This is a genomic window from Bradyrhizobium huanghuaihaiense (assembly GCF_007830635.1).
Classification (GTDB): domain Bacteria; phylum Pseudomonadota; class Alphaproteobacteria; order Rhizobiales; family Xanthobacteraceae; genus Bradyrhizobium; species Bradyrhizobium huanghuaihaiense.
The window spans coordinates 1-44753 of the sequence record NZ_VLLA01000042.1; the positions used below are offsets into that span (position 1 = coordinate 1).

The 44753-nt window shown below is 64.5% G+C and carries 41 protein-coding genes, 1 tRNA gene and 1 pseudogene; 18 read left to right on the forward strand and 25 right to left on the reverse strand.

What is annotated here, in order from left to right; genetic code table 11:
• Nucleotides 1-370 precede the first annotated feature (370 nt).
• Both IQ16_RS40950 and IQ16_RS40955 read right to left on the reverse strand, forming a co-directional pair.
• Nucleotides 371-1978, reverse strand: a complete 1608-nt coding sequence (locus IQ16_RS40950; RefSeq protein WP_026312233.1) for a porin — start codon at nucleotides 1976-1978, stop codon at nucleotides 371-373.
• 748 nt (nucleotides 1979-2726) lie between these two features.
• Nucleotides 2727-5339 (reverse strand): O-linked N-acetylglucosamine transferase family protein, encoded by a 2613-nt coding sequence (locus IQ16_RS40955; RefSeq protein WP_018644564.1) that lies wholly within the window; start codon nucleotides 5337-5339, stop codon nucleotides 2727-2729.
• A gap of 492 nt (nucleotides 5340-5831) precedes the next feature.
• On the opposite strand from IQ16_RS40955, the gene IQ16_RS40960 reads away from it, so the two are divergent.
• Nucleotides 5832-5924: transfer RNA gene (locus tag IQ16_RS40960), tRNA-Ser, on the forward strand.
• A 141-nt stretch (nucleotides 5925-6065) separates the two neighbouring features.
• Here IQ16_RS40960 and IQ16_RS40965 read toward each other — a convergent pair.
• The 10 genes from IQ16_RS40965 to IQ16_RS41020 form a co-directional block, all read right to left on the reverse strand.
• Nucleotides 6066-6275: a hypothetical protein gene (locus tag IQ16_RS40965; RefSeq protein WP_018644563.1), complete on the reverse strand. Its 210-nt coding sequence runs from the start codon at nucleotides 6273-6275 to the stop codon at nucleotides 6066-6068.
• A 196-nt stretch (nucleotides 6276-6471) separates the two neighbouring features.
• On the reverse strand, nucleotides 6472-6738 hold the full coding sequence (locus IQ16_RS40970) for a hypothetical protein (RefSeq protein ID WP_018644562.1): 267 nt from the start codon (nucleotides 6736-6738) through the stop codon (nucleotides 6472-6474).
• Between the two features lie 1543 nt (nucleotides 6739-8281).
• Nucleotides 8282-9766 (reverse strand): Asp-tRNA(Asn)/Glu-tRNA(Gln) amidotransferase subunit GatB, encoded by a 1485-nt coding sequence (gene gatB / locus IQ16_RS40985; protein WP_018644561.1) that lies wholly within the window; start codon nucleotides 9764-9766, stop codon nucleotides 8282-8284.
• Entirely contained in the window at nucleotides 9763-10647 is an 885-nt protein-coding gene (locus tag IQ16_RS40990; protein WP_018644560.1) for an FkbM family methyltransferase, read from the reverse strand. Before IQ16_RS40990 ends, gatB begins: the two co-directional genes overlap by 4 nt.
• Complete coding sequence (locus tag IQ16_RS40995; protein WP_208751666.1) at nucleotides 10644-10937, reverse strand: hypothetical protein; 294 nt, start codon at nucleotides 10935-10937, stop codon at nucleotides 10644-10646. Before IQ16_RS40995 ends, IQ16_RS40990 begins: the two co-directional genes overlap by 4 nt.
• 2 nt (nucleotides 10938-10939) lie before the next feature.
• Entirely contained in the window at nucleotides 10940-12421 is a 1482-nt protein-coding gene (gene gatA / locus IQ16_RS41000) for an Asp-tRNA(Asn)/Glu-tRNA(Gln) amidotransferase subunit GatA (protein WP_018644558.1), read from the reverse strand.
• On the reverse strand, nucleotides 12418-12630 hold the full coding sequence (locus IQ16_RS41005) for a hypothetical protein (protein ID WP_018644557.1): 213 nt from the start codon (nucleotides 12628-12630) through the stop codon (nucleotides 12418-12420). The genes gatA and IQ16_RS41005 overlap by 4 nt, the downstream gene beginning before the upstream one ends.
• Nucleotides 12631-12644: 14 nt before the next feature.
• Entirely contained in the window at nucleotides 12645-12932 is a 288-nt protein-coding gene (gatC, locus tag IQ16_RS41010) for an Asp-tRNA(Asn)/Glu-tRNA(Gln) amidotransferase subunit GatC (protein WP_008548395.1), read from the reverse strand.
• 77 nt (nucleotides 12933-13009) lie between these two features.
• Complete coding sequence (locus tag IQ16_RS41015; protein WP_018644556.1) at nucleotides 13010-14086, reverse strand: NAD(P)H-dependent flavin oxidoreductase; 1077 nt, start codon at nucleotides 14084-14086, stop codon at nucleotides 13010-13012.
• Nucleotides 14087-14107: 21 nt separating this feature from the next.
• Nucleotides 14108-15118 (reverse strand): NAD(P)H-dependent flavin oxidoreductase, encoded by a 1011-nt coding sequence (locus IQ16_RS41020; RefSeq protein WP_018644555.1) that lies wholly within the window; start codon nucleotides 15116-15118, stop codon nucleotides 14108-14110.
• Between the two features lie 97 nt (nucleotides 15119-15215).
• Here IQ16_RS41020 and IQ16_RS41025 point away from each other — a divergent pair, with 97 nt between their 5' ends.
• Nucleotides 15216-16106, forward strand: coding sequence for a LysR family transcriptional regulator (locus tag IQ16_RS41025; protein ID WP_018644554.1), 891 nt, complete (start codon nucleotides 15216-15218; stop codon nucleotides 16104-16106).
• 187 nt (nucleotides 16107-16293) lie between these two features.
• On the forward strand, nucleotides 16294-17229 hold the full coding sequence (locus IQ16_RS41030) for a cyclase family protein (RefSeq protein WP_018644553.1): 936 nt from the start codon (nucleotides 16294-16296) through the stop codon (nucleotides 17227-17229).
• Nucleotides 17230-17280: 51 nt separating this feature from the next.
• Here the strand turns inward: IQ16_RS41030 and IQ16_RS41035 are convergent, their stop codons facing one another.
• Entirely contained in the window at nucleotides 17281-17499 is a 219-nt protein-coding gene (locus tag IQ16_RS41035; protein WP_018644552.1) for a hypothetical protein, read from the reverse strand.
• 47 nt (nucleotides 17500-17546) lie between these two features.
• On the opposite strand from IQ16_RS41035, the gene ruvX reads away from it, so the two are divergent.
• On the forward strand, nucleotides 17547-18026 hold the full coding sequence (gene ruvX / locus IQ16_RS41040) for a Holliday junction resolvase RuvX (RefSeq protein WP_018644551.1): 480 nt from the start codon (nucleotides 17547-17549) through the stop codon (nucleotides 18024-18026).
• Nucleotides 18027-18030: 4 nt separating this feature from the next.
• The gene (locus IQ16_RS41045) at nucleotides 18031-18954 is read left to right on the forward strand and encodes an AEC family transporter (RefSeq protein WP_018644550.1); all 924 of its coding nucleotides are present in this window, start codon (nucleotides 18031-18033) and stop codon (nucleotides 18952-18954) included.
• Between the two features lie 3 nt (nucleotides 18955-18957).
• Here the strand turns inward: IQ16_RS41045 and IQ16_RS41050 are convergent, their stop codons facing one another.
• The 4 genes from IQ16_RS41050 to IQ16_RS41065 form a co-directional block, all read right to left on the reverse strand.
• Nucleotides 18958-19623 (reverse strand): CPBP family intramembrane glutamic endopeptidase, encoded by a 666-nt coding sequence (locus tag IQ16_RS41050; RefSeq protein ID WP_018644549.1) that lies wholly within the window; start codon nucleotides 19621-19623, stop codon nucleotides 18958-18960.
• Between the two features lie 173 nt (nucleotides 19624-19796).
• Entirely contained in the window at nucleotides 19797-20561 is a 765-nt protein-coding gene (locus tag IQ16_RS41055) for a CPBP family intramembrane glutamic endopeptidase (RefSeq protein ID WP_020607956.1), read from the reverse strand.
• Nucleotides 20562-20584: 23 nt separating this feature from the next.
• Nucleotides 20585-22228, reverse strand: coding sequence for an acyl-CoA dehydrogenase family protein (locus IQ16_RS41060; protein ID WP_018644547.1), 1644 nt, complete (start codon nucleotides 22226-22228; stop codon nucleotides 20585-20587).
• A gap of 20 nt (nucleotides 22229-22248) precedes the next feature.
• Complete coding sequence (locus tag IQ16_RS41065; RefSeq protein WP_018644546.1) at nucleotides 22249-23007, reverse strand: M15 family metallopeptidase; 759 nt, start codon at nucleotides 23005-23007, stop codon at nucleotides 22249-22251.
• A gap of 180 nt (nucleotides 23008-23187) precedes the next feature.
• Between IQ16_RS41065 and IQ16_RS41070 the strand changes: the two genes are divergently transcribed.
• The 4 genes from IQ16_RS41070 to IQ16_RS41085 all read left to right on the forward strand — a co-directional run bounded on the left by IQ16_RS41070 (nucleotide 23188) and on the right by IQ16_RS41085 (nucleotide 27469).
• A complete protein-coding gene (locus IQ16_RS41070; RefSeq protein ID WP_018644545.1) occupies nucleotides 23188-24135 on the forward strand; it encodes an aspartate carbamoyltransferase catalytic subunit in 948 nt (315 codons plus the stop codon).
• A gap of 5 nt (nucleotides 24136-24140) precedes the next feature.
• The gene (locus IQ16_RS41075) at nucleotides 24141-25442 is read left to right on the forward strand and encodes a dihydroorotase (RefSeq protein WP_026312232.1); all 1302 of its coding nucleotides are present in this window, start codon (nucleotides 24141-24143) and stop codon (nucleotides 25440-25442) included.
• A 62-nt stretch (nucleotides 25443-25504) separates the two neighbouring features.
• Nucleotides 25505-26101, forward strand: a complete 597-nt coding sequence (plsY, locus tag IQ16_RS41080) for a glycerol-3-phosphate 1-O-acyltransferase PlsY (protein ID WP_018644543.1) — start codon at nucleotides 25505-25507, stop codon at nucleotides 26099-26101.
• 156 nt (nucleotides 26102-26257) lie between these two features.
• Nucleotides 26258-27469, forward strand: coding sequence for a patatin-like phospholipase family protein (locus IQ16_RS41085; RefSeq protein ID WP_035666894.1), 1212 nt, complete (start codon nucleotides 26258-26260; stop codon nucleotides 27467-27469).
• Here IQ16_RS41085 and IQ16_RS41090 read toward each other — a convergent pair.
• The gene (locus IQ16_RS41090) at nucleotides 27461-28705 is read right to left on the reverse strand and encodes an amidase (protein WP_145832172.1); all 1245 of its coding nucleotides are present in this window, start codon (nucleotides 28703-28705) and stop codon (nucleotides 27461-27463) included. The two genes, IQ16_RS41085 and IQ16_RS41090, sit on opposite strands and share 9 nt — an antisense overlap.
• A gap of 90 nt (nucleotides 28706-28795) precedes the next feature.
• On the opposite strand from IQ16_RS41090, the gene dprA reads away from it, so the two are divergent.
• Complete coding sequence (dprA, locus tag IQ16_RS41095) at nucleotides 28796-29938, forward strand: DNA-processing protein DprA (RefSeq protein ID WP_018644540.1); 1143 nt, start codon at nucleotides 28796-28798, stop codon at nucleotides 29936-29938.
• Nucleotides 29939-30158: 220 nt separating this feature from the next.
• On the opposite strand, the gene IQ16_RS41100 is transcribed toward dprA, so the two are convergent.
• On the reverse strand, nucleotides 30159-30617 hold the full coding sequence (locus tag IQ16_RS41100) for a winged helix-turn-helix transcriptional regulator (RefSeq protein ID WP_026312230.1): 459 nt from the start codon (nucleotides 30615-30617) through the stop codon (nucleotides 30159-30161).
• An 83-nt stretch (nucleotides 30618-30700) separates the two neighbouring features.
• On the opposite strand from IQ16_RS41100, the gene IQ16_RS41105 reads away from it, so the two are divergent.
• Complete coding sequence (locus IQ16_RS41105) at nucleotides 30701-31309, forward strand: FMN-dependent NADH-azoreductase (protein WP_145832173.1); 609 nt, start codon at nucleotides 30701-30703, stop codon at nucleotides 31307-31309.
• A gap of 58 nt (nucleotides 31310-31367) precedes the next feature.
• Here IQ16_RS41105 and IQ16_RS41110 read toward each other — a convergent pair whose 3' ends face one another.
• Both IQ16_RS41110 and IQ16_RS41115 read right to left on the reverse strand, forming a co-directional pair.
• Nucleotides 31368-31550: a hypothetical protein gene (locus tag IQ16_RS41110; RefSeq protein ID WP_018644537.1), complete on the reverse strand. Its 183-nt coding sequence runs from the start codon at nucleotides 31548-31550 to the stop codon at nucleotides 31368-31370.
• 175 nt (nucleotides 31551-31725) lie between these two features.
• Complete coding sequence (locus IQ16_RS41115; RefSeq protein ID WP_018644536.1) at nucleotides 31726-32499, reverse strand: SDR family oxidoreductase; 774 nt, start codon at nucleotides 32497-32499, stop codon at nucleotides 31726-31728.
• A gap of 122 nt (nucleotides 32500-32621) precedes the next feature.
• Between IQ16_RS41115 and IQ16_RS41120 the strand changes: the two genes are divergently transcribed.
• Nucleotides 32622-33089: a winged helix-turn-helix transcriptional regulator gene (locus IQ16_RS41120; RefSeq protein WP_018644535.1), complete on the forward strand. Its 468-nt coding sequence runs from the start codon at nucleotides 32622-32624 to the stop codon at nucleotides 33087-33089.
• A 284-nt stretch (nucleotides 33090-33373) separates the two neighbouring features.
• Here IQ16_RS41120 and IQ16_RS41130 read toward each other — a convergent pair whose 3' ends face one another.
• Nucleotides 33374-33613, reverse strand: coding sequence for a hypothetical protein (locus IQ16_RS41130; RefSeq protein ID WP_026312229.1), 240 nt, complete (start codon nucleotides 33611-33613; stop codon nucleotides 33374-33376).
• 228 nt (nucleotides 33614-33841) lie between these two features.
• Between IQ16_RS41130 and topA the strand changes: the two genes are divergently transcribed.
• The 4 genes from topA to IQ16_RS41150 are packed head-to-tail and all read left to right on the forward strand — an operon-like array spanning nucleotide 33842 to nucleotide 40176.
• Entirely contained in the window at nucleotides 33842-36589 is a 2748-nt protein-coding gene (topA, locus tag IQ16_RS41135) for a type I DNA topoisomerase (RefSeq protein ID WP_018644533.1), read from the forward strand.
• Nucleotides 36590-36608: 19 nt separating this feature from the next.
• Complete coding sequence (gene rnr / locus IQ16_RS41140; RefSeq protein WP_018644532.1) at nucleotides 36609-38960, forward strand: ribonuclease R; 2352 nt, start codon at nucleotides 36609-36611, stop codon at nucleotides 38958-38960.
• Nucleotides 38954-39394, forward strand: a complete 441-nt coding sequence (locus IQ16_RS41145) for a DUF983 domain-containing protein (RefSeq protein ID WP_018644531.1) — start codon at nucleotides 38954-38956, stop codon at nucleotides 39392-39394. Before rnr ends, IQ16_RS41145 begins: the two co-directional genes overlap by 7 nt.
• Nucleotides 39395-39426: 32 nt before the next feature.
• Nucleotides 39427-40176: an NUDIX hydrolase gene (locus IQ16_RS41150; RefSeq protein ID WP_018644530.1), complete on the forward strand. Its 750-nt coding sequence runs from the start codon at nucleotides 39427-39429 to the stop codon at nucleotides 40174-40176.
• Between the two features lie 28 nt (nucleotides 40177-40204).
• On the opposite strand, the gene IQ16_RS41155 is transcribed toward IQ16_RS41150, so the two are convergent.
• Together IQ16_RS41155 and IQ16_RS41160 are read right to left on the reverse strand one after the other, a co-directional pair.
• Nucleotides 40205-41563 carry a metallophosphoesterase family protein gene (locus IQ16_RS41155; RefSeq protein WP_018644529.1) on the reverse strand — a complete coding sequence of 453 codons (1359 nt, stop codon included), beginning with the start codon at nucleotides 41561-41563 and terminating at the stop codon, nucleotides 40205-40207.
• A gap of 66 nt (nucleotides 41564-41629) precedes the next feature.
• Nucleotides 41630-42172, reverse strand: coding sequence for a hypothetical protein (locus IQ16_RS41160; RefSeq protein ID WP_018644528.1), 543 nt, complete (start codon nucleotides 42170-42172; stop codon nucleotides 41630-41632).
• A 219-nt stretch (nucleotides 42173-42391) separates the two neighbouring features.
• Here IQ16_RS41160 and IQ16_RS41165 point away from each other — a divergent pair, with 219 nt between their 5' ends.
• Together IQ16_RS41165 and rpmG are read left to right on the forward strand one after the other, a co-directional pair.
• Nucleotides 42392-43717 (forward strand): LLM class flavin-dependent oxidoreductase, encoded by a 1326-nt coding sequence (locus IQ16_RS41165; RefSeq protein ID WP_018644527.1) that lies wholly within the window; start codon nucleotides 42392-42394, stop codon nucleotides 43715-43717.
• 124 nt (nucleotides 43718-43841) lie between these two features.
• A complete protein-coding gene (rpmG, locus tag IQ16_RS41170) occupies nucleotides 43842-44009 on the forward strand; it encodes a 50S ribosomal protein L33 (RefSeq protein ID WP_007603295.1) in 168 nt (55 codons plus the stop codon).
• Between the two features lie 181 nt (nucleotides 44010-44190).
• Here rpmG and IQ16_RS45395 read toward each other — a convergent pair.
• Nucleotides 44191-44753: pseudogene (locus IQ16_RS45395) on the reverse strand (LuxR C-terminal-related transcriptional regulator); the annotation flags it as partial.

The following is a 44753-nucleotide window of genomic DNA, read 5'->3' on the forward strand; positions in this document are numbered from 1 at the left end:
CGTCTTGCGACGGTCTCAGTCTCGTTGCCGAGACACAGCGCAGACCTCCCGAGGTAAGACCGACCGCCTTCACCGCACGCCCGCCGAATTTACCACCCCGACCTTTGATGACCTTGGACTTCGCGATCAATTGCTCGCTCGTCCGGCCGGGTAGGCCTCGTTATCCGGTGTTTGTCCATCGGGCCGCGGCTTTGCTCCACGCTTTCTTCAGACCCCACCTCACGATGACGCCCTTGCGCTTCGCTAATCCTTCGCCGCCATCAGGCTGGATAGAGGACTTCCACCTCCAAGCTGTCGCTCATACTCGGCACACAAAGAAAAGCCCCGGCGGTTTCCCGCCGGGGCTCTCTGTCAGGTCGTTAGACCGAACTTACCAGTTGCGCTGAGCGCGGAGGAGCAGAACGACCGAGTTCTGATCCTTGAGCTCGTAGGTCGCGACCGGCTTGGCCGGAACCGGGACCAGAGCGGCCGGGGTCACCGTACCAGCATACTTCTGGTCGAGATGGGTCCAGGCGAGGTCAGCCGAGAACGTCAGGTTCTTGACCGGGGTCCAGCGGGTGATGATACCCGCCTGGGCGATCGCGAAGTCCGGGTTGCACGACGTCACGCCGGCAAAGCCAGCACCGATCACGCCACCACCAGCACCACCGGCGCCGCACAGCGTGGTCTTGGCCAAGGTGCCGAACTGCGCCTGAGCGTAAGCACCGTAGATCGCCGTGTTCCAGTAGGGATCCCAGTTATGGGTGTAAGCACCGCGGAAGCCCCAGGTCTTGACGGTCTCCTGCGAGCTGCCCGTGATGAACACGGTGTCCGGAGCCGAGGCATAGCCGAGGCTCTGGTAGGCAGTGCTTGAGCCGCCGAACATCACGTAGGTGCTGCCCGCCAGGTTCTGGAAGTTGTAGCGGGTCGCGCCGTCGGTGTAGACGCCCTGGATGTTGATCACGTCACCCGCACCAGTCGGGATGTTCTTGATCGACAAAGCGAGCTGAACCGCCCAACCCCACTTGTCGTCGGGGTGGCCAGTGGGCTCGGTCGCGCCGTAGTAAGCGACGTGGTTGTCCTTGGCCGCAACCGACGCCTGGAAGAGGCCCCAGGCCTGGTCGACACGAACCTGACCGACGATGTTCGGCGAACGCGAACCGCCGATGGCGTTGGAGCCGTAGGAGGCACCGAGGACGCTCGACGCGGTCGCACCGGTCATGTTGAGGTTGCCGGCCTGCATGTACGAGGTCGGATCTTCCAGCGAGATCGCCGCCGTGATGCCCTGACCGAAGTCAGCGGTGTAGGAGAACTGGTTGATACCAGTGACCGTGCCGCTGCCGCCGACGAGACCGTCGAAGTTGTTGCCGGGATAGTTGGTCCAGGGCGCGTCGAACTGCGACACGGCCTTACCCATCGTGAAGCCAGCGAACTGGATGAAGGCGTAGTACACGCCGAGCGAACCGGCCGAGGTGTTGCCGTCGGTGCCGTTCACCGAGCCACCGCCCGAGCCGAAGAGCGACGTGGTGGTCGCGCCAGGGGTCGTGGCAGTCGCCAGCGCGCCGCTGTAGGCGGTGGTGCCGGTCGCGCTGCCGGTGCCGACGTAGTTGCCGGTGGTCCAGGAGAACACGCCGTCGAAGAAGGTACGGACGACGCCGTACTCGGTCGCGGTGCGCGTGTCGATGTTGAGGTCTTCACGAGCGCGCGCGGTGTAGTAGTTCGTCAGACGGTTGCGCGCACCGTTGGCGCCCTGGGTCGAGACGTTCTGGTTCAGGGTGAAGTCCGAGTTGGTGCCCAGCGCGACTTCGGCGCGCAGGTAACCACCCAGCTTGATGCAGGTGTCAGTGCCCGGGATGTAGTAGAATCCGGCACCGTACAGGGAGCAGATCTTCACGTATTCGACCGCCTTGGCCTTCACGGGGAGATCGGCTGCCTGCGCTCCGCCAACGGCGATCAGACCCGCCGCTGAACCGAGCAAAAGGCTCTTAACCAACTTCATGTTAAACCTCCAAGTTTGCTCTATAGGGAAGGTTCCGGATCCGCTGGGTGACGACACCCTAAGGTTGGTTCCCTTGTCCCTTAACTCACCGCTTAGTCGCTTCGCGCCTTCGGACACACCCGCTGAACGCGAGGGACTTAAGCGAACCACCTAAAACGGGACGACCTCGGGATGCCCCCCTCCGTCGCTCAGTCACAATTACCGAACGTCCTTGCACACACAACAACAGAACGCTTCAAGACGGGCCTATGAAGCTCGTTTTCCGACGGGTGTTGCACAAATAACACGCAGATGTGATCACGGCGCCCTCGCAACATACTGTTTTTTCTGATGTTTTCGAGACGGTTCCATTCGCCTCTGAAAATCCTCAGTTGAGGCGGCGCGGACGGAGCGTCGTCCCTTTGCGGTTCTGACGCGGTCGAATCGTGGAATCGGCCGGAGACTCAGGCGGCACGCCGGCCCGCCGCGAAATGGCTCACCTGGCAAGGTCACGGCCACGACAGCAGCCGCCAGAAGGACGCCGGTCGACGCGGCAGTGGACATTCATATGAAGTGGCTCGGATAGATTGGCTCGGACCGGCACTGGGCCACCAGGCCGGCCGAAACAGCCGGCATCCGGCGCCAGCCCCTTCTTCCCAATCAGCGTCCTCGATCCCCGTCGGGCGCCAGTCCGGGAACCCGGGAGCGGGCGGAGCGGCTGTGGTGCGTCCGTGTCAGCAATGGGGGCGGCAGGCGTAGGACGGCCTGCTCACCCAAGCGCCTGAATTTCGATCTGGTCCGGCGGCAATCCAGCTTGATGCCTTTGAAGCATTGCCTCGTAGGCCGCCTCCAAATGCTTCGTATAGAGAGGCGCATCAAACAGCGACGTTGTCCGGTTCTCTTGCAGCCTGTTGCGAATGGCCTGAAGCCTTTGCTTGTTGCGCGCCAGGTCGATCGCGAGCGCTTCATATTCCTCGCGTGTCCGCGTGATCAGCTCGGGCAGGCCAGCGGCCTCAAGCAAGCTCGCGGCGACGCGGCCTGCGAAACCATTTCCGATCTGCGTCAGGACGGGCAGACCGGCCCACAGCGCATCGCTGGCCGTCGTATGTGCGTTGTATGGCAGTGTATCCAGAAACAGGTCGGCAAGGCGATGGCGCGCCAGATGGTCGGAGGATGATGAAAGGCGCCTTGCGAACACGAGGCGGTCCGGATCGATGCCGAGGCGTCCTGCTTCCTTTCTCAGGTTGGATTTTGCCATTTCCGCCATATCGGACAACCACAACACCGACTGGTCCACGCTCCTCAGGATATTCATCCAGCTGCCGAAGACGGACGGATTGATCTTGTAGGCATTGTTGAAGCAGCAAAACACCGTCCATTCCGGCCGCAGATCGTGATCGGCCCTGTCGCAGGCCGTCTGGTCGATGGCCTGTCCCCTGCTGTCGCGCGGCATGAAACTGCCAGGCAGGCGAACGACCTTCTCTTCAAAGAACGGGGCGCTGGATTCCGGCAGCACGACCTTGTCGGCGATGATGTAATGCGCGAGGTCCTTGCTTCCCAATGTCCCTGCGAATCCGAGGTAATTGACCACAATCGGAGCTGGACCGGATGCGAACAGCGACAGCCTGGCATTGTGCGTATGTCCGGCAAGATCGACGAGGATGTCGATCCCGGCATCGTTGATCGCTTGCAGGACCTCACCGTCGTTCTTGTGCTGACAATCGATGAAGCGATGGAAGGAGCCTTCCAGCCGCTTGCGCAATTCGCTGTCGTCCCCCGGACCGATCGAGAAGGCGTAGGTCTCGAAGCGGTCGGTGTCGTGGCTCTCGAAAATCCCGGCGGTCAGGTAGCCGACCGGATGCTCGCGCAAATCGGGCGAGACATATCCGACCCTAATCCTGTCGTGCCTGTTGCTCTCCCCCTTCGCGCCTGGTTTCGAGAATTGCGGGAGCTTTGCGGCGACCCATGCTCTGGCGCATCGGAGATGATCGTCAGGAGAATCCGTCAGCGACAGCAATGCAAAGGGAGAGCTATTCGCTTTCCCCGCCCGGATTGCCGCCGTCAAATGACTGATCTCTTCCTCCAGATGATCCCAGTTGCACAAATGCATCTTTGCATAGAGACGCAACCCCTCGATGCCTTCGAGATCAGGATTGATGGACAGGGCCTTGTCGTAAGCGGCAAGAGCCTCGTCGAAGCGCCTGAGATCGGTGAAGACATTGCCTCGACCAATCCAGGCCCCTTCCAGTTCAGGCTTGGTCGAGAGTGCCTTGTCGAAAGCAGCAAGAGCATCCTCGTAGCGCTTAAGCCCCCACGCAACATTGCCTTGACCGAGCCATGCTTCGGCGAGGTCGGGCCTGATCGACAGCGCCCGCTCATAAGCGGCAGATGCGCCATCATAGCGCTTGAGCTCGGTGAGAACGTTGCCCCGGCCAAGCCACGCCTCCGCCAGATCAGGCCTGATCGACAGCGCCTTGTCATACGCCGCGAATGCTGCGTCGTAGCGCTTCAGATCGCAGCAAACATTGCCGCGGCCAAGCCAGGCGCCCTCCAGATCGGGCTTGGTCGACAGCGCCTTGTCGTAGGCGGCAAGCGCGTCGTCGTAGCGCGCAAGGCCCCAGAGAACATGCCCCCGCGCAACCCACGCATTCGCCAGATCGGGCTTGATCGCCAGCGCCTTCTCGTAGGCAGCAAGCGCTTCGTCATGGCGCTTGAGATCGGCCAAGACGTCACCTCGGCCAATCCATGCGTCCCCGAACCCAGGCTTGCCCGACAGCGCCCTGTCGTAGGTTGCAAATGCCTCGTCATGGCGCTTGAGATTCCGCAAGGCATTGCCGCGGCCGAGCCAGGCATTCTCCAGATCGGGCTTGATCGCCAGCGCCTTGTCGTAGGCGACGAGAGCGTCTTCGTAGCGTTGCAGTTTTTCGAGGCAATTGCCCTTGCTCACATAGGCATCGGCGAAGTTCGGATTGTAGGCTATCGCCTTGTCGAATTGATCGATCGCGTTCGAATAGTCTCTCGCAAACTCGGCGAGGATCGAACCTCGGTTGTGGTAGGAAAGAGGATTGCGCGGATTCACCGCCAAGGCGCGCGAAAAATACGTCAGCGCCTCCTGGGGGCGATTCAGGGATTTGAGCGCATAGCCATAGTTGCTGAGCGCTTCGTCACTGCTTCCATTCAGGCCGACCGCCGCCTTGAGATGAATCTCGGCCTCCGAAAACCGGCCCTGCATCAGCTTGATCACGCCGAGGAAGTGCTCGACGTCAAAGATGTTCGGGGAGGATCTCCTGATCTGCTCGAGTATTTTTTCCGCTTTCGCCAGGTCCCTGCCCTGAAAGGCATCGACGGCACGCCGAAATTTGGCCTGCAACTCGTTCGCCAAGCCATTCCTCCCTCAATTCAACTCGTTGACCATAGCAACCGGTCCCGCCAACGCCCATCCGGGCGGCCGCTGCGGCGCTTATTCCGCCGGGAGCATCGTTACCAGAATCGGCGGGCCGTCCGAGCGAATACGGTCAAGGAGCAGCTCGCTCCACGCGCGACAGCAGGCACTTGGCTATAAATCAATTAGATTCAAAGCGTTACTGGGGCATCGCGGAGACGAGCGAATTCCCAGCTCGATAGGCTCTGCCGTACAACTCTATCGATTCTGCAGTAAATCCAGCTACTTACGCCAGGAGGAGCACCCCACGCGCAAGAAACAGCCTCACGATAAATGCCAGACATTCCGGCCCCCCGCGCCTGTTCTCGCGGCGTAATGGTTCTCGTCCCGAAAGCAAGCCGGCCTGTTTCGAAAATCGCTGGGAATATTCGAGCGCAATCACGCGCTTACAAATTGACCGGCCCAACGAATTAGAGGCATAAGGCTCGCACCGGAGAGGTGGCCGAGTGGCTGAAGGCAACGCTTTGCTAAAGCGTCATACGGTCTCAAGCTGTATCGAGGGTTCGAATCCCTCCCTCTCCGCCACCCAACAGCAGCAGCATCAACAAAGTCTGTGGGCTCTTTCAGCTGAAGGCGGCCGCCGATCGGCTCCGGAAGCCCCGCGCCAGCACCAGCGCCGCCGAGCTCAGGCCGATTCCCGATGACCTTATATATGTGTGTCCGCGCCTAGCGGCCGGACCGCCAGATGCGCCAATGCGACGGCGAAATCAGCACCGGCTCGTTGGCCCAGACGTTGAACCAGACGCCGCACCTGCGGCGAACCGGAAAGGTCCAGGGCACGATGCCCGTCTTGTGCGGCCGTCCGAGTTCCAGATCGCAGTCATCGGGAGCGATCTGAATCGGCAGCCATTGTCGTTTGGTGTCGTGGGTGTTCATGCCGCGCGGGTTTCTTAAGTGGCGGCACGACGAAAGATTTGATTCAGCGCAACAGGTCCGCCCGTGAAAACACGGGGTTGGATGCGATTCTCGGTTCAAAGCGGGTTTCGAGCGAAGTCGATATCGGCTCGCGCAAGAACCGCGCATCAAACAGGGACCGAGAGCCCGGTCCGGTTCCATCGGACCGGAAACGGCTCTAGTGCGCGGAAACCCACGCCCTCGCGTCGCGCTGCGCAGCCGAGATCTCGGCATCCGACATCTGGCCAGCAACTTCCTGGCGGAGCGCCACGGCGTCCTTGCGGCCCTTCAGGGCAGCGAGGTTGAACCATTTGTGCGCGGCGACGAGATCGACGAGGCCGGAGCGGCCGCTCGACCAATAGATCCCGCGCTCGAACAGCACGTCCGACAGCGCGCTGGCATCGATCGGCGTCGCCATCTCCAGATCGAAAGTACCCTGAAACATAACGCATCCCCTTTTTTCTTGTGCCGCCTCGTTCCCCCGAGCGCGGCCCCCGTCCAACTCTGATTTGCATGATCCCTTCTGGGATCGTGCACTGTTCAACTCTTCCCCAAGTCTTCTCGTCGAAGTCTTCTTGCCCAAGCCGTTTGCCGGCTTGTTGGAGGCGATGATGGCGGGCAAATTTGAATGGCAGTTTAAGTATCGCGATGAAGCAGACGTAAACGCGAGCGCGCGGCGCCTGCGCGCAAAATTCAAAAAGTCCCCGATTTGCAGGCACTTCTGCGATTCGTCAGATTCTGTTTACCGCAGGATTTTGGGACATCGATAACCATCGCGCGCGGTGGTGCGCGTCCTGCGGTTACAATTTGTGGGAGCGGCTCACCCGAAGAGCCCCGCGTGGCCGCCTCGTGCGGCGGCACCACTCGCAGCCACCAATGCCGGCCGGCGCGAGCTCGGGTCTGGGGAATCGGTCTTGGTGGGCTTGGCGCAGTCGCCCGAGCCATGACCGTCACGGCAATCGCCGGTTCGCCGCAGCCATCGTCTGCCCCAAGGCAGCACGACAGAAGCGGCGCGGACGCGTCGCGGTCAGATCAGCAATGTGGGAAAGGGGATGCCGGCAATACCCCGGCCTCAGGGAGAACGAGGGCGTCGGCGAACACGTCAGGACCAGATTTCACGTCGACCCGAAGGCCGCTTGTGAAATTGCGGAGCCCCGGAAGGAGAACCGCACCGAACGAAGAAAACTCGTTTCTTCTGCCGGACCGTGAAAGAGAACGGCCCGACCGTTGACCTGATGTCTCGCCGACACCCTCTATCGTCGACCAGAACCTCTGGGAGGCGCTGATGACGTGCCGGCTGCTCTAAGAGCCGGCAACTTCAGAAGCGAAGTTACTTCTTCTTCTTCGCGACCTTGCGGGTCTTCTTCGCAGTCTTCTTCACTGCGCTCTTCGCCTTCTTCGCCTTCTTCGCTTTCTTGGCCATGTTGCCCTCCGATGTGTGAGATGGCTTTAATCGCTGCGTGCACTCGGGGATCGAATGCACTCACCCCAAATACACCAACACGACGAAAAAAACATCTTCTCACTTAAGGAAGTGTTGACGGCGCGGTGCGCGTGCGCCAGCCGCGCTTGATTTGCCGACACGCAGAGACACGCGTCCGCGATTGCAAATGCTTCTCGCAGCATCGACGTCGTCCAGCGCAGTGATTGCAGAAAAACTCTATGCAGCAAGTACTATTCTGCGCGCACACATCACGCGTGATCAGTGCGATGAAGTGCACTGCAATGCGCGCTATCGCCTCGCAGAGGCGAGTCGCGGACTCTGAGTCGCGATTTTTGGCAACGAAATTATTTTCATGCTTAACGGCGGAAGCGCTCGTCAGAGCGTGTGCAAGTCGCCGTTTCGCGCGAATCGCGCGACGGCGATTCGGTGGCGCTGCGCGCCCTCAGCGGGTGATGTTTGCCACCAACGATGCGCACGAACGTCGCATCGCGAAGCCGTCGCGAGGTGACGGAGCGTGTCCGCCACCTCGTTCGAACGCGTGAGCCTAGACGCCGAGCTTGGACTTGAGCAGGTCGTTGACGCTCTGCGGGTTGGCTTTGCCGCCCGACGCCTTCATCACCTGGCCGACGAACCAGCCGAGCGACTGCGGCTTGTCCTTCACCTGCGCGGCCTTGTCGGGATTGGCCGCGATGATGTCGTCGACCACCTTCTCGATCGCCGAGAGGTCGGTGACCTGCTTCATGCCGCGGCTTTCGACCAGCGCGCGGGGGTCGCCGCCTTCCTGCCAGACGATCTCGAACAGATCCTTGGCGATCTTGCCCGAGATCGTGCCCTCACCGATCAGGTCGATGATCGCAGCAAGCTGCTCGGCATTGACCGGCGAGCCCGTAATGTCCCGGCCTTCCTTGTTGAGACGGCCGAACAGCTCGTTGATCACCCAGTTCGCTGCCATCTTGCCGTCGCGCGCGCGGTTGGCGAGCTTGTCGAGCACCGTCTCGTAGAATACCGCGCTCTCGCGCTCGGCAACGAGCACGCTCGCATCATAGGCCGACAGGCCGAAATCGGCGACGAAGCGCGTCTTCTTCTGGTCCGGCAGCTCCGGCAACTCAGCCTTCAGCTCGTCGACGAACGCCTGGCTGAACTCGAGCGGCAAGAGGTCGGGATCGGGGAAGTAGCGATAGTCGTGCGCCTCTTCCTTCGACCGCATCGAGCGCGTCTCGCCCTTGTTGGGATCGTAGAGCCGCGTCTCCTGGTCGATTTGGCCGCCTTCCTCGAGAATCTCGATCTGGCGCCGCGCCTCGTACTCGATCGCCTGGCCGATGAAGTTGATCGAGTTCATGTTCTTGATCTCGCAGCGGGTGCCGAGCGGCCCGCCGGGCTTGCGCACCGAGACGTTGACGTCGGCGCGCAAGGATCCCTTCTCCATGTCGCCGTCGCAGGTGCCGAGATAGCGCAGGATCGAGCGCAGCTTGGTCACATAGGCCTTGGCCTGCTCGGCGTCGCGGATGTCCGGTTTTGACACGATCTCCATCAGCGCCACGCCGGAGCGGTTGAGATCGACATTGGACATGGTCGGCGAACGGTCGTGCAGCAGCTTGCCGGCGTCCTGCTCGAGATGCAGGCGCTCGATGCCGACGGTGACGCTGCGGCCGCCATCGAGCTCGACCAGCACCTCGCCCTCGCCCACCACAGGCGATTTGTACTGGCTGATCTGGTAGCCCTGCGGCAGGTCCGGATAGAAATAGTTCTTCCGGTCGAACACCGAACGCAAATTGATCGTCGCGTTGAGACCGAGCCCGGTCCGGACAGCCTGCCTGACGCATTCCTCGTTGATGACGGGCAGCATACCCGGCATCGCCGCGTCGACCAGCGACACGTGGCTGTTCGGCTCGCCGCCGAATGCGGTGGAGGCGCCCGAGAACAGTTTTGCGTTCGAGGTCACCTGGGCATGGATCTCCATGCCGATGACCATCTCCCAGTCACCGGTGGCGCCTTTGAGAAGCTTGTGGGGGGTGGCGGATGCGTTCATGGCGTTACTGGTCCGTTGGCTGTTCGCCGTTCACTCGCGTCGAGAAACCCGTTGAGCGACCGAAGCACGTCGGCCGGCCGGCGCAGCGCGATCTCGGGGCGGCCCATCACCTCGATCTCTCCGAACAGCGCCGCGACCTCCGGAGAGGAAGCAAACACGAAGCCGTCGAATGAAGTGCTCTGGCCCTCGAAATCGCTGGATATCTCGACCCGATAGCCCTGCGCTTTGAGACGATCGACCACCTCGCGATGGAGGGCCTGCGAATGGGTTGCAATAAATAGATAATCGACGCGGCGCTTGGTCAGCACGCTCTCCGCGCCTTGCAGCATCTCGACTTCAAAGGCCTGGATATCGGCATGCAATATGTCGATATGCTTGATCTTCCTGTCCCGGAAGAAGGCGTCGACCTCGAACTTGCCGTTGCCGACGAAGGCCTTGATGAACTCACCCTTCAGTCCGTTGCGCGCGAAATTATCCTGTCCGGTCTTCAGGCAAGCGGGGTCCGGCTCGACCAGGATGACTTCTGCCTTGGGGCGGACCTTCTTGAGCCACATGGAGTAGTGGCCCCAATAGGCGCCGAGCTCGATCATCGCAGGCGTCTCGCCCAGCCGCTTCAGCAGCTCCTGAAAGACGTACTCCTCCAGCGGCTCGTGGACGCCGCGATTGATCATGAGCACGCTGCTGAAGGGTCCGTAATACGCGCCGGGCCCGATGCCCGGGACCTTCAGGCCGTTATGCAGATAGACCTGGTCGCCTTCGACATGACCAGCCATCGGGACGCGTTCAATCAGAAGGTTGAGGGGATCGGAAACGATCTCGCGAAAACGGCCGAACAGATCCTCGGGCTTCGCCTTGGGCCCCTTGAATCCAGACTCGCTCATGCCGGCGCACTCCCACTCAGCGCGTTGGCGATGCGCTGCCATTCTGCTTCAAGCGAATCCTTTGCCACGGGCTGTCCGGCCTGGCGATACCAATAGCCGGCGTTGCCGAGATCACCCTCGACCCGATGCAGGTAGGCGTGCACCCAGGCGGCCTCGCGGCTGCTGTCGTCCTGAACGATCCCGTGCGCACGGTCCCAGTCGCCCTTGGCGGCCCACCAGAGGCCGGCGAGCGGTGCGCCGAGTTCCGGCGCAGGTGCTGCGTCGTCGAGGCTGGCGATGAACGCCGCCATCGTCACCACCACCTCGCGGGCGTGAAGCGGCCTGCCGCCTGCTCGATCACCTCGCCGAGCGAGAACAGCGTCTCCTCCTCGAATGGACGGCCGATCAGCTGCAGGCCGAGCGGCAGGCCCTGCGTATCCTTGCCGGCGGGCACGGCGATACCCGGCAGGCCCGCCATGTTCACGGTCACCGTGAAGATGTCGTTGAGATACATCTCGACCGGATCCGCATCTTCGCCGCTCTTCTCGCCGATGCCGAAGGCAGCCGACGGCGTCGCCGGGGTGAGGATCGCGTTGACGCCCTTGGCGAAGCAATCCTCAAAGTCCTTCTTGATCAGCGTACGCACCTTCTGGGCGCGCAGATAATAGGCGTCGTAATAGCCGGCCGAGAGAACATAGGTGCCGATCATGACGCGGCGGCGCACCTCGGCGCCAAAACCTTCGGCGCGAGTGTTTTCGTACAGCTCGATGATGTTCTTGGCCTGCTCGCGCAGGCCATAGCGGACGCCGTCGTAGCGCGCGAGGTTGGAGGACGCCTCCGCCGGCGCCACGATGTAATAAGCCGGCAGCGCATACTTCGTGTGCGGCAGCGACACTTCGACGAGCTCGGCACCCGCCGCCTTCAGCCACGCCGCGCCCTCGCTCCACAGCTTCTCGATCTCGGCCGGCATGCCGTCGAGACGATATTCCTTGGGGATGCCGATCTTCATGCCCTTCACGGACTTGCCGATCGCGGCTTCGTAATCCGGCACGGGGATGTCGACCGAGGTCGTGTCCTTCGGATCGTGCCCGGCCATCGAGCGCAGCAGCATCGCGCTGTCGCGCACGCTGCGTGCGATGGGACCTGCCTGGTCGAGCGAGGAGGCAAAGGCGACGATGCCCCAGCGCGAGCATCGGCCATAGGTCGGCTTGATGCCGACGGTTGCGGTGAACGCCGCCGGCTGGCGGATCGAGCCGCCGGTATCTGTCGCAGTCGCACCCATGCACAGCAGCGCCGCCACCGCCGAGGCCGAGCCGCCGGACGAGCCGCCCGGCACCAGCGTCGTGTTGCTGCCGTCGCGCCTCCAGGGATTGCCGACGGGACCGAAGCACGAGGTCTCGTTCGCAGAGCCCATCGCAAACTCGTCATTGTTGAGCTTGCCGAGCATCACCGCGCCGTCGCGCCAGAGCTGTGAGGTGACGGTGGACTCGTAGGTCGGCACAAAATTGCCGAGGATCTTCGAGCACGCCGTGGTGCGCACGCCCTTGGTCGCGAACAGATCCTTGATGCCGAGCGGGATGCCGGCGAGCGGACCCACATCGCCCTTGGCGATCCTGGCGTCGGCCTCGCGCGCCATGCTGCGCGCCTGGTCGGGCGTCTCCAGCACGAAGGCGTTGAGCACACGCGCAGCTTCGATCGCGCTCAGATGCGCGTCGGTCAGCTCGAGTGACGTGAAAGTCTTGTCGGCGAGACCCTTGCGGGCCTCGGCGAGCGTCAGCGATGTCAAATCGGTCATTTATTGATCGGGCTGCAGAAGAACGGAGACAGGGTCTTGTCGTTGGCCGGGTCGTCTTTCTTGGCGGCGGCTTTCGCGGCCGCCTCGATCTCGTCGAGCACGGCATTGACGGCGACATTGGGGTCGGCAGCCCTGCCCTGCCGCTCCATCTTGTCGAGGTAATTCATGTAGGCCTGATAGGCCTTCTCATCGTCGCATAGCAGGCACATCGGACCTAACCTGTTTATTCAACGACCTTCGGCACCAGAAAGAAGTGACCTTCGGTCGCCGGCGCGTTGGCAACGATATCGTCGGCGATCTCGCCGTCATTGACCACGTCCTGCCGCTTCTTCATCTGCATCGGGGTCACCGAGGTCATCGGCTCCACGCCCTCGACATTGACCTCCGAGAGCTGCTCGACGAAGGCGAGCATGGCGTTGAGCTCGCCCTGCAGATGCGGAACCTCGTCCTCGGAAACCGCAATGCGCGCCAGATGCGCGATGCGGCGGACGGTAGCGGCGTCGACGGACATTATATAAGGCCTCTCACAGCAAAACCTATGTGCCGTATAGCAGAGGCCGCTTTTGCGCCGCAACCGGCCCTGGGGGCCTATCCGGACAGCGCTTTCAGGCGAGCCAAGGCCGATTTGGCCAGATCACGGGTCAATTCAGCCGCAGGGACCTCGCGGCCCAAGGCAATGGCTTGTCCGGCAAAGAGATTGGTGAAATCGACTTTGCCCTGCTTTTCGGCAGCCGCCTTCAGCGGTCCGAGCGGGGTGGCGGCATGCGGGAAGGCCGGCGCATCAGGCGAAATCGGGCCGATCTCGCGCATGACACGGTTGGGGACACCACGCGCTGGACGGCCGGTCACCACATTGGTGATGACGGTCGTATCGTCCCCCGCCCGTGCCAGCGCCAGGCGCGCTGCCGGGCTTACCGTGGACTCCGGGCAGCGCAGATATGCTGAGCCGATTTGCACCCCAGAAGCACCCAGTGCGAATGCCGCCGCGATGCCGCGTCCGTCGGCGATGCCGCCGGCCGCGATGACAGGTACCTTCACCGCGTCAACCACCTGCGGCACCAGCGCGAATGTGCCGGGTTGCTCGGCGACATTCTCGGTCAGGAACATGCCGCGATGGCCGCCGGCTTCCGCGCCCTGCGCGATAACGACGTCGGCGCCGTTCTCCTCCAACCAGATCGCCTCTTTCACGATCGTGGCCGACGACATAACGACGGCGCCAGTGGCCTTCACGCGCTGAAGCAGTTTCGGCTCCGGCAGGCCGAAGTGGAAGCTGACGACCTCCGGCCTCAATTCTTCGACCACCTCGCAGAACGCGGCATCGAACGGCGCGCGGTTGGCGGCCGCGATCGGCGTGGCCGGATCGAGGCCATACTCCGCGTAATAGGAAGCCAGGCGCTGCTTCCAGCGCGCCTCGGCTTCCGCCGAAAGCTCGCGCGGCTTGTGGGAGAAGAAGTTCATGTTAATCGGCGCCGAGACATGCTGGCGGATGATGTTGACCTGCTCGCGCGCCTTCTCGGCCGACAGCATCGCGCATGGTAGCGAGCCGAGCGCGCCGCCCTTCGCTGCCGCTATCGCGAGCTTTGCATCCATCGCGCCCGCTATCGGCGCCAGCACGATCGGGAATTCGGTCTTGAAGAGATCGATCAGTCGACGGTCAGGCCACATGGTTGTTCTCTCTCGTTTTCCTTACCCTCCCCCTCCAGGGGAGGGTGAAGAAGTTTGCGCCGCGACTACCGAGTTTCTCCTGCCGGCGAGAAGCTGCTCCGCCTCCACCGCAATCCGCTCGACGATCTCCGCCGCCGGTGGAATATCATGAATCAATCCGGCCGCCTCGCCCGCGATCACCGCGGCGACGTCGAAATTGCCTGCCGCCTTTGCCGCCGCATATTCAGCCGCGACTGCGGCAACATTCTGCATCAGCTCGACCTCGCGCCCGATCCAGCGCCGCGCATGGTCGTTGACCAGGCACCGTCCCGTGAACGGCGCCGGCCAGACATTGTTGCGCGAGAGATCGAAGATGATGCCGCGCACCGTCGCGCCGCTGTTCGCTGCGCAGATGCGCCGCTTGGCCTCCTCCGCGCCGTCAGCCTCCTGGCTGGCATAGAAGCGCGTGCCGAGAAGCACGCCGCTCGCGCCCAGCATCATCATCGCGGCGAGCCCGCGCCCGTCCGCGATGCCGCCGGCCGCGACGACAGGCACACGGCCCGCGGCGAGATCGACGATCGCAGGCACCAGATCGACGGTGGTGCGCGAGGCGCCGTGACCGCCCGCCTCCGTCCCCTGCGCGATCAGGATGTCGGCACCGGCGTCGAGCGCCTGCCGCGCCATCACCTCGTCCTGCACCTGACAGATCAGGCGCGCACCGGCGGATTTGATCCTCGGCGCGAACGGCGCGGGATCGCCGAACGACAACATGATCGCAGACGGCTTGGCGGTGAGCGCGACATCGAGAAGCTCGGGCTTTCTGGCGAGGCTCCAGGTGATGAAGCCGATCCCGAACGGCGCACGCAGTTCGGCGAGCTTCGCCGTCTCCTGCTCCAGCCACGCCTGCTCGCCGTAGCCGCCGCCGAGAATGCCGAAACCGCCGGCACGGCTCACAGCCGAGACCAGACGACTGCCGGCGACGACATCCATCGGCGCCAGCAGGATCGGATGCTCGATCTCGAGCAGCGTGGTCAACGGTGTCGCAATCGGCATGGCTCCTCCCCGATCTGGACAGCGAGACTAGGTCCGACTAGCATTCTCGAAAAATGAATTGTTGCGAACGCTGCCATCTCAAAAGCGAAACGACGCCATGGAACTCAGCGACATCCAGACTTTCGCCGCGGTCGCCCGCACCGGCGGCATCACCCGCGCCGCGGAAGAGCTCAACACGGTGCAATCGAACGTCACCCAGCGCGTGAAGGCACTGGAGGCGGAGATCGGCACGCCGCTGTTCGAACGCCACAGCCGCGGCATGACGCTGACCGGCGCCGGCAAACGTCTCCTCCCCTACGCGCAGCGGATGGCCGCGCTGTCGCGCGAGGCCGTGCTGGCCGCACGCGACGATGGCGAGCCGAAGGGACCGCTGGCGATCGGCTCGATGGAGACGACGGCAGCCGTGCGATTGCCACCACTGCTCGCCGATTTCCACCGTCGCTTCCCCGCCGTGCGCCTCTCCTTGCGCACCGCCACCACGGCCGACCTCGTCGCCGGCGTGCTTGACGGCACGCTCGACGGCGCCTTCGTCGCAGGTCCCATCGCACATGCCGACCTCACGGCGACGAGCGCCTTCCGCGAAGAGCTGGTGCTGGTCAGCGCGCGGCGCTGGACTTCGCTTGCGGAGCTGCGCGCCGGCACGCCGGAGTCGGGCCCGACCGCGCTGGTGTTCCGCACCGGCTGCACCTATCGCCAGCGGCTCGAGCAGGTGTTCGTCGAGTTCGGCTGGCCGTCGGCGACGCGTTTCGAGCTCGGCACGCTCGACGGCATGATCGGCTGCGTCGCCGCCGACATGGGCGTGACGCTGCTGCCGCGCGCGGTCGTCGAACGCAGCGCGATGAACGGAAGCGTCTCCATTCACACGCTGAGCCCCTCGCATGCGCGCGCCGAGACGCTCTTCATCCAGCGCAGCGCCGGACATCAATACAGCGCGCTGCAAGGCTTTGCCGCGTGCCTGAAGAAGGACGAGGATGTCATCGCGGCCTGACGCGACGCGAACGTTCCACGCCACGAAATTCGTCACAAATCTATCGCGTTTGAATCGATACGTGCAGCGTTCTGCCGTCGCAGCGCAACACATCGAAAAGCTTTGAAGCGCGCGATCATTCTACGTTAGGATGAGTGACTGGCCAGCGCGAAACCATAAACGAAGCCAAACATCGGGAGGACTATCGATGCGCAATACGCTCGTGTTGTGCTGCGTCGCCGCGTTGTCGGCGATATCAGGAACTGCAAGCGCACAGGACTGGACCAAATCGAAATGGGGGCCGAACGACGAGATCGGCGCCGCCAACTACATGACGCCCGAGCTCGTGGTGAAGGCCGCCTCTCTGGTGAAGACCGGCAAGACCTACGCCCTTGGCATTCCCGTCACGCCGCAGACGCCCGCCTATCCGCCGCGCACCTTCAAGCTCACCATCGTGCAGCCCGGACAGGCCGGCAGCCCGGGCCTCGGTCCCAACAAGGCGACCTACAATGACGACATCCTCGACACCTGGGTCGGCATCGGCAGCCAGCTCGACGGGCTCGGCCATCTCGGCGTCGAGCACGTCTATTACAACGGCAACAAGCTCGCCGATTTCGCCGATCCGAACGGATTGAAGAAGCTCGGCATCGAGAAGGTGCCGCCGATGGTCACCCGCGGGGTGCTGCTCGACATGGCCGCCTATTTCAAGACCGACGTGGTGAAGGAAGGCACCGCCTTCAACGTCAAGGAGATCGAGGAAGCCGCCAAGCAGCAGAACGTGGAGATCCGCCAGGGCGACGTCGTCATCTTCCACACCGGCTGGCTCAGCCTGATCGGCAAGGATGACAAGCGCTACTCGGCCGGCGAGCCCGGTCTTGGCGTCGAGGGCGCAAAGTACCTGACCGGCAAGGGCGTCGTCGCTGTTGGCGCCGACACCTGGGCGCTCGAGGTGCTGCCGTTCGAGTCCAAGAACGTGTTCGAGGTGCACCAGATCCTGCTCGCGATGAACGGGACCTACATCCTCGAGAACATGGACACCGCTGCGCTCGCCCGGGACAAGGGCTATGAATTCCTGTTCGTGCTCGGACAGCCGCGCTGGACCGGCGGTGTGCAGGCGATGATCAACCCGATCGCGATCCGCTGATCTGATACCGGGCGAGGAGCCGCCTGCCGCCCGGCGGGCCCCTCGCCCGGCCTATCTCTGCGGCGTGAGTTGCCACCGCCGCAATGCAACCACGGCCCAGATCGCCTCGACGAGGCCGAACGGCCAGGCGCCCTGGAGGAAGCCGTAGGCCGAGCCGAGCGCGCAGGACGCCGCGAACAGCAGCACGAACCAGTGGCTGCGGCCCTCCAGGGCATAGCAGACCAGCATCGCCGTCACGGCAAATAGGCCGAATAGTGTCAGTGCATCCATCGTCGAGGGTTCACTCCGCAGCGCGACGCGTGATATGCGCTAGATCCATGCCGGCTCTTATCCTGCCTCTCGTCGATGCTGCAACCCACTGGCCCGAACGCGGTGCGCTGGTCGGGCTTGATTTGGGTACCAAGACCATTGGCGTCGCCGTGTCCGACCCGGACCGGCGGCTCGCCACCGGCGTCGAGACGATCCAGCGCAAGCAGTTCAAGCAGGACGCCGCCCGGCTGCTCGCGATCGCGGCCGAGCGCAAGGCGGCCGGCTTCGTGCTCGGCCTGCCCATCAACATGGACGGCAGTGAGGGCCCGCGCGCGCAATCCACCCGCGCCTTCGCCCGCAACCTCGCCGGCCTCACCGCGCTCCCGATCGGCCTCTGGGACGAGCGCCTGTCGACCGCGGCCGTCGAACGCGAGCTGATCGGCATGGACGTCAGCCGCGCCAAGCGCGCCGAGGTGATCGACGAGCACGCCGCGATCTTCATCCTGCAGGGCGCGCTCGACCGGCTCGCCAATCTCCGCACCGGCTGATCCCATGACTGTGGTGATCGCGGCGCTGCTGCCGGTCTTCGTCCTCATCGTGCTCGGCGTCGTGCTCAGGCACAGCCTGATGCGGCTGGACACACAATGGCACGGACTGGAGCGGCTGACCTATTTCGTGCTGTTCCCGATGCTGCTGATCCAGACGCTGGTGAAGGCGGACCTCACCAAGGTGCCGGTCGCCGGCGTCGGCGGCGCGCTGCTGCTGTCGGCACTGGCGATGTCGCTGCTCTGCCTCGCGCTGCGCCCCGCGCTGTCGCGGCTCGATATCGACGGCCCCGCTTTCACCTCGATCTTCCAGGGCGCGACGCGCTGGCAGACCTATGTCGCGCTGTCCGTCTCCGCCAATTTGTATGGCGATGTCGGGCTGGCGCTCGCCTCCGTGGCGATGGTCGCAATCATCCCGCTGGTCAACGTCTTCAGCGTCGCGGTGCTCGCGCACTATGCCTCGCCCGAGAAGCAGTCCGCCCGCGCCATCGTCATGACGGTGATCCGCAATCCGCTGATCTGGGCCTGCGCCATCGGGCTTCTCATCAACGTGGTCCATCTGCCGCTGCCAAAGATCTGGCACGAGGTCGCGGACGCGCTCGGACGCTCCTCGCTCGCCATCGGCCTGCTCGTCACCGGCGCCGGCCTGCAGCTCAAGGGACTGCTCCGCCCGAGCGTGGGCGCGACGATCGGTGTGGCGTTCAAGCTGGCGCTGATGCCCGTGCTCGCACTCGCGCTGGCCGCCTGGTTCGGGCTGTCAGGCACCAACCTTGCGATCGTCGCGATCTGCGCGGCGGTGCCGACCTCGCCCAGCGCCTATGTGCTGGCCCGCCAGATGGGCGGGGATGCGCCGCTGCTGGCGCAGATCATCACGCTGCAGACGATTTTGGCCGCGATCACGATGCCGATCGCGATCGCACTGGTGGCGTGAGCGCTAGACGTAGGCCCCGCCGGTGAAGAAAATGATGATGTTGACCGCCGAGTGCATCATAACGGTCAGCCAAGTCGAATTGCTGCGCCAGCGAATATATCCAAGAAGGAGTCCCCCGACGAAGACCGAAGCCAGCCCCAGCCAACTATATTGATTGTGGAGCATCGCCCATGCCGCAGCCGTCAGCGCGATTGCTCCCCGCGAGTGCAGGAATGATTGCGACCAGCCGCGAAAGATAAAGCCACGGAAGGCAAATTCCTCCGAGATCGGCGCTGCAATACACACGCCCATCAAATAGATCAGCAATCCGTCCGGCGAACTGGCGAAAGAATGGTCGGCGGCGGACAAATCCCATCTGCTGAGAATGGGCCAAGCGAAAGACTGTGCCAGGAGGAGGATCGTCGTTAGAACGAGCGCAAGCACCAACTCGCGCATCGTCGGCCAGTTCAAGGCGAGATAGTCGGTGAACTTTCGGTTGGCCATGCGCGTCGCGATCCAGAACACGGCCACGGTCGCCGGGCAGGCCAGAACAATGGCCAAGCCCACCCGAACTTGCGCCAGCGAAAATTGCGCCACGACGTGACGCAGGTCCCACATCGTGTTCAGGGCGAGTTTCAATGTCAGAGTATGAACCGCATAAGCGATCAGACCAACGAACAAGGTCTCCATGAAATCCCATGTCCTGGGTGACCGAGGCGAACCCAGGACTGACGGGAGATTGGGGAGCTCTGGCAAAGTGAACAACCTATCCACGATAATTGGACGAGGTTCCACCTATCATATAATGCGGGAAGACGACCAGCCGCTTGATGAGCAGCGGCCGTCCGCAGGCGAATTCAGCCTTAGCTCCCCAACCACATCGTCAGCACCACTGCGGTCATGTTGTTCAGCGCATGCAATATGATCGTGAGCCAGAGCGAGCCCGTGCGATGGCGCATGTAGCCGAACCACAGGCCGATGGTGAGGACCTCGGCGAGAAAGTAGATGTCGTATTGCAGGTGCACGACGGTCCACACCAGCGACGACAGCAGAATCGCACCGGGCACGCGCAAAAAGCTCGCCGACCAGCCGCGAAACAGGAAGCCGCGCGCCAAGACTTCTTCCGACATCGGCGCGGCCACGCTGAAGGCGACCAGCAGCAGGAGCGCGGCGCCCTTGTCGCGTCCCGATTTCAACAGATCGGTCATGAAGCCCGGCGTCGCCTCGCGGCCGAGCGACCGCGACGCCACCTCCCAGGCCAGCACGATCAGGACGAGACCGACCACGCCGAACAGCAGCTGCTTCCACGACGGCCAATAGAGCGCGAGGTAGTCGGCGAACGATGCCTTCTTGATGAGGATGGCGAGCCACACCGCCGCCAGCGTCGCCGGCAGCCCTGTGATCACCGACAGCGCCAGCGCCTGAGGCTCGTGACCGATCGACTGGAACGAAGCCATGTCGAAGGGAACGTCGCGGAGCACCACCAATAGAACGATCGCGCCAACCTGCCCGACGAACATCGCGACAAAGATGAAGAGGCCCCACAGTGCAGTGCCCCAGAACTTCCAGACGCGCGGCGGCGCAGGCGTCATGACGAGCGGCGGATGATCGGGATTGAGGGAGTCCATCAGGAGGCTTTCGTTGGGAAGACTCACGGCAGCGCCCGCTCCAGCAGCGCGCGAACGTCGCTGCTCTCAAGCTCCACCGCGCCATACATGCTGGCATGGGTCGTTGCGAGGCGCGTCGCGGCAAACAGCTCGGCCTGACGAGGCGACACGCCATTGAGCGCGGCGGCCGCGGCCAGCAGCGCCAGCTTCTCGACCGCAAGGCGGGCGATGCGTTCGCCATCGGCGCGGCGAAAATTCTTGCCGATGAACGCGGCCGCCTCGCCTGCGCCCGGCAGGCCCTTGGTCTCGGCCGCAAGCGATTGCAGCACGGCCGTCGCCGCCTCCGGCTCGCGCGCGAGCGCGCGGAGCACGTCGAGGCACATGACGTTGCCGGACCCTTCCCAGATCGCGTTGACCGGCGACTCCCGGTAGTGGCGCGCCAAAATGCCGTCCTCGACATAGCCGTTGCCGCCGAGGCACTCCATCGCCTCATAGAGAAATGCCGGCGCGCTCTTGCACGTCCAGTATTTGATCGCGGGCGTGAGAAGCCGCATGTAGGCGGCTTCCGACGCATCGTGCGGGGTCCGGTCGAAGGCGCGGCAGAGCCGCATCACCAGCGCGACGCTTGCTTCCACATGCAGCGCCATGTCCGACAGCACGGCCTGCATCAAGGGCTGATCGGCAAGATGTTTCTGGAACACGCTGCGGTGCCGGGCGTGATGCAGCGCATGGGCGAGGCCCGAACGCATCAATCCGACCGAGGCGATGGCGCAATCCTGCCGCGTCAGCTGCACCATCTGGATGATGGTGCGGATGCCCTTGCCCTCTTCGCCGACCGCACGCGCATAGGCGCCGACGAACTCGACTTCAGAGGAGGCATTGGAGCGGTTGCCGAGCTTGTCCTTCAGCCGCTGGAACTGGATCGCATTGACCGAACCGTCAGGCGCAAAGCGCGGCATGAAGAAACAGGTCAGCCCGCTATCGGCCTGCGCCAGCACCAGGAACGCATCGCACATCGGCGCCGACATGAACCATTTGTGGCCGGTGATGCGATAGGCATCGCCGTCGCGCACCGCGCGCGTCATGTTGGAGCGGACGTCGGTGCCGCCCTGCTTCTCCGTCATGCCCATGCCGAGCGTCATGCCGCGCTTGTCCCACCACGGCGCGAAGGCGGGATCGTAGCTTCTGGTCGACAGCACCGGCATCACGCGCGCCAGCAGATCCGGCTGCATCGCGAGCGCTGCGACGGAGGCGCGCGTCATCGTGATCGGGCAGAGATGGCCGGTCTCGACCTGCGCGGCGATGTAGAACCTTGCGGCCCGGATGACCTCGGCGGCATCGCCTGCAGGTCTTCCGTCCGCCGTCCAGGTCGAATTGTGCACGCCGGCATGCGCACTGTGCGCCATCAGCTCGTGATAGGCCGGATGAAACTCGACCTGGTCGCGCCGGTTGCCTTTTGCATCAAAGGTCCGCAGCTTCGGCGTGTTCTCGTTCGCCACGCGGCCGCGATCGGCCATCGCGGCGGAGCCCCAATGCCTGCCGAACTCCGACAACTCCCGCTCCGCCGCCGCACCGCCATTGGCCTTGACCGCATCGACCAGCGGCCGGTCCACGGCAAACAGATCGACGTCCTCGAATGGCGGCGACTGATTGAAGACCTCGTGGGTCGAAAATGCGGGCTGGGTCATCTTGCGTCCTCGGCGCGGAATCAGCTCCGGCGCGGCTGGATCGGGAAATCATAGGCCGCCCCGCCCGCCCCCGGCAGGGAAAAGTGCCACCACTCCTTCGAATAGTTCACAAAGCCTTGCCTGGCCATCGCAGCCACCAGCCGCCTGCGCCAGGCCCGCTGCTCAGGATTGATCGACGGTGCCGCGGTATGGCCCCTGGCGTCGGTACAGTCGTAGCCGGTGCCCATGTCGACGCTGCCTTCCGGCGCCCGCGCCTCGACCGGCGCCGTGCAATCGGCGTAGGTCTTGGTCGGGTCATATTTGCCGGAATTGTCGGCCTTGAGATCGACCAGCGTGAGGTCGAGCGCCGCACCGGTGGAATGCTGCGAGCGGCTCGCGATGTACCCGAGACGAAACAGCTCGCTCTTCGGTATCTTTGGATTGTAGCGCCGCTCGGCGGCGGTCTCGCGGCCGTTCTGCGACCACTTGACCATGTCGAGCGAGGCCCGCGCCGGCCGGTAGCAGTCGAACATCTTGAGCGACAGGTTTTGCGCCGTCAGCTCCTCTTGCACCGCCTTCAGCCGCAGCCCCACCTCCCGTTTCACCACGCACTCGCCGGCGCCGTAGCCGGCGAGCGGACGGCCGACGAAATTGTTCGGCGTGGCGTAGCGGACGTCCTGAATGATGGTGGGATCGATGTCGCGCAGATAGACGAAGCCGCCGGGGAGCGACTGGGCGGACGCGGATGAGATGGACGTGATTGCTAAAAGTGCGATCAAAATCGATTTGATGGAGCGCATCTAAACTTCCCTGTCATTCCGGGGCGATGCGAAGGATCGAACCCGGAATCTCGCGATTCCGGGTCTGGCGCTCGCGCGCCATCCCGGAATGACGGTGTACCAGACTCCTCGGGGGATAACTCCCCGCCCCGGCATTGGCCCTTGCCCCTCCAGCCATCCCCGCCTATAGCTCTCGTTTTAATGACATCGAAATCGACCTTCGTCCTCGGCCACCGGCATTTGCTGGGCATCGAGGGCCTTTCCGCGGCCGACATCAGCGGCCTCCTCGACCTGTCCGAAGAATATGTCGAGCTCAACCGCCAGGTTGACAAGAAGCGCACCGTCCTGCGTGGACGGACGCAAGTAAACCTCTTCTTCGAGGCCTCCACCCGGACCCAGTCCTCGTTCGAGCTCGCCGGCAAGCGCCTAGGCGCCGACGTCATGAACATGTCGGTCGCTTCCTCGTCCATCAAGAAGGGCGAGACGCTGATCGACACCGCGATGACGCTCAACGCGATGCACCCGGACATCCTGGTGATGCGCCATCACGCCTCCGGCGCAGTGGAACTCCTGGCCCGCAAGGTTGACGGTTCCGTGATCAACGCCGGCGACGGCGCGCATGAGCATCCCACCCAGGCGCTGCTCGACGCGCTCACCATTCGCCGCAACAAGGGCCGCATCGAGGGGCTCGTGGTCGCGATCTGCGGCGACGTGCTGCATTCGCGCGTCGCCCGCTCCAACATCATCCTGCTCAACACCATGGGCGCCCGCGTCCGCGTCGTCGGCCCCTCCACGCTGCTGCCGCCCGGCATCGAGCGGATGGGCGTCGAGGTCGCGCGCGACATGCGCGAGGGTCTCAACGGCGCCGACATCGTCATGATGCTGCGGCTGCAGCGCGAGCGGATGAACGGCTCCTTCGTGCCGTCGACCTCCGAGTATTTCAACTATTTCGGGCTCGACCAGAAGAAGCTCGCCTACGCCAAGCCGGACGCCCTCGTCATGCATCCCGGCCCGATGAACCGCGGCGTCGAGATCGACACGGCGGTCGCCGACGGCGCGCAGTCCCTGATCCGCGAACAGGTGGAGATGGGCGTCGCCGTGCGCATGGCGGTGCTGGAAGCGCTCGCCCGTAACCTGCCGAACGCGTGATGCCCATGCTGACCGACCGTCGCCCCATCCTGCTCGCCAACGCCCGCGTCGTCGATCCCAGCAGGGATTTCGACGGTGTCGGCGACGTCCTGATTGCCGACGGCACCATCCGCGAAACCCGCCGCGGCATTGGCGCGGCCGGCGTCCCCGAGGGCACCGACATCGTCAACTGCGCCGGCAAGGTCGTCGCGCCGGGCCTGATCGACATGCGCGCCTTCGTCGGTGAGCCCGGCTACAGCCATCGCGAGACCTTTGCCACCGCGAGCCAGGCGGCTGCGACCGGCGGCATCACCACCATCATCTGCCAGCCCGACACCCTGCCCGTGGTCGACAATTCGGCGACCGTGGACTTCGTGATGCGGCGCGCCCGCGACACCGCGATCGTCAACATCCAGCCGATGGCGGCGCTCACCAAGGGCATGCACGGCCAGGAGATGACCGAGTTCGGCCTGCTGAAAGCCGCGGGCGCCGTGGCCTTCAGCGACGGCGACAGAAGCGTGACCAATGCGCAGGTGATGCGCCGCGCGCTGACCTACGCGCGCGATTTCGACGCGCTGATCGTGCACTACACGGAGGATCCCGATCTCGTCGGTGAAGGCGTGATGAACGAAGGCGAGTTCGCATCGCGGCTGGGCCTGATGGGCATCCCGAGTGCCGCCGAGGCGGTGATCCTCGAGCGCGACATGCGCCTCGTCGCACTGACCGGCGGCCGCTATCACGCAGCCTCGCTGTCCTGCATCGACTCGCTCGATATCCTCAAGCGCGCCCGCGATGCAGGCCTCCCCGTCAGCGCCTCGGTCTCGATCAACCATCTTGCACTGAACGAGAACGACATCGGCCCCTACCGGTCCTTCCTAAAACTGTCGCCGCCGCTGCGTACCGAGGACGACCGCCGCGCGCTGGTCGCCGCCATCGCCTCCGGCCTCGTCGACGTCATCATGTCCGACCACAATCCGCAGGACGTCGAGGTCAAGCGCCTGCCGTTCGCGGAAGCCGCTCCCGGCGCCATCGGTCTGGAGACCATGCTGCCCGCCGGCCTGCGGCTGGTGCACAATGGCGAGCTGGAACTCAAGACGCTGATCCGGGCGATGTCGACCCGGCCGGCCGAGCTGCTCGGCTTGCCCGGCGGAACCTTGCGCGCCGGTAGCCCGGCGGACGTCATCGTGATCGACCCCGATGTGCCCTGGGTGGTCGATCCCGCCGACCTCAAATCGCCCTGCAAGAATACTCCGTTCGACGAGGCCCGCTTTACAGGCCGCGTGGTGCGCACCATTGTCGGCGGACGGACGGTGTACGAACATGTCTGACGTGCGGGATCATGCGTGGCGCCTCGATTCGACATGCGGATGCGGCCTTTGGAGATCCAGCCATGGGGCTTGAAGCCTTCCTGCCGGTAGCCTTCGTCATCGGCTACCTCCTCGGCTCGATCCCGTTCGGACTGGTGCTGACAAAACTCGCCGGCACGCAGGATATCCGCTCGATCGGCTCCGGCAGCATCGGCGCCACCAATGTTCTGCGCACGGGGCGCAAGAGCCTTGCCGCCGGCACCCTGCTGTTCGATGCGCTCAAGGGCACCGTGGCCGTGGTGATCTGTGGCTACATCGCTGGACCGAATGCGGCGATGGTGGCGGGGCTCGGCGCTTTCCTCGGGCACCTCTTCCCGGTCTGGCTCAAGTTCAAGGGCGGCAAGGGCGTCGCGGTCTATATCGGCATCCTACTCGGACTGTTCTGGCCGGCCGCGGTGGTGTTCTGCCTGCTTTGGCTCGCGACCGCCTTCACCACCCGCTACTCCTCTCTCTCGGCACTGGTGGCGTCCTTCATCACACCGATGTTCCTGTGGTGGTTCGGCCATCTCGCTTTGTCTGCGCTGTTCGCGGTGCTGACGCTGCTGCTGTTCTACGCGCATCGCGAGAACATCAAGCGGCTGCAATCCGGCAAGGAAAGTCGGATCGGCGAGAAGGCCTAGAGCCTGATCCGAAAAAAGTACGGATACCGCCGCAACCCCTCCGCATTATATGCCAAATCCTGTTCGCAACTTCCGCACCACTCGCGGCAGGCTGTAGCGGACGGGTTCCATGCCTGTCATCCTGACGGGGAAAACGGCGTTACGCGGTTGCTCAGAATGAGCGAGAAGATGGTCGGCGCACAGATTGACGGTGGTTCGCAAGTTGCCGGGCGCACCGCGGCGAGCCGGCTGCTCTTTGCAACGGACATCTGGTCCGGTGCCCCCTCGCCGCCTCCCACTCCAGAGCCTGCCTCCGTTACACCGCCGGCGCCTGTTGCGGCCGCGCAACCGCCGCGTCCTGTCGGGGTGATCACCGTCGCCGCACCCGTTGCGCCGGTCCCGGCTCCATCAAGACAATGGCCTCCGCAAAAACTCTCGCTGGCCCTCCAGGGCGGCGGCACCTTCGCCGCCTTCACCTGGGGCGTGCTGGAGCGGCTGCTGGAAGAGCCTGACATCGAAATCGACACAATCAGCGGCGCCAGCGCCGGCGCCGTCAATGCGCTCCTGCTTGCCTCCGGCCTTGCCGAAGGCGGCCGCGAAGCCGCCCGCAGCCGGCTGAACCGGTTCTGGGTCCGCCTGATGCACGAGGCCTCGTTCCGTTCATTGATGCTGGTCGGCGGCTTCTCGCCGGCGGGAAGCTCGGTCGCGTTCGGGCCGACGCTGCGCTCCGGCCAGTTCGACCCCTTCGACCTCGATCCGCTCAGGCAGGCGTTGTCGCGCGACATCAATTTCGCGGCGCTGCGCGCGGCGAAATCGCCAAAACTCCTGATTGCGGCGACGCGGATCCGCGACGGGCAGCAACAGATCTTCCGCAACGATGCCATCACCGCCGATGTCGCGCTGGCCTCGACCTGTCCGCCACTCGTGCACTGCGCCGTCGAGATCGATGGCGAGGCCTATTGGGACGGCGGCTTCGGCGGCAATCCGCCGCTGGTGAGGCTGGTTCAGGAAACGGCGGCGACGGACGTGCTGCTGGTCCAGGTCACGCCGTCGCGCGACAGCTACGTGCCGATCACGCTTGCCGCGATCGACCGCCGGCTCGACCAGATTGCGGCGAACGCCGGGCTCAATGCCGAGGTTGCGGCCATCGCATGGGCGCAGGCGCAGACGGCACCTTCGCTGCGGCTCTCCAGGATCGCGGCGGAAGACTCCGTTGACGGGCTGGCGCAGCGCTCATCGACGGATCTCGGCCGCGGCTTCATCCGCCTGTTGCACCGGAGCGGCCGCGAAGCCGCCGAGCGCTGGCTCAATCAGGGCGCAACCGCCGGTGCAGCTCCAGCTGCATCCGGCCAAAGCGTCGACGCCGTCAGCGAACCGGCGCTAACCTGACTTCGCCAGCGCGTCCTCCAGGAACCACGCCGTCGCCAGCGCATGCGCGTCATTGCCGAAGCGCGCGATCACCTGCACGCCGATCGGCAGGCCACCGACCTTCAGCACCGGCACGTTGACGCACGGATTGCCCATCAGCGTCCAGAGCCGGTTGTAGCGGGGATCACCGGTCGTCGCGAGCGCCTTGGTCGGCGCGGTGCCGGGCGCGGAATAAGTGAGCAGCACGTCGACCCCTTCGAACAGCTCGCCGAGCTCGCGACGGCCGCGGCGGGCGATCCGGCGTGCATCGTCGTATTCTTTCGGCGTCAGTCCGACGGTCTCATCGAGGCTGGCGCGCAGCATCGGCGCGATCTCGTCGTGACGCGCGTCAAACTCCCAGGCGAGCGCGCGATGCGCCTCAAAGTTCTGGATGATGGGATGGATGCGCCAGGCTTCCTTGACCCCCTCGGGCAGATCGATGGTCTGCACGCTGGCGCCGGCCTTCTCGGCCGCCTTGATCGCCGCCTGCAAGCCCTCCTCTGCCGCCGGCTCCACGGCCTTGGCAAACTCCTGCCTGACCACGCCGATGCGCGGCGCTTTCGCCGGCGCAATACCGGAGAATTCGGTGCGGCCGGTCATCGCCGAAAGCCCGTGCGCGAGATCTTCTGCGCGTGATCCGAACAGGCCGACCGTATCGAGCGCCCACGAATAGCACTTCACGCCGACCGTCGGCAGCATCCGGAACGATGGCTTGATCGCGGCAGCCCCGCAATAAGCGGCCGGCCGGATCACCGAGCCGCCGGTCTGGGTGCCCAGCGCCAGCGGGATCATGCCGGCGCCGACGGCTGCCGCCGATCCCGCGGACGAACCACCAGGCGTGTGACCGGGATTGTGCGGATTGAGCGTCGGGGTCGGATCGCTCGAGGCGAACGCTGTGGTCGTGGTCTTGCCGATGATGGTGGCCCCTGCCCGCTTCAGCATCATCACCACAGGCGCGTCCGAGCGCGGCTGCCAGCCGCGATAGATCTCCGAGCCCATCTCGGTCGGCATGTTGGCGGTGTCGATGATGTCCTTGATGCCGACGGCAATCCCGCGCAGCGGCCCGGAGGCTTGCGCCTTCGCGGATTTGTCGTGCCGGACGAAGGCGCGAACGTCTTTCTCTTTGGCCTCGATCGCCGCGTGCGACTGGGCGATGGCGGCCTCGGGCGAAAGCTCGCCCGCTTCGATGCGGCGCTGGAGGTCGGCAAGTGAGATCATGGCAAAACCCTTCTTATTGCCATCGCTTTTAGCATCGCGAAGGGGCCGCGCAAGCGCACGCCGCTGTTGCCCACGCCCTCAGGTTGTTCCATGCTGCCGCTGCAAGGAGACGCCGTGGACGCCATCAACCCGAGCATTGAGCTGACCGAGGGTGAGCGGATCGACCGCCTGCGGCTGATCCGCTCCGACAATGTCGGCCCGCGCACCTTCCGTTCGCTGGTCGATCATTTCGGCACGGCGCGCGCCGCACTGGAACGGCTGCCGGATATGGCTCGCCGTGGCGGCGCGCAGCGGTCGGGGCGGATCTGCAGCGCGGATGACGCGAAGGCCGAGCTCGCGGCGAGCCGCAAGCTCGGCATCGCCTGGCTCGCGCCCGGCGAGGACGGCTATCCGACGCGCCTCGCGATGATCGACGACGCGCCGCCGCTGCTCGCGGTGCGCGGCGACACAAAAACCCTGATGCGGCCGATGATCGCGATCGTCGGCTCGCGCAACGCCTCCGGCGCCGGCTTGAAGTTCGCCGGCCAGCTCGCGCGCGAGCTCGGCGAAGCCGGCTTCGTCATCATCTCGGGGCTGGCGCGCGGCGTCGACCAGGCTGCGCATCGCACCAGCGTCGAGACCGGCACGATCGCCGTGCTCGCCGGCGGACACGATTGCATCTATCCGCCGGAGCATGGTGATTTACTCGGATCGATCCTCGATCACGCGGGCGCGGCGATTTCCGAGATGCCGCTCGGCCATGAGCCGCGCGCCCGCGATTTCCCCCGCCGCAACCGCCTGATCTCCGGCGCCTCGCTCGGCGTCGTCGTGGTGGAGGCGGCGCACCGCTCGGGCTCGCTGATCACCGCGCGCATGGCGGCCGAACAGGGCCGCGAGGTGTTCGCGGTCCCCGGCTCGCCGCTCGATCCGCGCGCCGCCGGCACCAACGATCTGATCAAGCAGGGCGCAACGCTCGTCACGGAAGCTGCCGACATCGTCAACGCGGTGCAGCCGATCATGGAGCGGCCGCTGATGCACCCCGCCGGCGAGCCCGACAGCGAGCCGTTCGAGAGCGATCCGCAAAACCATGACCGCGACCAGATCACCGGCCTGCTCGGCCCGGTGCCAATCTCGATCGACGATCTCGTGCGCATGTCCGGCGCCTCGCCTGCGATCGTGCGCACCGTGCTGCTGGAGCTCGAGCTCGCCGGCCGCCTCGAACGCCACGGCGGCGGACTGGTGTCGCTGCTGTAGGGCGTTTGAAAATGAGGGTCGATCGGTGGCCCGTCCTCTTACCCTCCCCTGGAGGGGGAGGGTCGATCGCGCCAGCGCGAGCGGGGTGGGGTGATCTCTCCACTCGGGCACTGCATCGGCGGAGAGACTGTCACCCCACCCCGTCTCACATTTCGCTGCGCTCAATGTGAGCCGATCCTCCCCCTCCAGGGAAGGGTGAAGCGCACGTGCCCCTTCAGCTTTAGCCCTCGTTGCGCTGGTCGAACTTCGTGCGTGCGGCCTCGATCTGATCGAGATGCTCCTTCGCCCATTTGCCGAGTGCTTCGACGGGCCGCGACAGCCCGTGGCCGAGATCGGTCAGCTCATAGTCCACGCGCGGCGGAATGGTCGGGAAGATCGTGCGCGTGACGAGGCCGTCGCGCTCGAGGCCGCGCAGCGTCAGGGTCAACATCCGCTGCGAGATGCCGTTGATCATGCGCTTCAGCTCATTGAAGCGCTTCGGCCCGTCGCTCAGCATCATGATGACGAACACGCTCCATTTGTCGCCGACGCGGGACAGCACGGAGGCGACCCCGCGGCAGTCCGCATGGTTCGGATCCGGCCTTTGATCCGGCCTTTGATCCGAACCTGGACCTGGCCTCTGATCCAGCCTTGGCGAAGCAGGCAAATCGGTGTGAGCAGGTTTCAATAATGTGTCCATGGCTCAAAAAAGTGCGTTCTTGCGGGGATTTCGACAGTCACTCATGTAGTCCGGGTTACAAATCTATACCAGGGTGACCCCAAATGAAACTCCTCCATATCGACTCCAGCGTCCTCGGCCCCCACTCCGTCAGCCGGCAGGTCTCCGCCGCCATCGTCGACCGCCTCAAACAGGCTGCGCCGTCGCTCCAGGTGGTCTATCGCGACCTGAGCCAGGCCCCGCTCGCCCATCTCTCCGGCTCGCATTTGGCGGCCGCGCAAGGCGCGCCCGCGCCGGCGGAACTCGGCCCCGATCTTGCCGCGAGCGCGGCCGCGCTGGACGAGTTCCTCGCCGCCGACATCGTCGTGATCGGTGCCCCCATGTACAACTTCACCATCCCCAGCCAGCTCAAGGCGTGGATCGACCGCATCCTGGTGGCAGGCAAGACGTTCAGCTACGGCGCGAATGGGCCGCAGGGTCTTGCCGGCGGCAAGCGCGTGATCCTGGCCATCTCACGCGGCGGCTATTACGGCGCAGGCTCGCCGGCCGCATCGCTGGAACATCTCGAAACTTATTTGCGCGGCGTGCTCGCCTTCATGGGCATCACAAATCCGGAATTCATCATTGCCGACGGCATCCAGGTTGGCCCCGATCATCGCGAGAAGGCGCTGGCCGGCGCACTTCAGGCCGCCACCAGCCTGCAGGCGGCGTAAGACTCACGCCGACACCAGCCGCTGCCGGATTCCGGCGGCGGCTGACAGCTCGACCTCGCTAAAACCAGACGCCCTGCATGCCGAGGATGACGGCCACGAGCGAAATGAACAGGCCGATGCCGGAGAAAAGAGCCACCCCGATGAACTCGGAGGTGTCGGAGCGCTTGGCGGGAATGGCGGAACGTTCGGTGTAAATGCGCGGTGCTGAAATCGATGAAAAAATACGAGCTGCCTTTGGCATCACGGGCTCCTTTGAAATGAGTCTTCTGCCCCCCGCCCGTAAAAATGTCTTTGCAGCGCAAGCGAAGGTTCAACACCTCACGCAAAGGTTTAGAAAATAGATCGCACAACGAGAGGGAACCGGCCGACGCAACCGACGTCTCGGCGCCGACCGATTCAATTTTCACTTCACTTGATCAGCCGCGATAGATCGGCGCGCCGCTCGGCGATGCCACCGCGCCGCCATCGACGAAGATCTCCTGACCCTGCACGTGTGCGGCATCATCGGAGGCGAGGAACAGCACCGTCTTCGCAACGTGATCGGTCTCACCGAGGCGGCCGAGCGGCGTCATCAGGCCGATCCGCTTCTCGAACACCTTCTCGGCTTCGGGCGTTGCGGTCGCGGGCCCCCAGATCGGCGTACGGATCGCGCCGGGCGCGACGACATTGACGCGAATACCGCGCGGCGACAGCTCTGAAGCCATGATCCGCGCCATCGCGCGCACGCCGGCCTTCGCCGCGCCATAAGCCGAGTAGCCGGGAATGCCGAGCACCGAGATCACCGAGCCGTTGAGGATGATCGAGGCATTATCGTTGAGATAAGGCAGCGCGGACTGAACCGTGAAGAACACGCCGGTCAGGTTGGTGCTGATGACCTTTTCGAAAACTTCCGCCGTCGCCGAGCCCAGCGGCGTGCCGCCGGCGATGCCCGCATTGGCGAACACGATATCGAACTTGCCGAATTTTTCCGCGCCCTGCTTGATCGCGGCTTCCGTCGCCGCGATGTCCGTCGCATCGGCAGGCAAGGCGAGCGCGTTCGGCCCGAGCTCCTTGGCGGCCGCCGCCAGCGTCTCCTTGTTGCGGCCGGTGATCACCACCTTGGCGCCCTCGGCCACGAACAGTTTTGCCGTCGCAAGCCCGATGCCGCTGTTGCCGCCGGTGATCAGGGCCGTCTTGTTCTTCAGTCTCACGCTCGCCTCCAGTTAGTTGCATAATGAAACTACATTGCCATCTAGGCCAATTGGTTTTATGATGCAACCACACAAGCGCGTGATCGGCGGCTGAACCGTGCGAACGCGAAAGGACCGCAACGATGGTGAAACGAACGAGCTTCGAGGGCGATTCCTGTCCGATCGCGCGCTCGCTGGATGCGCTCGGCGACTGGTGGTCGCTGCTGATCATTCGCGAGGCACTGTTCGGCCTGCGCCGCTTCGGCGAATTCCAGAACAAGCTCGGCATGGCCAAGAACATCTTGTCAGTGCGGCTGCGCGCGCTGGTCGACCACGGGATTTTGGAAACCGCCCCCGCCTCCGACGGCAGCGCTTATCAAGAGTATGTGCTGACGCCGAAGGGCCGCGGCACCTTCCCGATCCTGGTCGCGCTGCGGCAATGGAGCGAGGAATTCGACGACCACCCCGAGGAGATCGCGACGATCCTGGTCGATCGCGAGAAGGGCCGGCCGGTGAAGAAGCTCGAGATGCGCGCAGAGGACGGGCGGCTACTCAGCCCGGCGGATACAACGCTGAAGCCGCGCGCCGCGCCGCGCCGGCGGTCGGCGTGATAGTCCCACGCGGTACCACCCCGTCATTGCGAGCGCAGCGAAGCAATCCAGACTGCCTCCGCGGAAAGACTCTGGATTGCTTCGCTGCGCTCGCAATGACGACGTTGATGTGGCAGCGCGCCCAACTCTCTCCCCGTCACCCTGAGGTGGCCGCTTCTTCAGCGGCCCTCGAAGGGCGACGGCCCGGCTGCATCCAGGCCGTTCATCCTTCGAGGCTCCCGGCGCGATGCTCTGCATCGCGCCACTCGCGCGTCAGGATGACGGGGTGATTTTGGCCGGACTCCTCACGACAGCTTCCGCCTCGTCCGCAGCCGCAAATGCTCGTCGGCCTCCAGCTGTGTCATCCCCAGGAGATAATGCAGCACGTCCAGCTTGTGGCGCTCGGCGAGCTTGCGCAACGCAGCCGCTTGCTCGGCGATGAAGGCCACCGCCTCATCTGCCCCGCCTTCCCCCGGTTCCTCGTTGCGCGAGCCTCCCCGCGCGCCCGATACGGCGCGCGCCCGCTTCTTTCCCGGCCTTGTCACCCGTCCCCACCCCGAATCCATGCCCCACAGAGACACTACGCCGATAGGGATCGCAACTCCAAGGTGGTAATTTGCAACTTTCTCGATATGAAACTTTTCCCATTCGGAGCGCTTTCAACACCCCCCGATTTGACAGCGGGGGCCTCACCACCCATGTTCGGGGCGAAACGGCCGACCCGAGTCCTTTCGTTTTCGGCCCGAGATTTTCCCGTAAGCCACTGGAACTAAATGAATATCGTCATTGTGGAGTCGCCGGCGAAAGCCAAGACGATCAACAAATATCTGGGCTCGTCCTACGAGGTTCTGGCCTCGTTCGGCCATGTCCGCGATCTCCCGGCGAAGAACGGTTCCGTCGATCCCGACGCCAATTTCAAGATGATCTGGGAGGTCGACCCCAAGGCGGCCGGCCGGCTCAACGATATCGCCAAATCCCTGAAGGGCGCCGACCGCCTGATTCTGGCGACCGACCCTGATCGCGAGGGCGAGGCCATCTCCTGGCACGTGCTGGAGGTGATGAAGGAGAAGCGCGCGCTGAAGGATCAGAAGATCGAGCGCGTGGTGTTCAACGCCATCACCAAGCAGGCCGTCACGGACGCGATGAAGCATCCGCGCGAGATCGACGGCGCGCTGGTCGACGCTTACATGGCGCGCCGCGCGCTGGACTATCTGGTCGGCTTCACCCTCTCCCCCGTGCTGTGGCGCAAGCTGCCCGGCGCCCGCTCGGCCGGCCGCGTGCAGTCGGTGGCGCTCCGCCTCGTCTGCGACCGCGAGCTCGAGATCGAGAAGTTCGTGCCGCGCGAATACTGGTCGCTGATCGCGACCCTGCTCACCCCGCGCGGCGACGCCTTCGAGGCCCGCCTCGTCGGCGCCGACGGCAAGAAGATCCAGCGTCTCGACATCGGCACCGGCGCGGAAGCCGAAGACTTCAAGAAGGCGCTTGAGCTTGCGAACTACGCGGTCACCGCGGTCGACGCCAAGCCGGCCCGGCGCAATCCGCAGGCGCCCTTCACCACCTCGACGCTGCAGCAGGAAGCCAGCCGCAAATACGGCTTTGCGCCGGCTCACACCATGCGCATCGCCCAACGCCTCTATGAAGGCATCGACATCGGCGGCGAGACCACCGGACTCATTACTTATATGCGTACCGACGGCGTGCAGATCGCCCCCGAGGCGATCACCCAGGCGCGCAAGGTGATCGGCGAGGATTACGGCAACGCCTACGTGCCGGACGCGCCGCGCCAGTACCAGGCCAAGGCCAAGAACGCCCAGGAAGCGCACGAAGCGATCCGCCCGACCGACCTCTCCCGCCGCCCCGCCAGCATGAGCCGCAAGCTCGATGCCGATCAGGCCCGGCTCTATGAGCTGATCTGGAAGCGCACCATCGCCAGCCAGATGGAGGCGGCCGAGCTCGAGCGCACCACCGTCGACATCACCGCGAAGGCCGGCGGCCGGACGCTGGAGCTGCGCGCCACCGGTCAGGTCGTCAAGTTCGACGGCTTCCTCGCACTCTATCAGGAAGGCCGCGACGACGAGGAGGACGAGGATTCCCGCCGCCTGCCCGCGATGAGCCCGAACGACGCGCTGAAGCGGCAGTCGCTGTCCGTCACCCAGCACTTCACCGAGCCGCCGCCGCGCTTCTCGGAAGCTTCGCTGGTCAAGCGCATGGAAGAGCTCGGCATCGGCCGGCCCTCGACCTATGCCTCGATCCTCCAGGTGCTGAAGGACCGCGGCTACGTCAAGCTGGAGAAGAAGCGTCTGCACGGCGAGGACAAGGGCCGTGTCGTGGTCGCCTTCCTTGAAAGCTTCTTTGCCCGCTACGTCGAATACGATTTCACCGCCGGCCTCGAAGAGCAGCTCGACCGCATCTCCAATAACGAGATCTCCTGGCAGCAGGTTCTGAAGGACTTCTGGACTGGCTTCATCGGCGCCGTCGATGACATCAAGGATCTGCGCGTGGCGCAGGTGCTCGACGTGCTCGACGACATGCTGGGCCAGCACATCTATCCGCCGCGCGCGGATGGCGGCGACATCAGGCAGTGCCCGAACTGCGGCACCGGCCGACTGAATCTGAAGGCCGGCAAGTTCGGCGCCTTCGTCGGCTGCTCGAACTATCCGGAATGCCGCTACACCCGTCAGCTCGCCGCCGACGGCGAGGCGACCGCCGACCGTTCGCTCGGCCAGGACCCCGATACGGGTCGCGATGTCTGGGTCAAGGCCGGCCGCTTCGGCCCCTACATCCAGCTCGGCGAGCAGAAGGATTATGAGGAAGGCGAGAAGCCGAAGCGCGCGGGCATCCCCAAGGGCACCTCGCCCAGCGATGTCGATCTCGAGCTTGCGCTGAAGCTGCTGTCGCTGCCGCGCGAGATCGGCAAGCATCCGGAGACCGGCCAGCCCATCACGGCGGGCCTCGGCCGCTTCGGGCCGTTCGTGAAGCACGAGAAGACTTATGCGAGCTTAGAGGCCGGCGACGAGGTCTTCGACATCGGCCTCAACCGCGCGGTGACGCTGATCGCGGAGAAGGTCGCCAAGGGCCCGAGCCGCCGCTTCGGCGCCGATCCCGGCAAGGCCATCGGCGATCATCCGACGCTCGGCACCGTCACCGTGAAGAGCGGCCGCTACGGCGCCTATGTCACCGCCGGCGGCGTCAACGCCACGATCCCGGCCGAGTTCGAGAAGGACGCCATCACGCTGCCGCAGGCGATCGCGCTGATCGACGAGCGCGCGGCCAAGGGCGGCGGCAAGGCCAAGGCGAAGAAGGCTGCAAAGCCCGCCAAGGCCAAGAAGGCTGCGGAAAAGGCCGACGGCGAGGATGCCGCGCCAAAACCGAAGAAACCGGCCGCGAAGAAAGCCGCGGCCAAATCCAAATCCGAATCCACCAGCAAGGCGCGCGCCGCCGTGTCGTCGACCGCAAAGACGTCGCCGACCAAGGCCGCCGCCACCAAGGCTCCGGCCAAGAAGAGTGCCGGCAAGACTTAAGTGAAGAATTAGAGGTTAAGTGAAACCAAAGAAAGACCGTGGCTTTCCCGACAGGCAAGCCATCGTCGCCTTCATCAAGGCAAATCCAGGAAAGGTCGGGACCCGCGAAATTGCGCGCGAGTTCGGCCTGAAGAACGCCGATCGCGTCGAGCTCAAGCGCATGCTGCGCGAGCTCGCCGACGACGGGACCATCAAGAAGAAGCGCCACAAGATGTCGGAGCCGGACGCGCTGCCGCCGACGCTGGTCGCCGACATCACCGGCCGTGACCGCGACGGCGAATTGATCGCCACTCCCACCGAATGGGACGAGGTCGAGAGCGGCGAGCCGCCAAAGATCCTCATCGAGATGCCACGCCGGCCCAAGCCCGGCACCGCCGCCGGCGTACGCGACCGCGTGCTGCTGCGCGTCGAGCGCTCCGAGGAGACCGAAGGACCGGCTTATCGCGGCCGCATCATCAAGGTCTTCGACAAGACCAAGACCCGCATCCTCGGCGTGTTCCGCAGCCTTCCCGAAGGCGGTGGACGGCTCGTCCCCGTGGACAAGAAGTCCGCCGATCGCGAGTTGAACATCGCCCCGGCCGATGCGCACGGCGCGCAGGACGGCGACCTCGTCAGCGTCGACATCGTCCGCACGCGCAGCTTTGGCCTCGCTTCGGGACGGGTCAAGGAGAAGCTTGGCTCGGTCAAGTCGGAGAAGGCGATCAGCCTGATCGCGATCTACGCCCACGACATCCCCCTGCAGTTCTCCTCCGCCGCCGAGCGCGAGGCGGAAGCCGCAGAGCCGGCGAACCTGAAGGGCCGCGAGGACTGGCGCGACGTGCCGCTCGTCACCATCGATCCGCCGGATGCAAAAGATCACGACGACGCGGTGCATGCGCAAGCCGACGAGGATCCCAACAACAAGGGCGGATTCATCGTCAACGTCGCCATCGCCGACGTCAGCTTCTACGTCCGGCCGGGCACCGCGCTCGACCGCGACGCGCTCGACCGCGGCAACTCGGTCTATTTCCCCGACCGCGTCGTGCCGATGCTGCCCGAGCGCATCTCCAACAATCTCTGCTCGCTGGTGCCGGGCGAGCCCCGCGGCGCGCTCGCGGTGCGCATGGTGCTCGGCCCCGACGGCCGCAAGCGCTCGCACAGTTTTCATCGCATCCTGATGCGCTCGGCCGCAAAGCTGAGCTACGCGCAGGCGCAGGCCGCGATCGACGGACGGCCTGATGACACCACCGGCCCCCTGCTCGATCCGATCCTCAAGCCCCTCTACGCCGCCTATGCCTGCGCCAAGCGCGCAAGAGACGAGCGCGATCCGCTCAATCTCGATCTGCCCGAGCGCAAGATCCTCTTGAAGAGCGACGGCACGGTCGACCGCGTCGTCGTGCCCGAGCGTCTCGACGCGCATAAGCTGATCGAGGAGTTCATGATCCTCGCCAACGTCGCGGCAGCCGAGATGCTGGAGAAGAGGTCGCTGCCGCTGATCTACCGCGTGCATGACGAGCCGACGCTGGAGAAGGTCCACGCGCTCGCGGAATTCCTGGAGACGCTGGACGTCCCCTTCGCCAAATCAGGCGCGCTGCGCCCGACGACGTTCAACCGCGTGCTGGCCCAGCTCGAAGGCCATGACTACTATCCGCTGGTCAGCGAGGTCGTGCTGCGCGCCCAGGCGCAGGCGGAATATTCCTCGGAGAATTACGGCCATTTCGGCCTGAACCTGCGCCGCTACGCCCATTTCACTTCGCCGATCCGCCGCTATGCCGACCTCGTCGTGCACCGCGCGCTGGTCCGTGCGCTCGGCCTTGGCGAAGGCGCCCTGCCCGACAGCGAGACGCCGGAAACCTTAAGCGAGGTCGCCGCGCATATTTCGCTGACCGAGCGCCGCGCGATGAAGGCGGAGCGCGAGACGGTCGACCGCCTGATCGCCCATCATCTCGCCGACCGCATCGGCGCGAGCTTCCAGGGCCGCGTCTCCGGCGTCACCCGCGCCGGGCTGTTCGTCAAGCTGAGCGAGACCGGCGCCGACGGACTGATCCCGATCAGATCCCTCGGCACGGAATATTTCAACTATGACGAGAGCCGTCACGCCCTGGTCGGTACGCGCAGCGGCACCATGTATCAGCTTGGCGACGTCGTCGACGTCCGCCTGATCGAAGCCGCCCCCATCGCGGGCGCGCTGCGCTTCGAGCTGCTGTCGTCCTCCAGCGAGACTGCGCCGCGGGACCGCAGGCGGCCCGGTCAACAACGCCGCCCCTCGATCAAAGCCCATCCCGGCCGCAGTCCGGAGAGAAAACGCAAGCCGGAGAAGCAAAAGTCCGGCAAGGGGAAGAAGGGCAAGAACAAGGGAAAAGGTAAGGGCAAGAAGGGCAAGGCGTGGTGACGATGAGCACGGCCCCAAAGATCTGGACGCGCGAGACTGGCCTCGTCGAGAAGCGCGACGTCTGGTCGGCGATGAAACGCGGCTTTCGCGGCCGCTGCCCGCGCTGCGGCGAGGGCAAGCTGTTCCGTGCCTTCCTGAAGACCGCCGACAATTGCGCCAAATGTGGCCTCGATTTCACGCCGCACCGCGCCGACGATCTGCCCGCCTATCTCGTCATCGTCATCGTCGGCCACATCGTGGTGCCCGCGATTCTCTGGATCGAGACCAATTACACCACGCCGGTCTGGCTCAGCTTCGCGGCCTATCTGCCCTTCACGTTCTTTGCCTCGCTCGGCCTGCTGCAGCCGGTCAAGGGCGCCGTGGTCGGCTTGCAATGGGCTCTGCGCATGCACGGCTTTGACGAGAACCCTCCGGATGGTATTCCGCCGGTCTAAGCAATAAGCAAAAAAACGGTTTGGGTGAGGACATGACGGATATTTCGCAGGGTGAAGAAAAGGCCAAGATCCACGAAGGCAAGGAAGCCGACCACCATCCCTATTTCCGCCCGAAGGATGCCGCGACCCTGATCCTGGTCGATCGCAGCGGCGCGATCCCGAAGGTCCTGGTCGGCAAGCGCCACGACAAGGTGGTGTTCATGCCCGGCAAATTCGTCTTCCCCGGCGGCCGTGTCGACAAGGACGACTACCGCGTGCCGGTTGCAGCGCCCATCACCGCGGAGCTGGAAGCAAATCTCGCCAAGGGCAGCCCGAAGACCCCGGCCTCGCGCGCAAAATCGCTGGCGATCGCTGCGATCCGCGAGGCCTGCGAGGAGACCGGCCTCTGTCTCGGCCGCAACGCGGAGGGCAAGGCCAGGCTCGAAGGTCCGTGGAAGCCGTTTGCGGATGCAGGCCTGCTGCCCGACCCCTCCAGCCTGTTCCTGATCGCGCGCGCGATCACCCCGCCTGGCCGCGTCAAGCGGTTCGACACCCGCTTCTTCACCGCCGATGCCTCCGCCATCACCCACCGGGTCGAGGGCGTGATCCACGCCGATGCCGAGCTGGTCGAGCTGGTCTGGGTCGAGCTCGGCTCGAAACCGCTCGCCGATCTGCATCCGATGACGCGCAACGTGCTCAACGAGCTCGACACCCGCCTTGCCACCGGCCCGCTCCGCCACGACGCGCCGGTGCCGTTCTTCCATTTCTACGGCGGCAAGATGCAGAAAGACATTCTGGGCTGATCCAGCCGCCAGAGCTCTCCAGGCCTGCTCACGCGATCAGCAAACTCAGCGCGGCACCTCTGAAGGCCCGGTCTTCGCGGCCACCTTGTCCGTGGCCGATCGCCCAATGCCGGGGCCACGCCAGCTGGTCCAGCCCTCGCGACGTCGCAGAGGTGAAGGACGACCAGCGCGGAGAATCGTGATGGCGGTAGAGGAGACCGCCGGGGCCCATATCCGGATAGATCGCGACGTGAATATCGAAGCGGTCGCCTGCCGGAAGATCGGGTCCGAACCAATAGGTCGGGCTGCGTCCCGGCTCACGACCAACGATGGCTGTCAGAGTTTGCCTCGGTCCCCGAAGCCCAAGCCAGAACGGCGCGATCGAACCAGGCGCGAAAGCCGTGAAAATCGTCTGCGCCGATGCGACGTCGGTCGCAGCACTTTGTCCCACCAGTCTCAGCTCGATCCTATCTCCGCTCTCCACACGTCGGCTGAACGGCGCTTCGGCTTCCCCGAGCGGCAGCTCCCTCCACCGGGCGGGATCAGGATCGCACAGCGGCCATTCCAACTTCTCCCTGACGGCACCGTCGGTATCGAGCACCTGGTAACGCAGGCCTTCCTCGTCGAGCGCAGCTTGGATGCAATGCAGATACTCGACGCCTTCCGGCATCCTGTGAGCCGTTCCCGCGCCCGCAGTGCAAATCTGGAGGACACCGCGATGCGCCTGCACGTCGAAGGCGAGGATGTGGCTGCACAGATAGGCAAGCACGTTTTCATTCACCAGGATGTCCCAGAACGGGCGAGCGTATTCGTGGCCGATCTCGCGCTGATATGTCCCTGTAAAGCCGTTGATCGGAAACACCGGATGATGACCAAGGACGAGCTTGTGCCGGGCATCACCATGCTCCCTGAGCGTTGCCTCCAGCCACGCCAGCTCGACATGGCCCTCACCGCCAAGGCCACTCCAGAGCGTGTTGACGAACACCATCAGGAGATCGCCGCGCCTCACGAAGTATGACAGACCGGCTTGCCCCGGCGGCCCATTGTCCGGCAGGTCCAGCACTGCGCGAAACACCGCCTCGCTCATCAAATCATAGGTCGTGTGATTGCCGGTCGTATGCCACATCGGAATGGCCGCACGGTCGAGCCATGCCATTTCCGTATCCAGCCAATAGCGCCACTGCGCACGCAGCGCGTCCGGATCCGGCGTCAGTCCGATGATTTCATCGCCCGGAAAGAGAACAAAGTCAGGCTGCGGTCTCAGGCGTTGAACGACTGCGTTGACCGAGGCGAAGGTCTTTTCGTGCAGGGCACCGGGCACGCCCGAGCACGAGTCGCCATACAACAGAAATTGGTGGCCCTTGCCGCGCGGCAGAAGCGCGGGAATGGGATTATTCGCAGAGGTCATGGCCTTCCATCGCGGTGTTTGGCCGCGAAGATGGCAATTTCCGGAACGTGTCGCAACCAGGCTTGATCAGCTCGCGTCCGGCTCGGTGCCGACATAGTCGCGCGCCGGCAATTTCAGGACACGGCCGATCTCGCCGGCGAGCCTGTCCGCCTCCTCACGCCGGGTAAAACTCACCAGCGTGATCGGTTCGGTGCCCTTGTTGCCGCACAGATTGACGTCGTAGGCCGTGAGCTCCGGATCATAGTCCTCGGTGATGCTGATGAAGTGGTAGTCGCCGAGATTGCGGTGCATGCGAAAATTCAGCGGGCCGAACTGCCGGGTGATGACGATCTGGCGCAGCGCCTCGTTGAGCACGACGAAGGTGCGGAAGGTGAGCAGGATCAGGCCGGGAATTCCGACGAGCAGCCCGTGCCCCGTGAACACCAGCACCGGCACGAGGTCGTCGGCGAGCCGGCCAAACCCGGAAAAATCCTGGCGCAGGCCGAGTGCGACATTCCACAGGAGATAACCGCTCGCGCCGAGCAGCGGCAGCGACAACAGCCGGCCGACCCAGGGCATGGGCCGGTCGATGCGGACCATGCTGCCATCCACTGTCATTGCGCCGGCCATTGAAGTCTCCTCACGGGGTCATGGCTTGGTCGGGCTGAGCGGCGGATTGGTTCGATGGCCCCTCCCCGTCATTCCAGGCACGCGCAGCGCGAGCCCGGAATGACGCGATTGTGCTGAGCGCGTCGCGAAAAACAAAAAATTCTTCTCAGCCATCCCAATGGCAGAGTTCCTCCGCGTCCCTATGTCTTTGCGAACGACACCCAGAACGGATACGGGGCGATGGCACAACGGCAACTCAAGCTTGGCGCATTCATGCGCCCGATCAGCATCCACACCGGCGCCTGGCGCTATCCCGGGGCCTGGCCCGACGCCAATTTCAACTTCTCGCACATCAAGCAGCTGATCCAAAAGCTCGAGGCCGGCAAGTTCGACGCCTTCTTCATGGCCGATCACCTCGCCGTGCTGAACATGCCGATCAATGCGCTCAAGCGCAGCCACACCGTGACCTCGTTCGAGCCGTTCACGCTGCTGTCGGCGCTCTCGGCCGTCACCGAGCGGATCGGCCTGATCGCGACCGGCTCGACCACCTTCGATGAGCCCTATCACGTCGCGCGCCGCTTCGCCTCGCTCGACCATCTCAGCGGCGGGCGCGCGGGCTGGAATATCGTCACCACCTCGAACCCGGACGCCGCGCTGAATTTCGGCCTCGACGACCACATGGAGCACGCCGAGCGCTACAAGCGCGCCCGCGAGTTCTACGACGTCGTCACGGGCCTGTGGGATTCCTTCGCCGACGATGCTTTCGTGCGCGACGTCGAGAGCGGGCTGTTCTTCGACCCTTCGAAGATGCACACCCTCGACCACAACGGCAAATATCTGAAGGTGCGCGGGCCCCTCAACATCGCCCGCCCCGTGCAGGGCTGGCCAGTGATCGTGCAGGCGGGCGCATCGGAAGACGGCAGGCAGCTCGCAGCCGAGACCGCCGAAGCCGTGTTCACCGGCGGCGGCAGCCTCGCCGACGGGCAGAAGCTTTACGCCGACATCAAGGGCCGCATGGAGAAGGTCGGCCGCGACCCCGAGCATCTGAAAATTCTTCCCGGCGCTTTCGTCGTGGTCGGCGACAGCGTCGACGAGGCCAAGGAGAAGCGCGCCCTTCTCGACAGCCGCGTGCATTACGACAGCGCCATCGCCTCGCTGTCCGTCATCCTCGGCACCGACGCCTCCGGCTTTGATCCGGATGGACAATTGCCGGAGATTCCGGAGACCAACGCCAGCAAGAGCGGCCGCCAGCGCATGGTCGACCTCGCCAAGCGCGACAAGCTCACCGTGCGCCAGCTCGCCCAGCGCGTCGGCGGCTATGGCGGGCTCGCCTTCGTCGGCACCGCCAAAACCATCGCCGACCAGATGGAGGAATGGCTGGTCGGGCGCGGCTCCGACGGCTTCAACATCATGTTCCCGTTCCTGCCCGCCGGCCTCGACGATTTCGTCGACAAGGTGGTCCCGGAGCTGCAGAAGCGCGGGATTTTCCGCAAAGAGTATGAAGGGGCCACTTTGAGGGAGAATCTGGGCCTTCCCCGGCCGAAAAACCGGTTCTTTGAGGGGTAATCGGCCCGATTTGAGTGGTTTCTGCCCCCTAAAACCTTGACATCAGACGGTTTCTGGCTAGGTTGCCGGCCAACGCGGGCCGTTTGGCCGGCTCCAGATTCCCCAATTTTCTGAGGTTCAGAACATGGCCAAAGCGGTCACCATCAAGGTCAAGCTCGTGTCCTCGGCCGACACCGGCTTCTACTACGTCGCCAAGAAGAATTCGCGCACCATGACCGACAAGCTGGTCAAGAAGAAGTACGACCCGGTCGCGCGCAAGCACGTCGAATTCCGCGAAGCCAAGATCAAGTAAGAAGATCAAGTAAGATCGCGGGATACTTACGGACTTTTGACGGGGCCTCACGGCCCCGTTTTTATTTTGGCCGCTCTCCATCGCAGCACGAGCTCCTCAGGGGTGACGGCGAGACCCTGCCCTGCGTCATGGGCACGCGCGCCGAGTTGCCCTCTGCCGCCGTCAACGACGATGCGACAGTTCAAATCAGCAAGTCATGCGCCGCATGTCCATTAGCAGGATGCAAGCCGCTATTGCCGTGATTGGGCGCGTGGTCGTCCAGCGCACTGGAAGTTATGTGGAGGATGGTCTCGAGAGCCTTTTGCTGACCGGGCGGCACGTGCAGATCGAGCAGAGTGTCGAGCACTTGAGGCACGACGACCGCGACGGGCGTGGAAGAAGTTGCCGCGCTATCGAAGCGGAACACCAGGTCTAGATTCGCGCTGCCGGTCTCGGGCGCAGCCTGAGCAGGCTGTGCGGCTTCTGATGCGATCGCAGCAAATTGCCCCACCTGCTGCGCGTTTCCGTGGCCGGCGTTATCGCCGCTAGCGACGCTCGGTTCGACAGTCCCGGCTGCGTCCGGCGCGTTCGCAGAGGTTGACTGTGAATCGTGCCCCGAATTGCCGTGCTCCACGGCCGCTTCTGCCGTCTTCTTGTCGTTGCCGCCGCCGTTGCTCGGTGCGGAGTCAGCTTCAGCCAGCTCTGTGGCATCTGCAGTTGCAGACCCCGGCTTCGAAGCGTGATCCGAGTTGCCGTGGCTCGCGC

Excerpts from the sequence above, each read along its gene's own strand:
- IQ16_RS40950 (WP_026312233.1), bottom strand. The coding sequence starts at position 1,978 with ATGAAGTTGGTTAAGAGCCTTTTGCTCGGTTCAGCGGCGGGTCTGATC.
- IQ16_RS40965 (WP_018644563.1), bottom strand. The coding sequence starts at position 6,275 with ATGAACACCCACGACACCAAACGACAATGGCTGCCGATTCAGATCGCT.
- IQ16_RS40970 (WP_018644562.1), bottom strand. The coding sequence starts at position 6,738 with ATGTTTCAGGGTACTTTCGATCTGGAGATGGCGACGCCGATCGATGCC.
- gatB (WP_018644561.1), bottom strand. The coding sequence starts at position 9,766 with ATGAACGCATCCGCCACCCCCCACAAGCTTCTCAAAGGCGCCACCGGT.
- IQ16_RS40990 (WP_018644560.1), bottom strand. The coding sequence starts at position 10,647 with ATGAGCGAGTCTGGATTCAAGGGGCCCAAGGCGAAGCCCGAGGATCTG.
- IQ16_RS40995 (WP_208751666.1), bottom strand. The coding sequence starts at position 10,937 with ATGGCGGCGTTCATCGCCAGCCTCGACGACGCAGCACCTGCGCCGGAA.
- gatA (WP_018644558.1), bottom strand. The coding sequence starts at position 12,421 with ATGACCGATTTGACATCGCTGACGCTCGCCGAGGCCCGCAAGGGTCTC.
- IQ16_RS41005 (WP_018644557.1), bottom strand. The coding sequence starts at position 12,630 with ATGTGCCTGCTATGCGACGATGAGAAGGCCTATCAGGCCTACATGAAT.
- gatC (WP_008548395.1), bottom strand. The coding sequence starts at position 12,932 with ATGTCCGTCGACGCCGCTACCGTCCGCCGCATCGCGCATCTGGCGCGC.
- IQ16_RS41015 (WP_018644556.1), bottom strand. The coding sequence starts at position 14,086 with ATGTGGCCTGACCGTCGACTGATCGATCTCTTCAAGACCGAATTCCCG.
- IQ16_RS41020 (WP_018644555.1), bottom strand. The coding sequence starts at position 15,118 with ATGCCGATTGCGACACCGTTGACCACGCTGCTCGAGATCGAGCATCCG.
- IQ16_RS41025 (WP_018644554.1), top strand. The coding sequence starts at position 15,216 with ATGGAACTCAGCGACATCCAGACTTTCGCCGCGGTCGCCCGCACCGGC.
- IQ16_RS41030 (WP_018644553.1), top strand. The coding sequence starts at position 16,294 with ATGCGCAATACGCTCGTGTTGTGCTGCGTCGCCGCGTTGTCGGCGATA.
- IQ16_RS41035 (WP_018644552.1), bottom strand. The coding sequence starts at position 17,499 with ATGGATGCACTGACACTATTCGGCCTATTTGCCGTGACGGCGATGCTG.
- ruvX (WP_018644551.1), top strand. The coding sequence starts at position 17,547 with ATGCCGGCTCTTATCCTGCCTCTCGTCGATGCTGCAACCCACTGGCCC.
- IQ16_RS41045 (WP_018644550.1), top strand. The coding sequence starts at position 18,031 with ATGACTGTGGTGATCGCGGCGCTGCTGCCGGTCTTCGTCCTCATCGTG.
- IQ16_RS41050 (WP_018644549.1), bottom strand. The coding sequence starts at position 19,623 with ATGGAGACCTTGTTCGTTGGTCTGATCGCTTATGCGGTTCATACTCTG.
- IQ16_RS41055 (WP_020607956.1), bottom strand. The coding sequence starts at position 20,561 with ATGGACTCCCTCAATCCCGATCATCCGCCGCTCGTCATGACGCCTGCG.
- IQ16_RS41060 (WP_018644547.1), bottom strand. The coding sequence starts at position 22,228 with ATGACCCAGCCCGCATTTTCGACCCACGAGGTCTTCAATCAGTCGCCG.
- IQ16_RS41065 (WP_018644546.1), bottom strand. The coding sequence starts at position 23,007 with ATGCGCTCCATCAAATCGATTTTGATCGCACTTTTAGCAATCACGTCC.
- IQ16_RS41070 (WP_018644545.1), top strand. The coding sequence starts at position 23,188 with ATGACATCGAAATCGACCTTCGTCCTCGGCCACCGGCATTTGCTGGGC.
- IQ16_RS41075 (WP_026312232.1), top strand. The coding sequence starts at position 24,141 with ATGCTGACCGACCGTCGCCCCATCCTGCTCGCCAACGCCCGCGTCGTC.
- plsY (WP_018644543.1), top strand. The coding sequence starts at position 25,505 with ATGGGGCTTGAAGCCTTCCTGCCGGTAGCCTTCGTCATCGGCTACCTC.
- IQ16_RS41085 (WP_035666894.1), top strand. The coding sequence starts at position 26,258 with ATGAGCGAGAAGATGGTCGGCGCACAGATTGACGGTGGTTCGCAAGTT.
- IQ16_RS41090 (WP_145832172.1), bottom strand. The coding sequence starts at position 28,705 with ATGATCTCACTTGCCGACCTCCAGCGCCGCATCGAAGCGGGCGAGCTT.
- dprA (WP_018644540.1), top strand. The coding sequence starts at position 28,796 with ATGCTGCCGCTGCAAGGAGACGCCGTGGACGCCATCAACCCGAGCATT.
- IQ16_RS41100 (WP_026312230.1), bottom strand. The coding sequence starts at position 30,617 with ATGGACACATTATTGAAACCTGCTCACACCGATTTGCCTGCTTCGCCA.
- IQ16_RS41105 (WP_145832173.1), top strand. The coding sequence starts at position 30,701 with ATGAAACTCCTCCATATCGACTCCAGCGTCCTCGGCCCCCACTCCGTC.
- IQ16_RS41110 (WP_018644537.1), bottom strand. The coding sequence starts at position 31,550 with ATGCCAAAGGCAGCTCGTATTTTTTCATCGATTTCAGCACCGCGCATT.
- IQ16_RS41120 (WP_018644535.1), top strand. The coding sequence starts at position 32,622 with ATGGTGAAACGAACGAGCTTCGAGGGCGATTCCTGTCCGATCGCGCGC.
- topA (WP_018644533.1), top strand. The coding sequence starts at position 33,842 with ATGAATATCGTCATTGTGGAGTCGCCGGCGAAAGCCAAGACGATCAAC.
- IQ16_RS41150 (WP_018644530.1), top strand. The coding sequence starts at position 39,427 with ATGACGGATATTTCGCAGGGTGAAGAAAAGGCCAAGATCCACGAAGGC.
- IQ16_RS41155 (WP_018644529.1), bottom strand. The coding sequence starts at position 41,563 with ATGACCTCTGCGAATAATCCCATTCCCGCGCTTCTGCCGCGCGGCAAG.
- IQ16_RS41160 (WP_018644528.1), bottom strand. The coding sequence starts at position 42,172 with ATGGCCGGCGCAATGACAGTGGATGGCAGCATGGTCCGCATCGACCGG.
- IQ16_RS41165 (WP_018644527.1), top strand. The coding sequence starts at position 42,392 with ATGGCACAACGGCAACTCAAGCTTGGCGCATTCATGCGCCCGATCAGC.
- rpmG (WP_007603295.1), top strand. The coding sequence starts at position 43,842 with ATGGCCAAAGCGGTCACCATCAAGGTCAAGCTCGTGTCCTCGGCCGAC.